At 37.4% G+C, this 57,671-nt stretch carries 53 protein-coding genes (2 of these 53 cut by a window edge); 32 read left to right on the top strand and 21 right to left on the bottom strand.

Going from position 1 to position 57,671, the window contains the following annotated elements:
• Together ACOQO5_RS10515 and ACOQO5_RS10510 are read right to left on the bottom strand one after the other, a co-directional pair.
• Positions 1–284 carry the 5' portion of a SulP family inorganic anion transporter gene (locus tag ACOQO5_RS10515; protein ID WP_420581649.1) on the bottom strand. The gene continues 1,435 nt to the left of window position 1, outside the view, so the window shows 284 of its 1,719 coding nt (coding positions 1–284); the start codon lies at positions 282–284; the stop codon falls past the left edge of the window.
• A gap of 98 nt (positions 285–382) precedes the next feature.
• Positions 383–718 (bottom strand): hypothetical protein, encoded by a 336-nt coding sequence (locus tag ACOQO5_RS10510; protein WP_420581648.1) that lies wholly within the window; start codon positions 716–718, stop codon positions 383–385.
• A gap of 101 nt (positions 719–819) precedes the next feature.
• Between ACOQO5_RS10510 and ACOQO5_RS10505 the strand changes: the two genes are divergently transcribed.
• A complete protein-coding gene (locus ACOQO5_RS10505) occupies positions 820–1,500 on the top strand; it encodes a Crp/Fnr family transcriptional regulator (protein ID WP_420581647.1) in 681 nt (226 codons plus the stop codon).
• Here ACOQO5_RS10505 and ACOQO5_RS10500 read toward each other — a convergent pair.
• From ACOQO5_RS10500 to ACOQO5_RS10460, 9 genes are all read right to left on the bottom strand, one after another.
• Entirely contained in the window at positions 1,497–3,044 is a 1,548-nt protein-coding gene (locus ACOQO5_RS10500) for an NFACT RNA binding domain-containing protein (RefSeq protein WP_420581646.1), read from the bottom strand. The two genes, ACOQO5_RS10505 and ACOQO5_RS10500, sit on opposite strands and share 4 nt — an antisense overlap.
• Complete coding sequence (locus ACOQO5_RS10495) at positions 3,044–3,805, bottom strand: MBL fold metallo-hydrolase (RefSeq protein ID WP_420581645.1); 762 nt, start codon at positions 3,803–3,805, stop codon at positions 3,044–3,046. Before ACOQO5_RS10495 ends, ACOQO5_RS10500 begins: the two co-directional genes overlap by 1 nt.
• The gene (locus tag ACOQO5_RS10490) at positions 3,802–4,074 is read right to left on the bottom strand and encodes a hypothetical protein (protein WP_420581644.1); all 273 of its coding nucleotides are present in this window, start codon (positions 4,072–4,074) and stop codon (positions 3,802–3,804) included. Before ACOQO5_RS10490 ends, ACOQO5_RS10495 begins: the two co-directional genes overlap by 4 nt.
• Positions 4,067–4,435, bottom strand: a complete 369-nt coding sequence (locus tag ACOQO5_RS10485) for a response regulator (protein ID WP_420581739.1) — start codon at positions 4,433–4,435, stop codon at positions 4,067–4,069. The genes ACOQO5_RS10490 and ACOQO5_RS10485 overlap by 8 nt, the downstream gene beginning before the upstream one ends.
• A gap of 76 nt (positions 4,436–4,511) precedes the next feature.
• Positions 4,512–4,844, bottom strand: a complete 333-nt coding sequence (locus ACOQO5_RS10480) for an Hpt domain-containing protein (protein ID WP_420581738.1) — start codon at positions 4,842–4,844, stop codon at positions 4,512–4,514.
• Positions 4,844–8,875 carry a PAS domain S-box protein gene (locus tag ACOQO5_RS10475; RefSeq protein WP_420581643.1) on the bottom strand — a complete coding sequence of 1,344 codons (4,032 nt, stop codon included), beginning with the start codon at positions 8,873–8,875 and terminating at the stop codon, positions 4,844–4,846. Before ACOQO5_RS10475 ends, ACOQO5_RS10480 begins: the two co-directional genes overlap by 1 nt.
• Positions 8,876–8,987: 112 nt before the next feature.
• A complete protein-coding gene (locus ACOQO5_RS10470; RefSeq protein WP_420581642.1) occupies positions 8,988–9,497 on the bottom strand; it encodes a hypothetical protein in 510 nt (169 codons plus the stop codon).
• Positions 9,487–10,605 carry a sensor histidine kinase gene (locus ACOQO5_RS10465; RefSeq protein WP_420581641.1) on the bottom strand — a complete coding sequence of 373 codons (1,119 nt, stop codon included), beginning with the start codon at positions 10,603–10,605 and terminating at the stop codon, positions 9,487–9,489. The genes ACOQO5_RS10470 and ACOQO5_RS10465 overlap by 11 nt, the downstream gene beginning before the upstream one ends.
• Before the next feature lie 172 nt (positions 10,606–10,777).
• Positions 10,778–12,154 carry a sigma-54-dependent transcriptional regulator gene (locus tag ACOQO5_RS10460; protein ID WP_420581640.1) on the bottom strand — a complete coding sequence of 459 codons (1,377 nt, stop codon included), beginning with the start codon at positions 12,152–12,154 and terminating at the stop codon, positions 10,778–10,780.
• Positions 12,155–12,333: 179 nt separating this feature from the next.
• On the opposite strand from ACOQO5_RS10460, the gene ACOQO5_RS10455 reads away from it, so the two are divergent.
• Together ACOQO5_RS10455 and ACOQO5_RS10450 are read left to right on the top strand one after the other, a co-directional pair.
• The gene (locus ACOQO5_RS10455) at positions 12,334–14,763 is read left to right on the top strand and encodes an ABC transporter permease (RefSeq protein WP_420581639.1); all 2,430 of its coding nucleotides are present in this window, start codon (positions 12,334–12,336) and stop codon (positions 14,761–14,763) included.
• Positions 14,764–14,932: 169 nt separating this feature from the next.
• A complete protein-coding gene (locus ACOQO5_RS10450) occupies positions 14,933–16,636 on the top strand; it encodes an ATP-binding protein (protein ID WP_420581638.1) in 1,704 nt (567 codons plus the stop codon).
• On the opposite strand, the gene ACOQO5_RS10445 is transcribed toward ACOQO5_RS10450, so the two are convergent.
• Positions 16,633–17,244, bottom strand: a complete 612-nt coding sequence (locus ACOQO5_RS10445; protein WP_420581637.1) for a hypothetical protein — start codon at positions 17,242–17,244, stop codon at positions 16,633–16,635. The genes ACOQO5_RS10450 and ACOQO5_RS10445 overlap by 4 nt on opposite strands.
• Before the next feature lie 99 nt (positions 17,245–17,343).
• Between ACOQO5_RS10445 and ACOQO5_RS10440 the strand changes: the two genes are divergently transcribed.
• From ACOQO5_RS10440 to ACOQO5_RS10430, 3 genes are all read left to right on the top strand, one after another.
• On the top strand, positions 17,344–17,661 hold the full coding sequence (locus ACOQO5_RS10440) for a thioredoxin family protein (RefSeq protein WP_420581636.1): 318 nt from the start codon (positions 17,344–17,346) through the stop codon (positions 17,659–17,661).
• Position 17,662: 1 nt separating this feature from the next.
• The gene (locus ACOQO5_RS10435; RefSeq protein ID WP_420581635.1) at positions 17,663–17,908 is read left to right on the top strand and encodes a DUF6952 family protein; all 246 of its coding nucleotides are present in this window, start codon (positions 17,663–17,665) and stop codon (positions 17,906–17,908) included.
• Between the two features lie 143 nt (positions 17,909–18,051).
• On the top strand, positions 18,052–18,888 hold the full coding sequence (locus ACOQO5_RS10430) for a tetratricopeptide repeat protein (RefSeq protein ID WP_420581634.1): 837 nt from the start codon (positions 18,052–18,054) through the stop codon (positions 18,886–18,888).
• A 179-nt stretch (positions 18,889–19,067) separates the two neighbouring features.
• On the opposite strand, the gene ACOQO5_RS10425 is transcribed toward ACOQO5_RS10430, so the two are convergent.
• On the bottom strand, positions 19,068–19,943 hold the full coding sequence (locus tag ACOQO5_RS10425) for a DUF2911 domain-containing protein (RefSeq protein WP_420581633.1): 876 nt from the start codon (positions 19,941–19,943) through the stop codon (positions 19,068–19,070).
• A gap of 67 nt (positions 19,944–20,010) precedes the next feature.
• Between ACOQO5_RS10425 and ACOQO5_RS10420 the strand changes: the two genes are divergently transcribed.
• The 5 genes from ACOQO5_RS10420 (at position 20,011) to ACOQO5_RS10400 (ending at position 25,090) form a co-directional block, all read left to right on the top strand.
• Entirely contained in the window at positions 20,011–20,616 is a 606-nt protein-coding gene (locus tag ACOQO5_RS10420) for a DNA-3-methyladenine glycosylase (protein WP_420581632.1), read from the top strand.
• A gap of 32 nt (positions 20,617–20,648) precedes the next feature.
• Positions 20,649–21,992 (top strand): leucine-rich repeat domain-containing protein, encoded by a 1,344-nt coding sequence (locus ACOQO5_RS10415; protein WP_420581631.1) that lies wholly within the window; start codon positions 20,649–20,651, stop codon positions 21,990–21,992.
• A gap of 156 nt (positions 21,993–22,148) precedes the next feature.
• Positions 22,149–23,243, top strand: coding sequence for a sensor histidine kinase (locus tag ACOQO5_RS10410; protein ID WP_420581630.1), 1,095 nt, complete (start codon positions 22,149–22,151; stop codon positions 23,241–23,243).
• Positions 23,240–24,025 carry a LytR/AlgR family response regulator transcription factor gene (locus tag ACOQO5_RS10405; RefSeq protein ID WP_420581629.1) on the top strand — a complete coding sequence of 262 codons (786 nt, stop codon included), beginning with the start codon at positions 23,240–23,242 and terminating at the stop codon, positions 24,023–24,025. Before ACOQO5_RS10410 ends, ACOQO5_RS10405 begins: the two co-directional genes overlap by 4 nt.
• A 102-nt stretch (positions 24,026–24,127) precedes the next feature.
• Positions 24,128–25,090, top strand: coding sequence for a hypothetical protein (locus ACOQO5_RS10400; protein WP_420581628.1), 963 nt, complete (start codon positions 24,128–24,130; stop codon positions 25,088–25,090).
• Between the two features lie 72 nt (positions 25,091–25,162).
• On the opposite strand, the gene ACOQO5_RS10395 is transcribed toward ACOQO5_RS10400, so the two are convergent.
• Positions 25,163–25,735 carry a hypothetical protein gene (locus ACOQO5_RS10395; RefSeq protein WP_420581627.1) on the bottom strand — a complete coding sequence of 191 codons (573 nt, stop codon included), beginning with the start codon at positions 25,733–25,735 and terminating at the stop codon, positions 25,163–25,165.
• Between the two features lie 15 nt (positions 25,736–25,750).
• Complete coding sequence (locus ACOQO5_RS10390; RefSeq protein WP_420581626.1) at positions 25,751–27,094, bottom strand: LPP20 family lipoprotein; 1,344 nt, start codon at positions 27,092–27,094, stop codon at positions 25,751–25,753.
• A gap of 219 nt (positions 27,095–27,313) precedes the next feature.
• On the opposite strand from ACOQO5_RS10390, the gene ACOQO5_RS10385 reads away from it, so the two are divergent.
• The 7 genes from ACOQO5_RS10385 (at position 27,314) to ACOQO5_RS10355 (ending at position 37,311) form a co-directional block, all read left to right on the top strand.
• The gene (locus ACOQO5_RS10385) at positions 27,314–29,044 is read left to right on the top strand and encodes a hypothetical protein (protein ID WP_420581625.1); all 1,731 of its coding nucleotides are present in this window, start codon (positions 27,314–27,316) and stop codon (positions 29,042–29,044) included.
• A 306-nt stretch (positions 29,045–29,350) separates the two neighbouring features.
• Positions 29,351–30,469 (top strand): tRNA 2-thiouridine(34) synthase MnmA, encoded by a 1,119-nt coding sequence (mnmA, locus tag ACOQO5_RS10380; RefSeq protein WP_420581624.1) that lies wholly within the window; start codon positions 29,351–29,353, stop codon positions 30,467–30,469.
• 13 nt (positions 30,470–30,482) lie between these two features.
• Positions 30,483–31,142, top strand: a complete 660-nt coding sequence (locus tag ACOQO5_RS10375) for a hypothetical protein (protein WP_420581623.1) — start codon at positions 30,483–30,485, stop codon at positions 31,140–31,142.
• Positions 31,129–32,769, top strand: coding sequence for a S8 family peptidase (locus ACOQO5_RS10370; RefSeq protein ID WP_420581622.1), 1,641 nt, complete (start codon positions 31,129–31,131; stop codon positions 32,767–32,769). The genes ACOQO5_RS10375 and ACOQO5_RS10370 overlap by 14 nt, the downstream gene beginning before the upstream one ends.
• A 47-nt stretch (positions 32,770–32,816) precedes the next feature.
• A complete protein-coding gene (locus ACOQO5_RS10365; RefSeq protein ID WP_420581621.1) occupies positions 32,817–35,180 on the top strand; it encodes a TonB-dependent receptor in 2,364 nt (787 codons plus the stop codon).
• Between the two features lie 116 nt (positions 35,181–35,296).
• Positions 35,297–35,872 carry a penicillin-binding protein activator LpoB gene (locus tag ACOQO5_RS10360; protein WP_420581620.1) on the top strand — a complete coding sequence of 192 codons (576 nt, stop codon included), beginning with the start codon at positions 35,297–35,299 and terminating at the stop codon, positions 35,870–35,872.
• Between the two features lie 35 nt (positions 35,873–35,907).
• Positions 35,908–37,311, top strand: a complete 1,404-nt coding sequence (locus tag ACOQO5_RS10355; RefSeq protein WP_420581619.1) for a COG3014 family protein — start codon at positions 35,908–35,910, stop codon at positions 37,309–37,311.
• On the opposite strand, the gene ACOQO5_RS10350 is transcribed toward ACOQO5_RS10355, so the two are convergent.
• Positions 37,308–37,661: an arsenate reductase family protein gene (locus tag ACOQO5_RS10350; protein ID WP_420581618.1), complete on the bottom strand. Its 354-nt coding sequence runs from the start codon at positions 37,659–37,661 to the stop codon at positions 37,308–37,310. The two genes, ACOQO5_RS10355 and ACOQO5_RS10350, sit on opposite strands and share 4 nt — an antisense overlap.
• Positions 37,662–37,804: 143 nt before the next feature.
• Here ACOQO5_RS10350 and ACOQO5_RS10345 point away from each other — a divergent pair, with 143 nt between their 5' ends.
• The 14 genes from ACOQO5_RS10345 (at position 37,805) to ACOQO5_RS10280 (ending at position 52,609) form a co-directional block, all read left to right on the top strand.
• Entirely contained in the window at positions 37,805–38,308 is a 504-nt protein-coding gene (locus ACOQO5_RS10345; RefSeq protein ID WP_420581617.1) for a hypothetical protein, read from the top strand.
• 114 nt (positions 38,309–38,422) lie between these two features.
• The gene (locus tag ACOQO5_RS10340) at positions 38,423–39,034 is read left to right on the top strand and encodes a hypothetical protein (RefSeq protein WP_420581616.1); all 612 of its coding nucleotides are present in this window, start codon (positions 38,423–38,425) and stop codon (positions 39,032–39,034) included.
• A gap of 75 nt (positions 39,035–39,109) precedes the next feature.
• Positions 39,110–40,102 (top strand): FKBP-type peptidyl-prolyl cis-trans isomerase, encoded by a 993-nt coding sequence (locus ACOQO5_RS10335; protein ID WP_420581615.1) that lies wholly within the window; start codon positions 39,110–39,112, stop codon positions 40,100–40,102.
• Between the two features lie 19 nt (positions 40,103–40,121).
• Entirely contained in the window at positions 40,122–41,198 is a 1,077-nt protein-coding gene (locus tag ACOQO5_RS10330; RefSeq protein WP_420581614.1) for a hypothetical protein, read from the top strand.
• Between the two features lie 150 nt (positions 41,199–41,348).
• Positions 41,349–43,883, top strand: a complete 2,535-nt coding sequence (gyrA, locus tag ACOQO5_RS10325) for a DNA gyrase subunit A (protein WP_420581613.1) — start codon at positions 41,349–41,351, stop codon at positions 43,881–43,883.
• A 46-nt stretch (positions 43,884–43,929) separates the two neighbouring features.
• Positions 43,930–45,129: a tetratricopeptide repeat protein gene (locus ACOQO5_RS10320; protein WP_420581612.1), complete on the top strand. Its 1,200-nt coding sequence runs from the start codon at positions 43,930–43,932 to the stop codon at positions 45,127–45,129.
• 66 nt (positions 45,130–45,195) lie between these two features.
• Positions 45,196–45,609 carry an OmpA family protein gene (locus ACOQO5_RS10315; protein WP_420581611.1) on the top strand — a complete coding sequence of 138 codons (414 nt, stop codon included), beginning with the start codon at positions 45,196–45,198 and terminating at the stop codon, positions 45,607–45,609.
• A gap of 101 nt (positions 45,610–45,710) precedes the next feature.
• The gene (locus tag ACOQO5_RS10310; protein ID WP_420581610.1) at positions 45,711–46,685 is read left to right on the top strand and encodes an oxidoreductase family protein; all 975 of its coding nucleotides are present in this window, start codon (positions 45,711–45,713) and stop codon (positions 46,683–46,685) included.
• Positions 46,682–47,575: an inositol monophosphatase family protein gene (locus ACOQO5_RS10305; RefSeq protein ID WP_420581609.1), complete on the top strand. Its 894-nt coding sequence runs from the start codon at positions 46,682–46,684 to the stop codon at positions 47,573–47,575. Before ACOQO5_RS10310 ends, ACOQO5_RS10305 begins: the two co-directional genes overlap by 4 nt.
• A complete protein-coding gene (locus ACOQO5_RS10300) occupies positions 47,572–48,165 on the top strand; it encodes a hypothetical protein (RefSeq protein WP_420581608.1) in 594 nt (197 codons plus the stop codon). The genes ACOQO5_RS10305 and ACOQO5_RS10300 overlap by 4 nt, the downstream gene beginning before the upstream one ends.
• A gap of 213 nt (positions 48,166–48,378) precedes the next feature.
• Positions 48,379–48,795: a hypothetical protein gene (locus tag ACOQO5_RS10295; protein ID WP_420581607.1), complete on the top strand. Its 417-nt coding sequence runs from the start codon at positions 48,379–48,381 to the stop codon at positions 48,793–48,795.
• 774 nt (positions 48,796–49,569) lie between these two features.
• Positions 49,570–49,779 carry a helix-turn-helix transcriptional regulator gene (locus tag ACOQO5_RS10290; protein WP_420581606.1) on the top strand — a complete coding sequence of 70 codons (210 nt, stop codon included), beginning with the start codon at positions 49,570–49,572 and terminating at the stop codon, positions 49,777–49,779.
• Between the two features lie 6 nt (positions 49,780–49,785).
• A complete protein-coding gene (locus ACOQO5_RS10285; RefSeq protein ID WP_420581605.1) occupies positions 49,786–51,096 on the top strand; it encodes a DNA cytosine methyltransferase in 1,311 nt (436 codons plus the stop codon).
• Between the two features lie 61 nt (positions 51,097–51,157).
• Positions 51,158–52,609: a hypothetical protein gene (locus ACOQO5_RS10280; RefSeq protein WP_420581604.1), complete on the top strand. Its 1,452-nt coding sequence runs from the start codon at positions 51,158–51,160 to the stop codon at positions 52,607–52,609.
• Between the two features lie 344 nt (positions 52,610–52,953).
• On the opposite strand, the gene ACOQO5_RS10275 is transcribed toward ACOQO5_RS10280, so the two are convergent.
• The 5 genes from ACOQO5_RS10275 to ACOQO5_RS10255 form a co-directional block, all read right to left on the bottom strand.
• Positions 52,954–53,712, bottom strand: coding sequence for a hypothetical protein (locus ACOQO5_RS10275; protein ID WP_420581603.1), 759 nt, complete (start codon positions 53,710–53,712; stop codon positions 52,954–52,956).
• A 36-nt stretch (positions 53,713–53,748) separates the two neighbouring features.
• Entirely contained in the window at positions 53,749–54,480 is a 732-nt protein-coding gene (locus tag ACOQO5_RS10270) for a hypothetical protein (protein ID WP_420581602.1), read from the bottom strand.
• 226 nt (positions 54,481–54,706) lie between these two features.
• Positions 54,707–56,431, bottom strand: coding sequence for an IPT/TIG domain-containing protein (locus tag ACOQO5_RS10265; RefSeq protein WP_420581601.1), 1,725 nt, complete (start codon positions 56,429–56,431; stop codon positions 54,707–54,709).
• A 99-nt stretch (positions 56,432–56,530) separates the two neighbouring features.
• A complete protein-coding gene (locus ACOQO5_RS10260) occupies positions 56,531–57,067 on the bottom strand; it encodes a hypothetical protein (protein ID WP_420581600.1) in 537 nt (178 codons plus the stop codon).
• Between the two features lie 93 nt (positions 57,068–57,160).
• Positions 57,161–57,671 carry the final stretch of a helix-turn-helix domain-containing protein gene (locus ACOQO5_RS10255; RefSeq protein ID WP_420581599.1) on the bottom strand. Its footprint extends 545 nt past the window's final position, so only the last 511 of its 1,056 coding nucleotides appear in the window; the start codon falls outside the window, past its right edge; the stop codon is at positions 57,161–57,163.

Below are 57,671 nucleotides of genomic sequence, written 5' to 3'. Positions count from 1 at the left end.
AAGGGCATATTTTCCAAACCAAATGAACTTACTCCTAAGGCCAGTGCGGGTGCTAGTCCTGCTGCTACACCTGGCATTCCGGTGTAATTTCCGGGTTTGAATAAATAAGTGACAAAACTTACTACACCTGCGAATATAACAGTGTAAAGCCCAGTCATAATTGGATAATCTGACATAAGACATATTCCTACAGTCAATGGCACAGCCATTATGCCTGCTACGGTTCCGGCAAGCGCATCGCGTTTGATATATTTGATAGATTCTATTAATCGAGATTTCATCATTGTTAATTTTTCTTATAAATAGGGTATTAGTACTCTTGAATCATGAGTACAATGGATGTCTGATCACTTGAATTGATCGACGAAAGTGTGATTTGTAATTAACTGAGGTGAATTCTGAGCGCACAGAATCGTATGTAGCGTGCTGTTTTTGCTGTCTGGACGTATGGAGTAGTGCCAGACAAGTTGAATTTGTTATTAGCCAACAAATAACAAATACAGTGATGTTTTTCGTTGGATATTGGACTTGGATCACCTGAAGATAAGAGCTTGATCCAATGTTTAATTTCCGAATCTTCTTCTAATTCTTCATTTTCAATTTTAAGTCGTTCCGCTATTTTTTCTGATTCAAAGACTATATGACCGTAGTCAGATAGAGTCATAGCCCCTATAACCAGAAGGGCCAGAATGGCCGGAATCAATTTTTCACGAAACATAAAACCAAAAAGAATTCATATTGAGTAAAAGAAATAGGATATTTATTTCAATAATATGTGATTTATGTTACATTCAAGATTGAAATTTAAATCACATAATAGTGAAAGTTGACATTAAGAAATTTGATTTTCAGAGTAATAGAATTATTGATTCTTTAGGAATAGCCGATAGAGAACTGTTTTTAAAAAGCGGTTCCAAGCTAAATTTCAAGAAAGGCAAGCTTATATTCTATGAAGGTGGTATTCCAACAGGTATTTTTCTAGTGTTATCGGGAAAGGCGAAAATTTATAAGACTGGATTGGATGGCAAAGATCAAATATTTTATATCTACAAAGCAGGCGACTTGTTAGGTTACCATCCTGTGTTGTGTAATGAAGTTTATGAAGATTCTTGTGAAGCGCTAGAAAATTGCCATGTATTATTTATTAGTAAATCGACATTTGAAAATCTACTCAAGAAAATCTCAAGCTTAAATTTACTTTTACTTCAAAACATGAGTCATGAATTTGGAGTGATGGTGAATACCATTACTGTATTAGCTCATAAGCCATTGAGAGAAAGACTTGCGCTTTATTTATTGATTTTGCGGGAGCGATATGATGGTAAGGAAATTACTGTACCACGGGAGGACTTAGCAAATATCATTGGTACAGCGAGAGAAAGCCTAGGTAGGCTGCTCAAGGAGTTTAAGGGGGATAAACTAATTGAAATAAAGCAAAGAGCTATCTTTCTTACTGATAGCAACAAACTTCAACGCATTGCAAGTTCCGAGTTTTATTAATTGACTGCTCGTTTAGGCTCCACCAATATCACTTCTTCTTTAGATAACAACACTTGACCTGGTAAGCTGCCTTTGGGTTTTCTTACATACTTCTTTTGAGTATAAATCACAGGACACAAAGTGTCAGATTTACGTTTTGAATGCCAGGCTGCAATTTGAGCCACTTGCTCAATTACTCCCATAGGAATCTTTAAACCATTAGGATTTCGGATAATAACATGAGAACCTGATACATCCCTGGCATGCAGCCAAAGGTCATCTTTTCGAGCAAATTTCTGAGTAAGCAGGTCGTTGTTCTTGGCGTTTTTTCCTGCAAAAACCTGAAATCCTTCTATTTCAAATTCCATAAAAGGAGATGCTTCTTTGAAGTTTGACTTAGTATTTGATTTTTCGAAGGTCTTGAGCGTTTTTATATCTTCAATGGAAGATATGGAAGCCTTATGTTCAATCAATTGTTGAAGAGATTTTTCTTTCGATAGGATATTGTTTTTCAAAACCTCTACTTCTTTGGATTGATTCTTAGCTTTTCTGTACAGGTTTTCAGCGTTGTGCTGAAGTGACATATTAGGTTTTAGTTTAATCTTGATTTGCTCATTAGCATAGAAATCGAATAATTCAATTTCCTTCTTTGAAGGGTCTATTTTGAGATGTAGATTGGCCATCAGAATATTTGCTAATTCATCGTATCCTCGACGTTTTTCTATTTCAGTCAGCTTGCTTTTGTTTTGACTGATGTAGGATTCACTCTTCTTAATATCTTTATTGATCTGCCCAAGTAGCTTGTTTTTAAGTTGTGCGACTACCTGAGAAGTAAAAAAAGATCGAGCCAACTGATTTGAAACTTCACATGGACTGTGATACAAGACATATTCTTCATCAGGTTTAAATAATCTTAACCCAGGTTCTCCTTTGAGCAAATAAAAATTCGAATCATTCAGCTCCTCTATTAATAATTCTAAAATGCTCAATTTGGTTTTTGACTCCAACGCTTCTTGATAAAACCCTTTGATTTTGAGCTGGTTTTTTATGTGTTTATCAAAAGTTGGGAAAACCTGAAATAGATCAAAATCAACTTTTTGTATGGCTTCCGTACTTTGATCAAGTGGCCTGTTTAATTCTTCAATTCTCAGGTGTTTATCTTTTTCAATTCCATTTTTGAATAGTGACATCAATTCATTGTTTTGAAACAATAAAATATTTGCGTGACGACCATGAAGTTTGAATAGGAGTTCAAATTCATTTTCAAATTGTATAGAGAATGATCTTTCATTTTCAAATTGCCTAACATTGATCACCGTTTGATCTACTAATTCTCCAAATAAATCCACAGAATTTTTCTTGGCTCTGGCAAAAGTTGAAGGGAAAGATAATAGGGAAGACTGACTGTCTAGGTTAGCCTTAATGATGAATTCTGAATCATTACTTTCAAATGTCAGTAGTAATTCTCCTTTACTTTGAGAAAAAATAGACGTAGTAGACTTACCCAATAAGTGGTTGCTTAGTTCTTTGGTAAGAGCCTTTAGAAAGTAATAATTGAATTGCATTACCCTTTTAAAATGAGACCATCATGGGCTAAAAATATATTGTCAGGTAATTCCTTTTGTATCTCTTTATGCGTGCCCATATAATGCCCAATATGTGTAATATACGCTCGTTGAGGCTTGATTTCCTCAATGAACTGAATAGCTTCGTCCAGCGTAAGATGTGAGATGTGGGGTTTCTTTTGCAATGCATTTATAACCAAGACATCCAGGTTTTTGAGCTTTTCTCTTTCCTTTTCTGAAACAGTTTTGGCATCCGTTATGTATGCCATATCTTTTACTCTAAACCCATATACTGGAAGCTTGTAATGCATGACTTCAATGGGGGTTATTTCAACTTCATTGATATGAAATGCCTTATTCTTGATAGGATTCAAAGTCACACTTGCAACTCCAGGATATTTGGAATCAGCAAACATGTAGGCATACTCTTGTTTGAGCTGGTTGAGTACAGCGTCCCTACCATATAGAGGCATATCCATCTTTTGCTTGAAATTGAAACTCCGAATATCATCCAGACCTGCAGTATGATCTTTATGTTCATGCGTATACAATACAGCATCCAAATGATCCACTCGATTGGTAAGCATTTGTTGTCTGAAATCGGGACCAGTATCTATAAGAAGATTGGTATTGTTTTGCTCTATCAAAACTGATGACCTGAGTCTTTGGTCATGAAAATCTACACTATTGCACACCTCACATTTGCACGCAATGACAGGAATGCCTTGCGAAGTACCGGTGCCGAGAAAAGTAAGCTTCAAATCTTAAGTGTGGTTTGAGACAACTCCTTGAGCAAGGCTTTGTTTTTATCGTTTAGGTGGGTTGCATCTAGTTCTACCTCTTTTAGGATTTCCAATAAGCAATTTATTTTTCCATCTAAGGTATAAAACTTGTTTACGATAGCTACTTTGGTATCCTTAAGCAAGCAGTAGCCAGATTGGAAATTTCCTTTTTCATACCGTAGCACGTAGTCCGATTCTGAAAATAGGTCTTCCAGTTTGTTCAGAAAGTGCTTTGAGTATTTAATCATCTGCTGATATGTACGCTTTTACTTTGTCTACCAATATATCAAAATTCAATGGCTTTGGTATGTATTCATTGATTCCTACCTCTTTAAAGTCATTGATGGAGTAATTCTTGGCATTGCCGGTAATGGCTAATATGGGAATCTTTGATTTGATAGGATCACCCATTTTTCTGATGGCCTTGGCACATTCCATACCGTCCATTTTTGGCATATTGATGTCCATTAAAATCAAGTCATAATCTTCCACATCAAGCTTGTCTAAAACTTCTTGACCATTTTTTACAGAAGTAATACTGAAGTTTTGAATCTCAAGTATTTTTTTGGTTAAGTTTTGAATGACCGAACTGTCCTCTGCAATAATTATTTTTTCATAGAAGGTTTATTATATGACCTGCTTACTCAAGCACCTAAAACAAGGCGTCAAGTTAAAAACAAATCAATCACATTTGAAGTATATTTTTGTAATTTTCTTTAAACTCGATAAAACATTCTTGAATCGAATCTAGTTGAGGTTTTAAATTCGTTGTATCAGCGGTTTTTAGTTGAAGTTCCAACTTAATTACATGATTAGCTAATTTCTCTATTCCCAGGGTGCCTGCGCTTCCTTTCAGCGTATGGAGTTCCTTTCGGATCTCCTCTATGTGATTATCTGCGAAATATGTCATGCAGTTTTTAATGAGTTCATTAGCCTCAGTTTCGAAATCTGTTAAGACTGTTTCTAAAAGCTCTGCTCCACCAAATTTCGAAAGCTGTTCTAATGTCTCTTTATTGATTAGTTGATCAGAACCATTGTTTTTTTTTGTTCTTCAACCGCCACATTCGAAGTATCATATTGAATGTATTCTTTTACTTTTTCAATGATAGTCACTGCACGAATTGGTTTGGCTACATAATCATCCAAGCCTTGCGACATAAACTTTTTACGATCATCTTCCATCGAGTAGGCTGTCATCGCGACGATAGGAGGTAGTGACTTCAATCCTAATCCTTTGATGTTTTGTGTAGTCTCGACACCATCCATTTTAGGCATCTGAATATCCATAAATACAAGATCGAGTTCGTTGTTTTTGACGGTTTCTATGGCTTCCGGTCCGCTGGAAGCCAGATGTACCTGACAACCTGATTTTTCTAATATTTGACTCGCTACGGTTCGATTCACTTTGTTGTCATCTACTACCAATATACGAGGAACCACCGAAGTAAATTCTCTGGCAATTTCCATAGGTTCATCCAGGTCATGAGTATCATCAGTTTGTTCATCTTCAGGAATAATTCCTTCGAACGTAAACCAAAAGGTACTACCCAACCCAGGAGTAGACACTACACCTATATCACCACCCATAGACCGTACAAGCTCTTTAGAAATAGCAAGCCCAAGACCTGTGCCACCATACACTTTTGTGCTAGAATTGTCCAGTTGATTGAAATTGATAAATAAATTCTTAATTTGTTCTTTTGGAATCCCGATACCTTCATCTTTTACCTGGACTTTGAAAGTGCACTTGTTATTTTCTTTTTTCTTAAGAATTAGACTAATATCAATAATTCCTTTTCCATCGGAAAACTTAATGGCATTGCTGATTAAATTAGACATCACCTGAAGTAATCGAGTTTCATCTAATAAAATAATAGCTGGAATCTTGTTGTCAAGGTTATAATTCAAGTATATGTTATTGGCGTTGGCTTCTTTAGAGAATAAGTCATATAAGCGCTGGAAGGTACCAATCAATTTGAGCGGACGCTGTTTGAGTTCCATCTTGCCCGCTTCAATTTTAGACAAATCGAGTATGTCATTCAAAATGTCCATCAAAGTTTCAGAGGATTTTTTGATAGTTTTTACATAATCTGTTTGTTCTACATCCAGATCGGTACTTCCAATTAAATCTATCATTCCAATGATTCCATTCATTGGAGTACGAATTTCATGACTCATATTGGCAAGAAAACGCTCTTTGATGGCCAATGATTTCTCTGCAAACTCTTTCGCTTTAGAAAGTTCTTCGTATGCACGTTTGATTTCCGAAATATCACGAGCCACTCCTTCAAATCCGACGGCCTGTTTATTTCTAAACAATACTCTGACATTACACAAGAAGTCAATTTTTTCTCCATCATCGGTATGAAAAGAGGCTTCTAAGTTTTGAGATTTATGCTCTTTGAGTAAAGTTTTGAGTATCGAGTCTGCTGATTCTTCTGATGTGAAGAATTGGGTGATGCTTTTGCCCAGTACATCTTCTGGCTGAAGTCCTAATGATTCACTTGCGGATGGACTCATCATGAGTAATTTACCATTCAGGTCGCATCTAAAATAAATATCCTGAATAGATTCGAAAATTTCTCTAAACTTCGCTTCACTCTCTGACAAGGCGAGTTCCGAGCTTTTCTTTTCAGTGATGTCATGAGAGATCACAGACACTTCATCAATTGTGCCATCCTCTTTCATAATAGGGTTTATGAATACCTCAGACCAATGTGTTTTCTTTTTGCCTATTTTGACCTCATTCTGAAAATTCAACGCCTTTCCCTTAAAGGCTTGATTGTATTTCGATTCCCAAAGTTTGTTTACTGAATCCGATAATTTCTTTCGTTCTTTAGCGTAACCCTTACCAATCTTGGTTTCTACATCAAAACTCTCCTTCATCCAATTGGTGAAATTACTGTTGAATGATGTTAAGTTGTACGTGTCATCCACCGACCAGATTTGGTGACTACTACTTTCAAAAATTGCTTTTAGTCTTGCCGCTTGGTCAACAATTTTCTCTTCGTTTATTTTTCTTTCTATAGCCAATGAGATTTGACTCGCTATGAAATAAAGCAATTCCAAATCTTTTGCGCCAAAATCTGAACGGTCATCATAAGAGTGTGTGCTAAGTAGTCCAACAGGAGAGTTGCCAACGGTAATTTGAACACCTAACCAAACTTTTGGAAAAGCACCTTGATATGATTTTTTCTTTTTCTCAACCTGTTCCTTGATCTGCTCTTCATAGATGATTAATTGCCTGGTATCACCTACCATTTGTTTAGCAATCAAATCATTAACCGTTTTTTGATTTTGAAGTTCAATTGAATCTTTGAATTCTGACCGAACATATGGGGCAGAAGCATTAGACTTGTCAGTCAGGTTTAGTTCGATGGATAGATTTTTGATATTCAACAATCCCTTGAGCTCATCGAATAATTTAGAATAAAGAATTTCAAGCTGTGGACCCTCTATATTAAAGTCTGCAATCTTATAATATAAACTCTGAGCTTTTTCGGCACGTATTCTTTCGGTAATATCATAGAATATACCTCTGAACTGAGCATTACCATTGATATCAAACGAACAGTTTACTCGACCTGAAACAAATATGTTTTTACCCATATCTGAAACAAAGACAGTTTCAAACCTATCTATTGCCTCTCCTTTGATGATTTTGTCCAGGTTCTCTACCGTCTGTTGCCAGTTTTTAGTATGAACTAAATCTTTGAATCTGATGCTTTCTAACTTGTCCCTGTAGCCTAGTTTTTCAACCCAGGCTTGATTCACAAATTGGAAAACGCCCTCATGATCAAATGTCTGAATTAAATCATAAGAGTTGTCAAATAGTTCTGTTAGCTGCTCATTACTCTTTTCCAGTTGCTTTTTTACTCTGTTTTGAGCGGTGACATTTTCACCAATAAGGTTAATTCCGGATACTTCGTTGAAACTATCCTTCAGGAGAATTACATTGAATCTGACGTATATGTCTTGCTTCTCTTTAGTGAAAAACTTTCCTGCCAGCGTACCATTATACTTTCCGTCAGTAGCTATTTGACCATATTTCTTTTGATTGATTTTAGTAGAAGCATCTGGAATAAAAATATCAAACAAATTGGATCCGACGATATCAGCTTTCTTCAGTCCAATGGTTTCTAACAATTTGTTGTTGCAGAAGGTGATACTTCCTTCTGTATTTGTGCTCATGGCTACTACTTCTGATTCGTCTAACGACTCTTGAATCTTTAATTCTGATTCAGAGATAGCTCTTTCTCTTGTTGCTTCTAGCTCTAATGTCTTGCGTTCAGTAGTATCAATTGCAGCTGCCGCATAGCCAATAAATTTTTTGTTTTTAGAGAATCGGGGAGTGCCGGATTCTAATAGCCATCTGTAATCACCATTGTTATCCTTAATTCTGAAGGAATATTCGTAATTCTTTTTCTTAGATACGGAAAAGTCAACTGTTGAAATATATGCCGCAAGATCATCTGGGTGAATATTTTCAGTCCAAGTATGGTATGCTTTTTCATCTTTGGTTCCCAGCAGATCAAACCATCCTTTACTAAAATAGGTGACCTGGTTTTTCTCATCTGTTATTTTAATAAAGACCGGAGCACTATCAGTAATTGTATTAGCAGAAGAGACTAAGTTTTCTGTATTCTCAACCAGATCAAAATGTACTAAAAATCTTTCGTCTTTTACCTTACTAATCGAGGCGATAGTTGCAAATGATTGTCCATTTCTATCGAGAAATTCAAAATCGAATGTATCTGATTTCCCTCTACGCGCACTTTTAAAATTGTCCTCCCAAGTTTTGCTGCTTTTTTCTCCACTGATCTGAAAGATGGGCATGAGCTCATCAATCGTTTTATCAGAAAAGTCACTTGCAAAAACAAATTTATCTTCAGCCTTAGGGCTAAATTCAATTACATTTCCTTCTTCAAAAATGACAAAATAACTAGCAGAAGACTCAAGTAAGAGGTCGTACTTATTGTGCAACTCTTTCAACTCACCTTTGAGTTTCTCTACTTCGTTCAACAGATCAGTCCTGCCTTGATTAAGCATTTGGCTTTATTGTAATAAGAAAATCGTGATTAGGCTAGAACAGTAATTTATATTTTTTAATGAAAATATGTATGGATATTCAAAATTTAGATTCTTATTTTCGACCAATAAACTATCCTAAATCAGCTAAAATTTTTTTAGCTCTATTAACTACTCCCGGTGTTGCGTATTGAATCAGGTCTTCAATTACAATCTTAAGCTCCGATTCTAGTTCAGGATAGAGTTTTGTCAGATTATAGGCAATAGTCATTGAGAATGCTTTAACCGCAGTGGTCTCACTCGGAGAAGACAAATATTCAAAGCATTTATCAAGCAAAAGACCTTGAGATTCTTCTGGAATATCCTGCTTTTGTAAAAGCCTAACGGTATTTCTTTTTATTGCAACTTCAGGATCACTTTTCAAATGATCAATCATTTGGTTGATGTACGGTTTTAAAAGATTAGGATGTTTGTCCACACAATGGCTTACCGCATGAGCAGCTCTTTGAGAGATTCGATATTTCTTGTGAAAAAACAATTGCATTAACTCTTCGAATCGTTGTGCATTGTTACCAACATGGATGGCAATTAATTGTGCATTTTCTTTGCTATGTACTTTGGTTAGTTGTAATTCAATGTTCATAAACAGATGGGAATAGCAGATCAATTTGAGTGAATTCTCCTTGAATAGAATTTATTTCTATTCTACCACGATGCAGGTTGAGAATTTGTTGCGCCAAGCTCAGACCAATGCCTGATCCACTTTGTTTTGTTGTAAAAAACGGTATTAATGCTTTCGATAATGACTCCTGATCCATACCACAACCCGAATCTCTAACTGACAATTTCATCCATGTTAAATCTGCAGAACAACTAATATCCAAGCACTTGTTCTTTACTTCATTCAGTGCTTGAAAGCTGTTAGTCAATAAATTGATTAAAACTTGCTCTAATAATACTGGGTCGCAAATAATGGTTTGACTTTCATAATTTTCATTCACTTTAATTCCTTCCAATTGCTTCTTAAATAGGTGCAAGATGCTTCCTATTGATTCTTTAATATTCACCGATTCTATTTTTGGCTGTGGAATTTTAACCAGTTTTCTATAATCTTCCATAAATGTTAAAAGTCCTTCTGAACGTTCTTTTATGGTTGACAGACTCAGTTCAATGTCCTCTAAATCTGAATGTTTTGAGTTTTTTAAAATCAATAAAGTAGTTTCTGACAAGGAAGTAATTGGGGTCAGGGAATTTATTATTTCGTGGGCCAAAATCCGAATTAACTTCTGCCAAGATTCAATTTCCTTGGTTTCCAGTGAGCTGGAAATATCTTTGAAAGTAAATATCGATTGAGTCTTGTCAAGCAACTTGAATTTAGATTTGTTTACCAACAATTCCACTTTCTGACCTTCAGAATTTCTACCTGTAATGATTTGTGCATCAGTGACATGATCTAGGATCGAAACTAAATTTTGGTCGTTTTCAAATAGGTAGTCGGTTCTCATTTTTCGAGCTACCTGATTTATTAAAGTCACTTTTTGATTTTCATCAAAAGACAATAAGCCTGTCTCTATGTTGTCAATCAGCTCTTGAATAAACAAGAACTGCGCTTCGTATTTGGTTTCTTTCTTTTTGTAAAAATCTAAAGTGCTCTGAAATCTCTCATACAGCAGACTAAAGGATTCATTTTCTGCTTTAGGAAATTTCGCTGTATAATCAGTATCTCTTAGTGCTAGAATGAATTTGGACAATTCATGGTTTGTTTTATTTACAAACCGAACCAAACTTATGGTTTGAATTAGTACTAGTATACTCAGAAACACAAGAGTGTATATGAGGTCGCCTCGTGTATGTAGATATACGATAGCTATCAGATTGCAAAGAATGAGAGCAATCCTAAGAATAATGTAAAAGCTAAATTTATTATAAGCCATACTTCTCTAATCTTCTATGCAAAGCCAGTCTATCAATCCCTAATTCTTTTGCCGCATGAGTGACGTTTCCTTCATGTATAGCCATAGCTTTTTTTATAAAAGAAATCTCCATTTGCTTTAGGTCCAGCGATTTAGATTCAGGAATGGCTTTTTTATCGGTACGTTGATTCTGAAAATCAGAGGCTAATAATTGTTCTGTTTCGGCAAGAATTACTGCTCTTTCTGTAGCGTGTTGCAGCTCTCTGATATTTCCAGGCCAATTCATCCTTTTAAGTTTTTCCACTTCCTCTGAGGTAATTGAAAGCGTATGTTTGGCATAACGGTTTTTGAAAGAAGACAGATAATATGTCACCAGTTGGGGGATATCAGAAACTCTCTCCGATAAGTTTGGCATGGTTACTTCTACAGTATTGATACGGTATAATAGATCCTGTCGAAAAGTGCCTTGTTCGACCATATTATACAGTGACATGTTTGTCGCACATATCAATCTTATGTCAATATCAATTTCCTGATTTGAGCCTAATCTGCTGAATTTCTTATTTTGCAAAACGGAAAGCAATTTGGCTTGTGCAGGTAACGATAGGTTGCCAATTTCATCAAGGAAAAGGGTGCCGCGATGTGCCAATTCTAAACGTCCTATTTTTTGTTTCCCTGCATCTGTAAACGCTCCTTTTTCATGACCAAATAGTTCAGATTCTATTAGTGTTTCACTGAGAACTCCCATGTCAATCGTAATCATCGGTCGCTCGCTTCTATCTGAGTTTTGATGAATGAACTTAGCTGCTAGCCCTTTGCCCGTTCCATTTTCTCCAAGTAGAAGCACGTTGGCATCTGAGACAGCTACTTTTTCCATGGTGGCTTTGGCCAGTAGAAAAGATTTGGCACTCCCAATAAAGCCTTCGATTTCTTTTGCCTCTTGCTCAGATTGATATTGTCTCGAGTTCTTCAACTCCTCCAGTTGTCTAGCATTTTGAGCTAGTTTATTTGCGGTTTCTACAGTGGTAAGAAATTTTTCATTTTTCCAGGGTTTGGTTACAAAATCTATGGCTCCGCTTTTCAAAGCTTTCACCGCCATGTCTATATCGCCATAGGCAGTCATAAATATTACCTGGGCTTGTGGTTGAATATCCAGGATCTGCCTTAGATACTTGAAACCATCTTCTCCATCATTTCTGCCTTTTTGAAAATTCATATCAAGTAGGACAATATGAATTTGATGCTTCTTTAAATGACTATGAATTTGCTCTGGATTAAGCTCTACATATACCTTCTTATAATATTGTTTTAAGAAGAGTTGAGCGGAAGTAAGAATTCCTGCATCATCATCAACAATCAGTATATTTCCATCTTGAAAGGTGGGCATGAGTTCCATGTCTCCAAAACTAGGAATAAAGGTTCATAAACAAACAATCAACTGTTTGTTTTCAAACAGTATGAAACCAGTATATACAAATATAGATTCATATCTAATTGTCATTCAATGGGTTATAATTTGTGGCATTGGGGTTGTATTCAACAAACTAACTCTAAACACCAAATACAATGTTTAAAAATTACTTCAAGACCATTTACCGAAATATAAAAAGAGAAAAGCTTTTCACGATCCTTAACCTGTCAGGACTAGGGCTGGGATTGGGATGCATTTTAGTCATCTTCAAAATAATCACCTATGAATTGAGTTTTGATAAGCACCATTCCAATTATGATAATATTTATCGGGCTGTGCGAGAAACTAGAATAAGTAGTGGAATCCGATACAATGAAGGGGTTCCACATCCTGTTGGGGAAGGACTAAGAGCGGATTATCCTGACTTGGTCATAGCACGGACACACTACGAACCGTATCATCAGATAGCAATCAAAAGAGAAGATGGAGAATATGATCGATATCTCGATGATGAGGGATTGGTCTTTGCTGAATCTTCGGTATTTCAGATTTTTGATTTTGAGTTCATAGAAGGAAGTCCTACCAATTGTTTGGATGAACCAAATTCCATGGTGATATCCAGATCTCAAGCCAAAAAATTCTTTAGACTAAATGATGATAACATCGGGCAAGCTATTGGAAAACAAATATTGCTTTCAAACAAGCAGGACATTACTGTTAAAGGGCTTGTAGAAGATTATAAAGAAACCACGAATATACCTTTTAATGTTTTTATTCACTACGAAAACTTAGATGGATTAAATCCATATTACAGAAAAGGAAATTGGAATAGCAATAGCTCAGCAACAAACTGCTATGTGTTGGTTCCTGACAATTTTAATATTGCGAATTTTGAAGAAGGTCTAGCTGACTTCGTAGAGAAGTATCACGGTGAAGGGGCGTCTGCCGATTTGAAATACAATATGCAGCCCTTGAGTGATATCCATTTTAGTGATAGATATGACAACTATAAAGAAAGAACTATTTCTATGGAGTTTATCAAAGCACTGGGTGTCATTGGAATATTTTTGATTCTTACCGCAGCAATAAATTTCATCAATCTGACCACTGCTCAATCAATTAAAAGATCAAAAGAAATTGGCATTAGAAAAACACTAGGAGGGAAGTCTTATCAATTAGCTGTTCAGTTCTTGTCAGAAACATTGATGATCACTATTGTCTCTTCATTTATTGGGTTGATTTTCGCAGAGGTGTTATTGATCTATCTGGAAGATATACTGGGGTATAAACTATGGATCAATCTTTTTGAAGAACCTGTTACTTTACTCTTCCTAACGATCAACATAGTGATTATTGGCTTATTAGCAGGCATCTACCCAGCACTTTCTATGTCAAAACTCAATCCTATTGCTGCATTGAGAACGAAATTCAACGTAAAGGAAGGGAGTGGCTTTTTGTCATTCAGAAGAGTATTAGTTATTGTACAATTTATAATCACACAAGTCTTAATTATTGGTACTTTGGTAGTTCAGAATCAGATGGATTTTTTCTTGAATAAAGATCTCGGTTTCGAAAAAGACAATATTATTTTAGCTGATCTACCGGGTAAAGACGAAGATGACCTTAATCGATTGAAGACTAATCTACTCAGTCACCCGGAGGTGAAAGGAGTCACATTTACGCTTAGTGCACCGTTAGGTACTTCAAATTCAAACTCACATATTAATCACCATAGCATTCCGGAAGGAGAAAATGTCAGAGTAAATTTTAAATTCGGTGATAAAGATTTTTTGGATATCTACGGGTTGAAACTTGTTTCGGGAGAATGGGTTGAAAAAACCGACACCAGTCGCATATTAGTTAACAGAAAACTGGCTGAAGCTTTGGGATTCGAGAACCCAGAAGAGGTCATTGGAGAGAAAATAAGCGGATGGTACCGAGACATGCGTGTGGTTGGTGTAGTTGAAAATTTTCATACTCATTCGCTACAGTCTGATTTTGTTTATTGCATTTTTATGAACAATCCTCGCATGTTTTATGAAATGGCAGTGAAGATCAACTCCGCGGGTCAAACTATTGATGAGGTCAATCCAACTTTAGCCATAGTACAAAGTGAGTGGGAAAAAGTATTTAGTAAGGACATCTATGATTTTACTTTTTTTGATGAACAGGTAGCTGATTGGTATGAAGAAGAGAAGAATATGGGAAGTATGTTCAAGCTCTTTTCTATCATAGCCATCTTTATTGGATGTCTTGGACTGTATGGTCTCATTTCATATATCGCCAACAAGAAGACCAAAGAAATAGGTGTCAGGAAAGTATTAGGTGCCAGCACGCTCAATGTGCTTAATATCTTTTCCAAAGAAATGCTAATACTTGTCTTCATTTCCTTTATCGTAGCAGGGCCTATAAGCTATGTAGTCATGAGCGATTGGTTGGACAATTTTGCTTACAAGATTGAATTATCTTATTTGATTTTTGCTTTGGCTTTAATGATCAGTTTTGGAATAGCAATTCTAACCGCAGGTTATAAGGCAGTTTTAGCTGCCAGGGCCAATCCAGTATTGTCTCTAAGGGACGAATGAAATTAGAGTTTACCAGCTAAAAGAAGGCCAAAGTATGATTGCTTTGGCCTTCTTTTTTTTTCGCAAATTGACTTCTAAAGAACTTTTTGAATTTATTTCACTATCTTATTGAAATCCAGCTTTACCAATCGAAAAAATAATTGCAGCAGAGTAAGATTGAATGATAGTATTGAGAAAATTAATGCGGCTCTTGATCAATGCTGGTGTTTATGGGCACCCGGAGATTATTGAGCGAAGAAGGACTCGGTTAGTCAATATATTCAATACAATTGGAGGATTTATCATAGTACTTTTTGGTACGATCAATCTGATTGTTGGTTCTTATGTTCATGCGATCTCTATTTTTTCAGGTTTACTGATTCTGACAATTCCTGTTCATTTTTTAAACCGAAACAAGCAAAATACTTTTGCAAAGTACTACTTGGTCATAGCCACTTGGATATTCGCTAATGTGATTGGGTATATCACGTTATTTAATAATCAGAATCGTGACAATGAATTTTTCTTTATTGGTTTTTCAGCAATTATAGTTGCACTATTTGATAAAACTGCTAAACGCTTATTGTTCTTTTTTGCTGCATTATCAGCATTAATGATGAAGTATTTTCGAATCGATCAACTCAGTGATGGAAATTTCATTGCAGATGATTTTTTGGCTTTGACTAATTTATTAGTTGCATTTGTCTGTGTGTATCTGTTCACTAATGTATTCAAATTGGATCTCCAAAGAAGTGAACAAAGGATACGAATGTTTAGCAAAAAAGTGGAAATGCAAAATTCCTTAGTACAATACGAAAGAGACAATCTCATCTACAATGAACATCTGCTCAGAACAACAATTAATAACCTTCCTATATTCATCGCTCTATTAGACAGAACAGGCCATTATATTATAGTAAACAATAGATTCAATGATGTCATACTTAAAGAAATGGTTAACATTGAAGGGAAACATTACGAAGAAGTATTGGGTCCAGAAATATCTGAAATGGCTACTCCATTGTTTAATAGATGTTTAGAAGGTTATGAGTCAGATGTTGATAGTGCTGTTACTTTTGTAAATGGTGAAAGTATCCATGCTTATGGAAAATACATTCCATTAAAAAATCAGCAAGGTAAAGTTTCCAGAGTGCTGACTTATATCACAGATATAAAAGGAGTGAAAGAAACGGAAAGGCAACTCATGGATGCTAATGCTTCTAAAGACAGAGTTTTGAGTATTCTATCCCATGACCTTCGTTCTCCACTTGTTTCACTAGGTGGTTTGTTGATGTATGCTGATGATATAGAACCCAAAAAATTCAAGGAGTTATTAGGTACAGTAAAGCAGCAGGTTGATTCTATCAGTTTTACATTAGACAATGTACTGACTTGGGTCAAGTCACAATTAGGTGCATTTAACGCAATACCAAAGCAAGTTAATTTCGAAAACGTGGCTACAAATGTTTTACAACTCTATGGAGAATCTATCAAAGCTAAATCCATCAAACTGGAAAATAGTATATCTAAAAATCTTGAGGCCTTTGTAGATCCTGATCATCTGGCTATTGTTATCAGAAACCTGGTGAGTAATGCCATCAAATTCACCCCTGTAAATGGCACGATAGTATTAAATGCTAAAAAAGAGAACGGAACTGTACAGCTGAATGTCAAAGATTCTGGTATTGGTATGTGCGCAGACACTATTGCTTCTGTTCTCGAAGGGATCAATAAAAATAAAGCATCTACCAGGCTTGGGACAGAAGGAGAAAAAGGAACTGGCCTTGGGTTAAATTTTTGCCTCGATATTCTACAGTTGAATAATGGTAATTTGGAAATAAAAAGTGAACCGGATCAAGGAACCGAAATTTCGATTCATTTGCCTGCCAATTAATCTTCGACTTCTAATGCCTCTAAAATATCGGCTAATTCATCATACTCTTTGAAGCCAGGCTTCTCTTCTTGCGATCCTTTCAATTCAATACCAGCAAAAGGTTGAACTTGAATGATATGATCGAGTTGTGATAGTTCTACATCATAAGCTTTGATTAGAGAAGTTTCACTTCCCGTCGCCAATTTTTCCTCAATAGCCGGAATGAGTTGAGGAGCTTCACAAGAAACAATAATGTGAGCATATTCATTTCCGACAGATTGAGCTAGTTCTTTGAGATCACTTTCAGATGCCACATGGATCGCAAGTATGACTTGACAACCTTTCTTTTTCAGTTTGTCTGCAGTATCAATTTGGCTTACCTGTACAAAAGGAAACTTGTTTTCTTCTTGAAGTTTGGTAATTTCTTCTAGCGGCATTTTGCCAAATTCGGCGACAAAAGCAGGTCCAGCTACCCAACCCATAATTTCATTGGCTTGCTCAATTGAAATGTAGTTGTCCGAATTTGGATTGAGATCAAAGCCTAATAGATCCACACCAAAACCTGCACAAAAACGAGCATCACTTAAATTGGTAATACTCCCGACCTTTACAAATGTTCTTAGATTCATATCAACTGAGGCAATGGCCCGATCAAATAATTTTATACAAGAAAAATTTCTTCGTCCACAAACTTCCGTAAAATTGCGGTGATAATCAATGATAAAATAATGGAAGTAAAAGAAACTGTAGATAGCAATTTTGAGCAAGAGATTTCAAGTGCAGACAAAGCAATTGTAAAGTACTATGCTGACTGGTGTGGTTCTTGTAGGTTATTTAGTCCTAAGTATAAAAGACTAGCCAAGGATGAACGTTTCGAAGGAGTAACTTTCTTGAAAGTAAATGCCGAAGAAAATGAATTGGCCAGAAAAGCAGCTGGCGTAACCAATCTTCCATTTTTTGCTATTTTTAAAGGTGGTGATCTTGTAGATACAGTGGCCAGTAGTAAAGAAGATGCTGTTGTCGAACTTTTAAACAAATTGAACTAGTATGCAAATACCTGTAATAAAGAAGCTAGTGGAGAACCATTCCGTAGAAGAACTTGAAAAGGCAGAATATTGCCTTATGGAGGAAAAGGAGTTGCCATTTGAAGTAGAAGGTGAGGACGATGGAGAGGTGCTTACCCACTTGATAGCTGCCGGTTGGATTATTGAAAAAATGGAGAAAGATGATATTCCATTTCCAAAAGCTTTGAGAGCTTATACAGAAAAAGTGAGGACCTCCATTTCAAGCTAATCAATTGAAAAATATAAATTTAGGCTTCGGAGTAATTCGAAGCCTTTTTTGTTTGTCATTATTGTCAAATAATTGATTATTATCATCTATAGAAGTTTAGCTGGAAGCCTTAATTTTGCCCTTCAATTAATGATTATTATACCATGCGCATTTATCTAAGTCTATTTGTCTTTTCACTAGTTATCCTGGCCGGTTGTAGTCCAATCAACAAGAAAAATAGGATCAAGAAGACTTTTGAGGCTGCCACACAAAAACTCGATGATGCGTACTACGAGGACGCCATTGTTTTGTATTCTAAGGTGCTGGAAATGGATCACGAAGTGATCGATGCGCATTTAAATAGAGGAGTAGCTTATTACGAATCGGGACATTATGCCTTGGCTCTGGCTGATTACAATGAAGTACGACAAACCAGACCCGAATTTAATGATGTGCTTTTCAATCGATCCTATACTTATCTGGCTATGAAACGGTACCAAATGGCTTTGGAAGATTTAGACTTACTTAAAAAAATTTATCCCGACACCGCAATTGTCTATAACATTGAAGGCTTTGTTTATGGCGAGCAGAAGGATTATAATCAAGCCAAGAAGAGTTTCGAACAAGCCGTTGTCAGAGACTCAAAACAATTCGATTCCTGGACTAATTTAGGTGTGATGAATTATCACCTGGAGATGTACAACGAAGCAGAAGAAGCGTTTGATAAAGCGCTGGAGATTAGGGGCAATGCTCCTGAAGTGTTGAATCCGCTCTCCTTGGTTTACCTGGAACAAGGGAGACTAGAGCTGGCAGATTCTACTATTGATGCTGCAATCAGATTGGTCGCTGATCAGCCTTACTTTTTAAATAATAAAGGCTTGATTCAAATTCACTTAGGCAATTATGCTTTGGCAGACTCTCTTATCAATCGAAGCCTTGCATTGGATTCCTCCAATCAAATGGCAAAAGAGAATTTAGAATTACTCAAGAGCAAATATTAAAGGCGAAATAGGCCAGCAAAAAAACTGTCTCAAAAGTTAACGTCATTGCGATCCCGATGGCTATCGGGAGAAGCAATCTTAAAATATGATTCTTAATTGAACCATAAGATCACTTCGTGGCACCTGTGATGACGGTCTCTAAACTTTTGAGACAGTTGTCTAATGAGTAGTAATTCCTATTATTTCAAAGAAGCAATTAAGTCTTCGTTTCTTTTGATATAACCAAAGTCACCAGCTTCAAAAGCTTTAGCTGCAGCCATTGATTCCTTAGCTACTTTGATTGCTTCTTTCTTGTTGCCTTGCTTAGCCAAAATCTGTGCTTTTACATGAACATTCCAGAATTGAGTGCTATTGTCTCCTGTAGCTAAATAGGCATTAACCCATTTCAACGCCTGATCCAAATCTTTATCAGCAGAGTAGTAATATCTAGCCGCTGCCATCAAGTTTCCAGGCTTTACCACTGTATTTTCAGCAATGGCTTTCATTACAGTTTCATCAAACGATACTTGAACAGGAACATTCACGGCAGTGTTTTCCCATGCCAACTGGATGTTTGCGTTCTCACTATTTTCGCTGATGTCTGAGATATTGTAAGTTAACGTTCCCACAACTTCAGTTAATTTGGAAGACTTCACCTTAGCTTTTACCGCTGCTTTGCTGTCGTCATATTTAGACATATTACCTCCTATAGAAGGGTCAGAATAAAACACAACTTCCCACTCAGATGCACCCGGAGTAGCTAAGAATAGATATTCACCTGCAGCTAAGTCTTGTCCAGCTATCTTCACATCATCGCTAAATTTAACTATAGTTCCGGCGTTTGCACCAGCTCTCCATAGTTGACCATTGGGTACCAAAACCTCTCCATCTCCGAAGATTTTTCTACCTTTCATTTGAGGTCTCGAATAGCTGATTTCAATTTCGGTAAGGCCAACAGTAGCAGATACCGACCCTGCCGGACTTGGAGCAGGTGTGTTAATTTGAGCAGTTCCGTTGAATGAGATGGCAAGTAGTGCCGCTACGAAACTAAGTTTGAACAGTTTGGTTTTGTACATAATTAAGTTCATTTTGATTGTTATAAATATGGGGTGTTATACGGTCTTCCCTAATTCGGGTTTACATATGCAGAAAGATAGTTTAAATATTTTGACGAACGGCTTTTACCAAAGGTCAAATGTATTGGAAGTTGCCAAAGACTTGCTCGGAAAGGTCCTTTGTACAGAGATTGATGGTCTGCTGTGCAAAGGGAAAATTGTAGAAGTAGAAGCCTATAGTGGTACCAATGATAAAGCTTGCCATGCCCATAATGGGAGACGTACTGCAAGAACAGAAGTAATGTATGCCCCTGGCGGCTGCGCCTATATTTATTTGTGCTATGGTATACATCATTTGTTTAATGTAGTTACTAATACGGAAGGTAAAGCTGATGCTGTATTGATTAGGGCATTGGAACCTATGGTGGGACAGGGAACGATGAGAAAGAGACTAAGCTCAAATAACAATAAACTCACCAATGGACCAGGTATATTATCCAAGTCAATGGGGATAAAAACTAAGCAGACTGGTTCTCTGCTCTATCGAGCACCCATTTGGATCGAAGATTCAGAGCCCATAGCTAATGAATGGATAACAGAATCTACAAGAATAGGAGTGGAGTATGCCGAAGAAGATGCGCAATTGCCTTGGCGGTTTTATATAAAAGGTAACTTGTGGGTGAGTAGGAAATGATCGGCTATATTTATTTTTCTCAATAACTAAATATGAAATACAAGAAGTTTATCTGCTCCATATTAGGAATCATTAATTCATTGATTGTTTGGGCACAACCCAGTATGGAAGAAATATTTTCAATGTCTTCTAAGCAATATGAAGTGCTCGTAGAGAATATTCGAACCAATTATGGTGAAGATTCTTTAGGGAATTTTTACAATGAATTTATCGAGTATAGGAACTATCATCGAGCCAAAATGAGATTAGAGAGTTATCAACTTTCAACAGGTTTGGATACGCTTTCTACTCTGAATCTCTCTCATTGTGGACTAACTGAAATTCCTGATTTTGTGTTCAAGTGTTTTAATATCACTTCGCTGGATTTAAGTAGAAATGAAATCAAAGATCTGCCTGAAGAGCTAAATGATTTGCCAAATCTTAGAAAAATTAGACTAGATCGAAATGAAGAATCTATCAATAAAATGAAAGTAGCTCGGCTGTCAACTATTGAAGAAATCACTTTGAAGAGTAATTCACTGCGCTCAATACCGAGACGATTGAAACGATTGAAAAATTTAGAATTCTTGGATGTTAGCTATAACGACATGAGTCGAATACCGGGCCGTGTAAAGAAATTTAAAGAATTGGACGCCTTAGATATTTCAGGGAATGAAGAGTTGAAATCTAACCTGAAAATTTCTAGAAAGTTACCTAACCTGGAAGCTCTTTATGCGTCAGGCATGCAATGGCAGACGATACCAGATGATGTATATCAACTGACCAATCTAAAGAAATTGATCGTTCGGGAAAATCAGTTGAAGAGTATTTCCCCCGATATAAGTAAATTAAGTCAGCTCACTGAACTTTCATTTTATAAAAATGAGTTGGAATCTGTGCCCACAGCGTTATTTGAGTTGGATGAATTGAAAGAATTGGATTTATTTCATAATAAGCTTCATGAAATCCCAGCCGAAATTTCTAATCTAAAAGAAATGGAAAGTCTGTTTTTAGCATTTAATCAAATAGACTACCTGCCTGAATCAATAGGAGAGATGAACCTCAAGCAGATTTTCATTCATCACAACAGCTTATCGAGTTTGCCCAATTCATTTAGTCATCTGGATTCTTTAAATACCATTAGATTCAATTATAATCAGCTTACCGATTTCCCACCTTCACTTTTGAATCTGAAACATCTCACATTTATAGATATGAGCAATAATGACATTGAGAAAATTCCTTTAGAATTGAAAAGTATGAATGAATTAGAAATTCTGAGTATAGATAAGTCGGGTAATAGTATTGATTATAAAATTCATGCAGAGCAAAATGAAGAAGTGTTAAGCGTATTGTATGGGAAAGGCGTGAATATCAACTATGGAGACCCTGAATAAAAATGGGATAGCAGATGAACCATTCCATGGTAAGTGAAGTCTATTTTTTGATTGTTAAACAAAAGAATCTGAAACACAAGCATTATGATTTTTAGAAAATTTGGGAAAGCGAAATGAAGGTATTTGCTATCAATTGTTTAGTTCTGAAAACAGATTATGCGGGACGATAAATTAGAAGCTCAAAACTTAGGGCAGTTCACTGTAATCAGTGCTGTAGTCTGGGTACTTGTATTTGCACTGACAGTATCAGAAAGTTTGTTTTATTACCAACTTCACAATGAACCAGCCCCTTACAAACGAATCATTGTCAATGATTTATTCATTCTTTTTTGGGTTCCTTTATCACCTGTCTTGTTTGTGGCCATTTGTCATTTGTTTGCTCGAAAGAAAGGTTGGTTGTCATTCGCTGTTCAATTGTTTGGGTTATGCATGCTAGCCATTGCGCTCATTTTAGGTGTAGAGTCCATGATTCACTTCTTGAACGATGCTAATGTGGAGGAAAACGGAACTTATGGGAGCGTTTTTGTTCAACTGATTACTTTTAGATTACAATCCAATCTGGTCCTGGGTCTTGGTTTCATGGCATCTTGTGTAGCCTATTTGAGTTATTCAGAATCGCAAACCCTTTCGCGTAAGCAAACAGAATTAAATCAAAGTTTAATGGCAGCTCAACTGGGCGTTTTGAAAGCTCAAATCAAACCTCATTTCTTGTTTAATTCGCTGCATGCCATTTCAGGGTTAGTGTTGAAAAAAGAAAATGATTTGGCGATTACAGTAATAGCCAAACTCAGTGATTTACTACGTGAGAGCATAGAGATGGATAGCCAAAAGTGGATCACTGTCAAAGAAGAGATTGATTTTATAAAAAGGTACTTGGACATTTACATTCTTAGATTTGGAGAAGACCTAAAGTGTGAATTTGAGCTAGAAGGACAAGTTGAAAATTTACTTATTCCTCCAGCCTTATTACAACCAATTGTTGAAAATGCACTGGTACATGGAGTGGTACCAAATGACAATAGAGGTACTATTACAATCTGTATACAGAAAGAAGAGGAATCTGTGCAGATATCAGTTCAGGATACAGGTTGTCTCGATAATAAACCAGAATCAGGAGCGAAAGAGGGGTTAGGTCTTTCGAATACACGAAAACGATTGTCATCTTTATTTCAGGATGACTTTAGTTTAGGCTTTGACAATAATTTATCCATGACCAAAATTGTTTATCCAGCTTTCACAACTGAGCCATGAAATTGAAAATACTCATAGCTGATGATGAACCGCTGGCCAGAGAGATAATTGTTTCTTATCTCCGGGACTTCGAAGAAGTAGGTAGTATACATGAAGTAGCCAATGGGATAGAAGCGGTTGAGCAAATTAATCAGCTGTCGCCTGATCTACTTTTTTTGGATATTGAAATGCCAAAAATGGATGGAATTGCTGTCTTGGATAGTCAGCAACTGACACATCATCCAGTGGTAATTTTTACCACAGCCTATAACCAATTTGCAATAAAAGCCTTTGAGCTCAATGCTACGGACTATTTGATGAAGCCCTTTGATAGGTCTAGATTTCATGCATCGATGAACAAGGCACTAGAAAAAATAAAGCTTTCAGGGCTCGTTGATTTTCATGAACAATGGACTAAAGTCAACCTGGACTATCAGAATACAATTATTCAAGACCAGGAACCATTATACCCATCCAAGATTGTAGTAAGGGATTCCAAAAGGATCAAGCATATTCTTACTACAGATATTCAAAGCATTCAGGCAGCAGGTGATTACATTGAAATTATTGACCATCAAGGTAAATTTTTGTTGTATAAGTCCATTTCAGAAATTGAATCTAAGCTTGATCCCAAAAAATTTAGACGTATTCATAAGTCTCATATTATCAATTGTGATCACATCGTAGAAATTCGACCGCATACCAACTCTGAATATTATTTCCATCTGACTAATCAAAGCGTGATTAAGTCAGGAAGGACTTACAAAGACAAGATCATAGATCTCACGAAAGGCACCTTCTAACAGTTTGTCGAGTATTCATAACAGTTTGTAGAGAACCTTTCCAAAAACTAAGGTCAACTAACCTATGCTGTGTTTCTTACGAAAGAATAAAGGCTCAAACTCATGAAAACATTTTTTATTAACACACCACCTAACAAAGATTCTTCGGTTAAATGGTTGAAGACCGGACTAGTGATACTGCTAGTCTGGCTTCAGCCTTTTTCATCTTCATTGGCTCAGGAGCTGTTTATGGAAGGCCAAGTGTCTACACCATACAAAGAAAGAGATATGACTATTTCACCAGATGGTGATCATATGCTCTATTCCATTCATAGCTACAATGACGACCAAAGGATGATCGTAGAAATGAAAAAGAAAAAGGATCAATGGAATGAATCTTCAGTCGTTTCATTTTCTGGAAAATATAAGGATATCGAACCCATGTTTTCTCCAGATGGTAAGCGCTTATACTTTGCTTCAGATAGACCCTTATTCGACGGAGACGAAAGCAAAGACTATAATATTTGGTATGTTGATAGAATTAAGGACGGATGGGGAAGGCCAATGGCATTGGATACGCTAATCAATACAGCTGGCGAAGAATTCTTTCCATCCGTGTCGATTAAAGGTACGCTCTTTTTTACGGCAACTAGATCAGATACAAAGGGCAAGGAGGATATCTATTATAGTTCCTTTATTGATGGTAAGTTCTCCGAACCCATGAGTATGGATTCAGCTGTTAATTCCGCGACTTATGAATTTAATTCATTTATTGATCCTGAAGAGAAGTTTTTGATTTTTAGCTCATACAAGCGAGCTGATGGCTTTGGCGGTGGAGATTTGTATATTTCTTATAACCAAGATGGTATATGGCAACCAGCCATTAATCTTGGGGACAAGATCAATTCTGCTAAGCTTGATTATTGTCCATTTGTCTCTAATGATGGTAAGAATTTCTACTTTACGAGTAGCAGAAAGGAAGCAAAAGAAGTGCAGACTATTTCAGAGTTGCGTGATGCACTTAATCGTCCTAAAAACGGCTTTGATGATATCTATATAATTTCTATGGATGAGTTACCCAGGTAATTATATGATTAACAAAAAAAGCCTGTTTGATTCAATATCAAACAGGCTTTCAATTATTACGCTAAATGAGTTTTAGTTATTACTCATTTTTTCCATTTCTTTTTCAAAGGTCTCTTTGAATTTTTCGTAGTCATAATCAATCTTCAATCGATCGTCATTTTTGATTCGTTGTTCGATAGCTTCTTGAACAGCATCAGCTTTCATTTCTACAGCCATGTAACACTTGTATTTTCCAGTTTTGCTATTTTCAGTCAATTTTTCACAAATCACTTTTACGTCATTCAATTGCTGATCTACAACCTCACGGTTGAGTGATTCAAAACGCTCTTCTATCTCTTCTACATTATTAAATTCTCTAGAATTAGAATAGTTATCAGTCGTGCTTTTTACCGTTGTTTGTACCTGGCTAGCCAATGCCGCTTTTGCATTGCTGGTTGCTTTTTTACGAGCAATTTCTAAATCACTACTTTCTCCAGTGGCATAAGCTCGAAAGTTCTTTTTGTCACTTCTGTAATCTGGTCCTGAGCAGTGTAGGACTATTTCGCTTTCTCCTTTGGACGATGTTGGCTTTGGAGAACCTTTACATCCTATCATAAGACCTATGGTCGCTAGGATGGCTATGGTGTTGATGTAATTGATTTTCATAGTTATTTGTTTTAATTAGTCTATTTTTATTCTGTTTATTTCGGGTAGTATTTCGTATCTAAGTTTAGTCTCCATCAGTGTGAGCGCTTCTTCTTTTGCTTTCATTTGTGATCCGGATTTTACACCTTTGATATCTGACCTTGTCGTTTGATAAACTACTTTCTCATTAGATAGTTGTATGATTTTTATGGAGAAATTTAGTGTTTCTCTATATAAGTTGTATCGTTCGTCATGGGTGCTCTCCAGCCATCGGCCATCAATTTCTACTGCAAATACCGCATGGGTTTCATCTGAAACTTTATTTACTAAATAGCTCGTCATAATCGATTGAGCAGATGACATGATAAGATCCTGGTCATTACCACCTGAGGCTACTCTAAAGATCGCAGCTTGTGGTTCAATTTTTACATTGATCCGATCTGTTGGGGCATCTTGCTTTTGAGAAAACATCGCTCCAATAATATTTTCAGTTGTTTTCTTTCCAAATATTTTACCCAAGTCTAATTCAACCTCTATAGGTTGTGTACTATTTGCAGGTACATTAACCACTGGCAGCTGAACCAAGCCGTTATTATTGCTTTTGGCAGACTGAAATGTCTCTATCGGTTCTCCATATTTCCCTATGAGCAATGGCAAATCCTTGGCCGGAATGTCCTTATATCTTGCGGTAAAAACTGGCAATTCACCAATTCCTAATGGCATAAATACGATAGGGTCCTGAGAAGCTCTAAAGGAAAGATTAGCAAATGTTTCGGCAATAGACTTATAATTATGGTTGGCCAGGTCAATTCTTCCATGTTCATGAATGAAAGCTGATAGATCTTCATTCAAGTGCGGAGTGATGGCATCGAATGATTGTCTGTATAGTTGTAGAGCAGTACCAATTTCTCCTTTTTTTCTTTCCTCATGTGCCTTTTCTAATAATGAGATAGACAGTTTTTTTGCCTTATCAAGTTTCTCCTTTTTGATTCTTTTATACTCTGCAATATTCAATTGATAGTATACCCAATATTCTCCCTTTTTGGTATAGGTATCAACTAATTCATAGCCTTCTAAATCATCTTCAATCTTTGTTTTTGTCCACGATTCATAAGTGTCTTTAAGCACATCATTTTCTTCTAATTGGTGAAAAACTGAAGTAGAACTGAGTTCTACGGAGATTTCAGATATAATATCGGCCAGTGCTTTATTTTTAGCTACTTGATTAAAATCTCGTTCTGCTACAGAAACTCTTGCAATCCCTATGTAATAGGTATCTGAGATTGGGCGCTTTTTTACCCAACTTGGAATTCTAGCTGTTGCACATCCGGAGGTACCTAAAAGTAATAGAAGGAATGTGAGATGGATAAGGCTTCGCATGGGTTTTGTATTTGAGTTTATCTTAAAATTAATCGTTTTCTTCTGAGTGTTAACAAATTTATTGCCAAGATAATTGACGAACGAAAAAAAATGTTTTTAGGTCTATAAAAATGGCTCTTTCGGGTCATTGGAGATTGATTTTGAAATATTTATTTCAACTTTAAAACTTTTTCACATCCATGTACATCTTAGTTGTGAAAGAAAAAACTCATTATGACTATGAAAATAATAAATACACTTGCGCTGGCTATACTCATGTGTTCCACAAGCTTGGCACAATCAGTTACACTAGGAGATGTCTATCCGAAAGAGGTGAAGATTCAAGGCTTTAGTGTCTCACAAAATGGAGAGGTAAATGTTAATGGATTGGGAGCAGTTTTTGAGGATGATTGGAAACTTCTCATTTACTATGGCTGGATTATGGATGCAGATTCTCGAGAAGTAGTTTGGCACTTGTTTGACTATATGAAAGACGAAGACATTGATGGAGAAGATGGACCATTCAATTTCGACGGTAAGATTTCACTGAAGAAAGGAAATTATGAACTCTATTTTGCGGGCATGTATGCTACTAGAAATTGGAATAGAGGAAGAGACAATGATTGGTATTTTGATGGATTGGGCGACTCGATGGATTGGCTGTTTGGCTCAAGAAGAAGAGAGAGCTACCGTAGAAGCGCACAGGATGATTTGTATATAAAAATTGCTGGCTCTGGAGTAAAAGCTGCAGATGCTAGAAGTTTCTTAGATAAGAAAACAGATGATGCCATTGTCTCTTTTACTAAATCTAGAGATAACAAACGTTTTAGCGAAGGCTTCACATTGACTGGTTCCACGGAATTACAGGTTTATGCTTTAGGAGAAGGAAGTGATGGGGAGATGTTTGATTATGCCTGGATTACGAATGCCAATACTCGCGAAAGAGTATTTGAAATGGACTACAGAGATGCTAGATATGCGGGAGGAGCAAGAAAGAACTTGAAAGTGAACGAAAAAATTACACTACCGAAAGGCAGTTATTTAGTTAATTATACAACTGACGATTCGCATTCATTTGAAAAGTGGAATGCACTTCCACCAGATGATATCCAGTTTTGGGGAATATCTGTATGGGCAGAGGGAAGTAACAAAAAAAATGTAGTTGCCTATCAAGAGCCAAAAACTGTTAAACCAATAGTTTCATTGACCAAAGCGAGAGATGACGAAATGATTGCCAAAGGAATCAGCATCAAGAAGGCTATGGATGTAAGGATTTATTGTCTTGGAGAAATCACCGGAAGTGATAATATGGCTGATTTTGGTTGGATAGTAGATGCTTCTACCAGAGAACGAGTATGGAGAATGAAACCTTACAAAGCCAAACATGGGGGTGGCGCAGATAAGAACAGATATGTAGAAGAAGTAGTTAGCCTTGATCCTGGAGATTATATCGTTTACTATGCTACAGACGATTCACACGCCTATGGTGATTGGAATTCGAGCCAACCTTATGAACCAGAAATGTGGGGGATCACGATTTGGGCGACCAATGAATCAGATTTGAAAAATGTTGTGCCATTTCATCCAGAGGAATACAAAAATAAGAATGAGTTGGCAGTACTCACTATGGTAGGAGACCGAGCATTAGTGAAAAAAACATTCTCATTAAATGAAGATTCAAGAGTTAGAGTCCTAGGAGTAGGTGAAGGTAGTGGTGGTGAAATGTACGACTATGGTTTCATCAAAAATATGGATACTGGCAGAATCGTTTGGGAAATGGACTATCGTAATTCTGATCACGCAGGAGGAGCTAGAAAGAACAGAGAATTTAATGAAACAGTACTTTTAGAAAAAGGGACTTATCGCGTCTATTATGAAACTGATGGTTCCCATTCATACAGAAGATGGAATGACGACCCACCGAGCAATCAGGAAATGTGGGGAATTACAGTACTCAAGGAAGATAAATAAAGAATTTCACCAAGCTGTGCTTCATTGCACTGGAAAGAGATTGTCTCAAAAGTAGTATTTATCTTATCGCGTCACATTGAGCTACGTCGAAATGTCTGTCTGCTACAAGCAGTAAGGTTTCGAGTACCCGACGGTTCACCGCGCGACGACGCTCCGCTCAGTCTGACAGTTTGAGGGGCTTTTGAGACAGTCTCATTTTATTTGTATTACATTTCCAAATGACCTAGTAATCAAACTATTTAACGTAATTTTGCACTTATAATAAATGTCAACACCAGGCTGTGAACCTGGCAATAAAACATAATAATGAGTACAAAAGGACGAGTGCTTGTGGCCATGAGTGGTGGTATAGATAGCTCAGTAGCCGCAGTGATGCTTCATGAACAAGGATATGAAGTCATCGGAATGACAATGAAAACCTGGGATTACAACTCCTCAGGTAGTAGCAAAAAAGAAACAGGCTGTTGCAGCCTCGATTCTATCAACGACGCAAGAAATATTGCGGTCAACTTAGGATTCCCACATTACATTTTAGATATCAGAGAAGAATTCGGTGATTATGTAATCAATCATTTTACCGACGAGTATCTGGCTGGGCGCACACCAAATCCATGTGTTCTGTGCAATACCCATATTAAATGGGATGCATTATTACGTCGGGCAGACAAATTGGGCTGCGATTTTATTGCAACAGGTCATTATGCCAATGTACGTGAAGAAAACGGCAGATATGTTATCAGTAAAGGGGTGGATGAAATGAAGGACCAGTCCTATGCGCTTTGGGGTGTTTCTCAACAAAGCTTGAGCCGTACACTTTTGCCATTGGGCCACTTGAAAAAGTCTGAAATCAGAGAGATGGCGAGAGAGAGAGGATTTACAGATCTTCTCAACAAGTCAGAGTCTTATGAAATCTGTTTTGTACCTGACAATGACTATAGAGGTTTCCTCAAAAGAAGAGTAGATGGGCTGGAAGAAAAAGTTACCGGTGGTCAATTTGTATTGGAAGATGGGACAGTAGTTGGAACACACGAAGGTTATCCATTCTATACCGTTGGACAAAGAAAAGGGTTAGGTATTGCCTTGGGCTTCCCAGCCTATGTAGTAGAAATCAACAAAGAAAAGAATCAGGTCGTATTGGGTACGTTTGATGAACTTTCCAGAGATGGTATGTATGTGAACCAACTGATTTTGGGTAAATACAGCAGCTTATCGGAGCGCATGGACACTGTTACCAAAGTACGATACAATGACTCTGGCAATCCGGCCGTTATAGAACAGGTAGGAGATACCATGAAAGTATTCTTTGGAAATGGAGTGTCCGCTATTGCTCCTGGTCAGGCAGCGGTGTTCTATGAAGGGAACGATGTCATTGGTGGTGGGTGGATCAGCAAGAGCTTCAATCAAACAAATCAGCGTGCGGTATAAATTATTTCTTTTTTTGGCATCATTTTTAATGAGTTGTTCAGAATCCGAAGTTGTTTTGGATTCAGATCGACTCGGTCTTCATTATTTCCCTTTGGAAGTAGGAAATTATAGAATCTATGATGTGGAAGAGAGCAATTATTCAGTTTTGGGAGTGACAACACAGAATTATCAACTCAGAGAATTCGTGGCTGATTCAGGACTAAATGCAGGTAATAATTTACAATATATTATTCATAGATCAACCAGAATTAGTGATTCTGAACAATGGCATTTGGATTCGATTTGGACCGCTCAAAAATCAACAAATGTAGCTGTCCTTACAGAAAACAATGTGCCGTATGTGAAAATGAGTTTTCCCATAGATCACCAGCTTGAATGGGATGGAAATGGAATGAATAGTTTAGCTAGTGAGACGTATTGGTATAATACGGAATTGCCTGATACTTTAGTGTCAGATTCACTATACCAAGATATTGTTCAGGTAGTTCAAAATGACAGAGGAGAAGATATTTTAGGTCTGGAGAATCGTTCTGAAATCTTTGCACCAAACATAGGGATGATTATCAAAGAAAGTGTTATTCTTAAATATTGTCAGACTGAATGTGAAGAGGAGAAAAAAATTGAATCTGGAAGAGAACTAATAATGACAATAAAAGAATATGGAAAAGAGTAAAGTAGTTCTGTTTTTTGTGATTCTTGGTTTGACAGTACAAGTTGCCGTTGCGCAAACCAACCGATATGTAGTCTATTTTAGCGATAAAGACGGTTCAAGCTATACTATTGAAAACCCTTCAGAATACCTGTCTGATAAAGCTATTGAAAGAAGGGAAGCTCAATCTATTGCTATAAGTACAGACGATTTCCCTGTAAATGAAACGTATGTCACATCAGTCAAAAATACCGGCGCTGAAACTTACTTTACCTCCAGGTGGATGAATGCTGTGTTAGTAGAGGCAACTGAAAGTCAACTGGCCACCATAGAGGCACTTGATCATGTACTCAAGACGGAGTTAGCTGCTCCAGGTCAAAAATTAAATGGCACACCAGATCCGATTAACAATACCAGAACAGATGCTGCCCCATCTAATATCAACAACATCAATTCTAATAAACAGCTTAACATGCTTGGTGCAAATTTGATGCATCAGGATGAAATCACTGGTGAAGGTGTTTGGATAGCTGTTTTTGACGACGGTTTCTTAGATGCAAACAAGTCGGCAGTTTTTAGTCATGTTTATGAAAATGAAAAACTGAAGGATGTATTTGATTTTACTACCGGTGGGCAGGATGTTTTTCAATACGATGATCATGGTACTGGAACTTGGAGCTGCCTTGGAGCCAATCTAAGTGCTTCTTTTATCGGCACAGGTTATCAGGCAGATATTAGCTTATATGTAACCGAAGATGTAAGCTCTGAGTATAGAATTGAAGAATACAACTGGTTGTTTGCAGCAGAAAGAGCGGATAGTGCCGGAGTTGACATCATTACTTCATCCTTGGGATATAGTGATTTTGACGATTCATCTATGAATTACTCGATAGCAGATCTGGATGGAAATACTTCCGTCATTTCAAAAGCTGCAAGAATGGCCATTGATCGTGGGATTTTGGTGGTAACCAGTGCTGGAAATTCGGGTAATGACAGTGCTTGGCCATATGTGGCTATGCCTGCGGATGTGAAAGATATCATCGCAGTAGGAGCCCTAGACAATGAGTATAATCTTGTGTCATTTAGTTCAATAGGACCAACGGCAGACAACCGAATAAAACCAGAAGTGGTAGCCTTGGGGTACCAGACCACTGTTTTAGGAGAAGGTAATGTGATTGTGAAAAAAAATGGTACCAGTTTCGCAGCTCCTTTGATTGCAGGATTTGCTGCAGGGCTATGGCAGAAATTTCCTACGTTAACCAATTTGGAATTGAAAGACCTGATATTGTCCTCTTCTGATAATTTTTCAATTCCCAATAATAAAGTTGGGTATGGACTGCCCAATTATAGTATAGCTGTAGGTGAAGAGCCACTAGCTGTATCAAAACAAAATGAAGATATGCTTACTGTGTATCCTAATCCAGTATCAGGAGATCACATCAATTTGGTCATAGAAAAGGGCAGTATTTCTATGCCAGTTAAACTAAAACTCTATTCTCAGACAGGGACGCTGCTCAATGAAAAAACTATTAAAAAAGCTCGAAAAGGACAGGTGACTGAATTGGCCTTCAATCAAAAAGGGCAAGGGATTTACTTTCTTCAAATAGAAAGTGAGTCTTATTTTAAAAATGTTAAAATATTGCGCTACTGATTCTCAGGGCGATGTATATATTGCGTCCGATTTGCAGCAAGTCTTACATGGCCAATTACCTCAAATATATCTCGTTCGCTATTATTGTCTTTGTGAACCAACAAGTATTACTGGCTCAGGAATCCATTGGTATCCAAGGGCAAGTAGTAGATTCTCTTGATCAGCCGATTAGTGATGTTCTTGTTTTACTACTACCAGATTCTACTTCAACAATCACCGATAATAAAGGAAGATTTGCTTTTAAAAATTTCAGTGCTAAACCAACACAAATCGTTTGCTCACATCTTCAATTCGAAAGGCTAATTCTAGAGGCAAATGATCAGGTTTCGTTTAGTATCAAGATGAAAGTAAATACACAATTACTTTCTGGAGTTGATATAAACGAGAAAAGATTTAGAGAGACCCAAGAAGTAGGGAATATTGAAATCAGTGCAAAAAATGCATATACATTACCGTCAGCAACAGGTGATTTTAGCAAAGTCTTAGCCACCTTGCCAGGTGTGACTAGCAATAATGAGCTTGCTTCTGTATACTCTGTAAGAGGGGGGAATTATGATGAGAATTTAATTTATGTAAATGGTATAAAAATCTACCGACCATTTTTAGTTAGCGCCGGAAGACAAGAAGGATTGGGGTTTATCAATACTGATATGGTTGGTAATGTTCAATTTTCAGCTGGTGGATGGCAAGCGAAGTATGGAGATAAGTTGTCTTCAGTACTCAATGTGCAATATGAAGAACCAAAAACAAATCAAGCGACAGTCAATTTAAGTCTCTTGGGTGGTAGTCTGCATTTTGGGGGTATCAATAAAAAAGGAGACCTGAATTACTCTTTTGGAGTGAGGCATAAGAACAGTAAATATCTTCTTGGCACCCTTAAAACAAATGGCAATTATTTGCCCAAATTCACGGATTTTCAAGGCTTTGTTAACAAGAGATTTGGTTCGAATACGACGCTAGGGTTTCTGATATCTTCAGCGCACAACAATTATTTAACTCTGCCAGAATCGCAGGAAACAGAATTTGGAACCATTCAAGCATCATTTAGAATGTCGACTGCTTTTGAAGGAAGAGAACAATTGGATTATCATACGAATCAAGCAGGAATAATACTTACGCATGCTTTTACTGAAAATATCATATCCAGATTTACTGTATCCGGCGTACTTTCTAGTGAACGTGAAAATTATGAAATCGAAGGTGCCTATTTGTTATGCGATGTTAATCGTGAACCCGGATCTAATAGATTTAATGAGTGTGTTTCGATCAGAGGTATTGGAAGTAATTACTCCTATGGAAGGAATAAATTGGAAGCAAAAATTCTCACAGTAGACCAAAACAATGAAATCTTTTTGGGTGACGATGTTTTAGCTTTTGGTATGACCTGGGACTATGAAAATCTCGATGATCAGCTGAAGGAGTATGCGTTTACAGATTCTGCCGATTTTGCAAACGTCACGTATTCGGCGGACAACTCTATTGATATAGAGTCTCACAAAATAGGAGGGTTTGCACAATATACACTCAACGCTGCAAGTAAAAAACATACTTTGAATGTAGGAGCTCGGTTGAGCTATTGGACATATAGTGGTCAGTTGTTGATTAGCCCCAGATTGCAATACGCATATAGTTTTGGACCTCAGAGAAGGACTTCTATTAGATTGTCTTCGGGACTTTATCAGCAACACCCATTCTATAGAGAGTTGAGAAATCGTGAGGGAGAGATCAACCCTGAAGTTAAAGCTCAATCGTCTTTGCATGTAGTCGGAGGAATGGACCATTTCTTTCAAGCCTGGGGAAGACCATTTAAACTCACGACAGATCTGTATTATAAGCACCTATGGGATGTAAATCCATACGATGTGGATAATATAAAAATACGATACTTCGCGACCAATCAAGCCAAAGCCTATGCTTATGGTGCAGACTTCAGAATCAATGGAGAGTTCATAGAAGGAACGGAGTCCTGGTTTAGCCTTGGTTTGCTTAAGACGATGGAGGATTTACAAGAAGGAGAGGGTTTTATTAGACGACCAAGTGATCAACTGGTCAATTTGGGGATTTTCTTTCAAGACCACATACCGAATGATCCCAGTATTAAAGTAAGTGTGAATATGCTATTTGGAAGCGGATTGCCTTTTGGTCCACCTAGAAATGATACTTATCGAAATAAATTTAGTGGTGATGAATATTATCGATTAGATCTGGGGTTTTCAAAAAGTTTTGAATTTGAAAATGACAAAACACTTACTCCTAACACTTTATGGATAGGGTTGGAGGTACTTAATGCGTTAGGAGCAGAAAATACAATATCTTACACCTGGATTCAGGACGTAGTCGGCAATCAATTTGCAGTACCAAATACATTATCGGCAAGATTTTTGAATGTCCGGGTCATAGCTAAATTTTAAAATTTCAAACCATTTAGAAAACCATTCGTGAAAAAGAAAATATCTGAATAATTTCATGTGATATTTTGCAAATCAATTTCATTCGTGAGAATTCTAAATAAACAAATCATAACAAGATGAAAAGACTGACTCTAATTTTAACTGCCGTAGTATTAATGACCTCATGTTCTAGAACGGTTACACGTGTGAGCCCAGATCAGCAGATCGACTTGAGTGGAAGATGGAATGATACAGACTCTAAATTGGTTGCTGAAGAAATGATCCGAGACGTTTTGAGCAGACCATGGATATCTGATTTTAAAAGTAAAAATGATGATCGGCCAGTAGTGATTGTAGGTATGATTGCCAATAAAAGCTCTGAGCACATAGAAGCCGAAACATTCATTAAAGATGTGGAAAGAGAATTTATTAACTCTGGAACTGTAAGAGTAGTACAAAACTCCGTGTTTAGAGAAAAGCTTCGCGAGGAGAGAGCTCAGCAGGGTGACTTTGCTTCAGTAGAGACACAAGCTAAATGGGGTAAAGAGTTAGGTGCTGACTTTATGATGTTCGGTGTAATCACCTCTGTGACTGATGCTTATAAAAAAGAGAAAGTAGTAAACTACAAAGTGAATCTAGAACTTGCCAGCATAGAGACTAGTGAAAAAGTCTGGATAGGCGATAAGGAAATCAAGAAATTCATTAAAAACTAAGACTAACCTTTTCATAAACTTCTCTTCAGTTGATAATGAAACGAATTTATCAAGTACTACCGCTTTGCTTTTTGCTAAGCTGCGCTACCTACTATCAAATGAATTTGGTGTTTAACCAAGCATTTGAAAGTGGAGATATGGTAGCAGCAGAAAAGACGCTGGAGGCTAATCCAAAAGCTGCGGATAGTAAAGAGAAGTTTCTTTATTTTTTGAATCGGGGTACGATAGCTGCTATGCTAAATAAGCCAGAGGAGAGTAATATCTACTTTGAGAAAGCTTTTATTTATGGAGAAGATTATCGTACTAATTATTTCAATGAAGCCGGGGCATATGTGATCAACCCTACCATCATTGAATACAAAGGCGAAGATCATGAGCATTTGTTGTTGCTCTACTATAAAGCCCTCAATTACATTAAGCTGGGTGACCGGGAGTCTGCACTGGTTGAATGTCGTAGGCTAAACAATCGACTACTTAAACTCAACGACAAATATAGAAGCGATTCAAAATATAAGCGAGATGCTTTTATTCACAATTTGATGGGTTTGATTTATGATGCTGACCGCGATTATAACAACGCTTTTATCGCCTATCGTAATGCATATAATATATACAAAGAGGATTATACCAGAATGTTCGGTGTTAGTCCGCCTACGCAATTGAAAAAGGACCTTTTGCGGACGGCTTATTTGATGGGATTTCAAACTGAACTCACGCAGTATGAACAGGAATTTCAGATGCGATATGAACCAGAAACGGAAGAAGGTGGGGATTTAGTATTTCTATGGAACAATGGATTGGGACCAGTAAAAGATGAGTTTTCAATAAATTTCACCGTCGTTCATGGAGAGACAGGGATGATCACTTTTGTTAATGAAGAAAGAGGATATAATTTTTCATTTCCCATTGAGCAAAATGATGATGATGAAGATGGAGCCGACCTTTCTGATTTAGAATTTTACAGAGTTGCAATTCCAAAATATAACGAGAGACTTCCGCTATTCAATCAAGCCTCGTTGACCGTCAATGACAACAGTTATAGTCTGGAAGCTGCTGAGGATATAAATAAAATTGCATTCTATTCCCTGGAACAAAGAATGGGGTTGGAACTGAGCAAATCACTTTTGCGATTAGCACTCAAAAAATTGGCTGAAAAGAAACTAAGAGAAGAAAGCGAAGGGTGGGGAGCTGTTTTAGGTGCTGTAAATGCCTATACTGAAAAAGCGGATACGCGAAATTGGCAAACTATTCCTCATACCATTTATTATACACGAGCGCGCTTGCCTGTGGGTGTAAGCACGGCAACCTTGAATGTGAATAGTGGGAGAGAAATATCTCAAGACCATGAGTTTACTTTTCATACTCAAAATGGGCAAACCATATTCCACTCCTTCTATTCTTTAGAAACCATTCCTCAAGGTATACGCAGCCAGTACTAGTTGATTTTAAGATTAACAGCTTCTACTACTTTTTTACTATTACCTATGAAAATTTCATTTTCAACGATGAATACTGGTCGTTTTAGAAATGTGTATTCTTCCAATATAAGCCTTTTGTAATCTGATTCAGACAAGTCCTGCTGAGCCAAACCCATAGACTTATATTTCATTGCTCTCCGACTAAACAATGATTCAAAGCTGCCACTTAGATTTTTCATTTCATCTATTTGTTCTGCAGTGATGGGTTGCGATTTGATGTCCTGCATATCGAAATTAGATTCCGTTATACCCAATTCCTTTATGATTCTGATGCAAGTGCTGCATGTGCCTAGATAGTATATTTTTTTCATTTAACTATGGTGTGAAAATATTGCGGCTAAGATAATTACAATTGACAATTCACTGGATTATTAGAGCTTTTACTTGACATATTGAATCAATGGGTATTTATTCGTGGTTGGTTTAACTGTTAACTATTAATAATAATATAAAAATGAAAAGTGTGAAGTTGAAAAATAGCCTTCTAGGGTTTGGACTTTTGGTGGCTTGCTTGGTAGTTGGTCCAAATACTATGGCACAGGATGCTGAAATAACAAGCGAGGAATTGACTCAGTACGCTCAAGTGTCAGCGAAGATTGATTCATTAAAATCAGGAATGAAAACCAAAATCAGCGAAGCTGTTAAAAGCAACGAATTGATGGATGGTGGTAGATTATACAATAAGCTAAACAAAGCTAAGGGTGATGAAGCTAAAATTGCCGAAATCGGTGCCACAGAGGAACAGCTTGCGGCATATGCTCAGATTCAAGAAGATATCAAGGCATTCAAAGCAGAATTCAAAACTCAGTACACAACAGTTGTGAAGGAAGAAATGGGCACTGGTACTTTCAACAAAGTAAAAAAAGCACTTAAAGCTGATGCTGCAGTCAAAGCACAGTACGACGAAATAGTGGCTTCATTGACGGCAAACGTTGAAGAAGTAGAAGGAGAGGAGTAAGATCTTTCTTAAAATAACATGAAAGGCGTGCCCCTAAAGCACGCCTTTTTTGATGGTGAGTTTTTCTAATTCGACAATAGGTGCTAAATTTCTAAAGTATCAAACTGCTCAGGAATGTTTACAGAATACGAAATTGAAACGCTCATTGAAAATGAAGTCATTAAAAAAGCGACCTTCGAACTAAAAAAGGAATTTATTAAAAACGAAGCCCCTTATCTGGAGATCTCAGACCAGGACTTCTTCTCACTCATTGTCATGGCACCTACTGTGGGTGTTGCCTTGGCGAATGGTAGTGTGAGCCTATGGGAGGAAATGGCCCTGAATAAAAAGGCTCGAAAACTGTCTAAAGGTGGATATTTTATGAAGAAAGACCCTGTCGTTTTTGGTCTGAAATATCTAATCAAACAATATGACAATTGGGAGGAAGAGTTTCTTAAAATCATCAGGCTTACCATGGAGGAGTGTTTTGATGTGGCTCGTTTGGAAGCTGATTTTGATACTAACAAAAAAGTAACTGAGTCAGAATACCGAGATGAAGTTCTGAAATCACCTTATATTTTCATTCGATTTTTGTCCTCTTTCTTTCTGAATGATGATGAAGACATTATCAGTCCCAGAAAAATTTCGAAAGTTGATTTCGGTCGAGTACAGTCAATAGGAGAGAAATTGGGGCTTCATAAAATTCCACTCTTCCATTACTTCTGTAGTACATTTATTGTTAAATAGCTCGAAGGAAGATATTACCAAAATTTATTTCCTTTCTCGTCGTTATTTCATCAATTTGTGTAAAATTTTGAAAACTTGATTTTTAAATTCAATTTCCCTCACATTCTATTGGGGCTTTTAGCTCTGTTTAGCTTTTCGCAGTGTAGCGACAGCTCTGATTCTAATTTGGATCAAGCGACGATAGACCGAAATGCTATTGAAGCATATATTGCTGAAAACGACTCAAATGCCGTAGCTCATGAATCAGGTATTTACTATTCTATTTTAGATACTGTACCCACTGGAGCTGAAACTGGAGGTAGGATTCTTAGTATTTATTACTCTGCCAAAGTACTGAACGGAGATGCTTATGACATCAACAGCAGGGCAGATGGCGATGATTCGGTGAAATTAAAGCAAGGCATTGACGCTGTGTTTCCTGTAGGATTAGATATTGGTCTTGGACTCATGAAAGAGGGGGAGATCTTTAGATTTTACATTCCATCTACGCTTGGATATCAGGACTATTCCTTTAGTTCTTTAATTCCAGAAAACTCAATCCTGGAAATAGAGGTTGAAGTGGCTGCAGTCCAAGGTGAAGATGACATCATCACCGCAGAATTAGACGCAATAGATCAGTATATCATCAATGAAAATCTGAATGATACGATAGCTCACCCGAAGGATTCTGTGTTGTTTCTACCTGGTCAGCAAATTTATTATAAGAGACTAACTGAAGGGACAGAAAATGATACGTTGAGAAACAATGATTTGTCAACCATCAGTTATGTCGGCAGAACATTAAACGGTGCGGAGTTCGATCGTAGGACGAACGCAGCACCACTCACCTATACTTTTGGCGCCAATGTGATCATCGCAGGTTTAGACGAGGGTATATCTCAGATGGAAAGAGGAGAAAGCGCACTAATTATCTTACCTTCGCACAAGGCGTATGGTGAGAGTGTATTTGTAATTCCATCGTATAGAAAACAAGATTTTGTGGACTTAGAAATTATTCCTTTATATGCAGCTAAAGTAGCGCCATATGAAATTGTCTTATTTGAAACCAGCCTATTAAATAATCCCTAAACTAACGATCAACAGGTAATTGAAATTTAGACTGTTACTATATCTGGTGTTGTTTTCTTTGTCTGTACAGGCACAGGAATACCCTATAGACCCTGATGATATATATCGATCTCCCGTTCGAGCAGTATTAAATCAATTTTCCATCACAGTTACTACGGGTTTCAATTCCACAAAGTACAGTCATGATTTGAGCGGTTTCTGGTACTTACAATCAGCTACTGAACAATTCATCTCTCCTAACACAGGAGAACCATTAGGTACCGAGTTTGATGTATATGACAATTGGTTTAATAACCCAGCTTTATCTCAGGCAGTTGTACTCATAGACACTTTCGATGTGCCTTATCCACCCATTGCCAATCCTGTCAACAATCCGTTGCTACTCAGAGATTTACAAGCCTACAATGCGGATTCACTGGGCTTAGGATTTAAGGGAAAAAGTTGGGGGATACCTATAAATCTGCGATTAAGATATAATTACAAGAAATTTAGAGTAGGACTAGGATTGGGCTTGGAGTTTCATACGGTCAAATCGATGAGTCCTACGATCAATAATATGAACATAAGAAATTATGAACCAAACTTTAAAAAAGCAGTCTTTTTTAACTATTATCTGAATCTGGGGTATAGGTTTTATGATTTCTGGGATTGGTCATTTGCGGGCGAACTTGAAATAGGTAAACAAAACATGGGTAAGAAATTTAATAAGAGCTTGATGAACAAAGGGGTATATTTCAATCTGGGAGTTTCTATTGAGAAAAATCTATCGGAATATTTTCGCATCATCATAAAGCCTTCTTACGACTTTAAAAACTACACGATGAGGGTTCCAGAAACTGGTCTGAATGTGCAACACAAGAACCCAACGTTTAAGGTCAATTTCGGTGTGAGTATTACAATTCCTGAATTGAGAAGGTCCCCAATGAAAAGTGACCATGTCCAGCTCAAACATTTGTACACAGACCCTCAAACCGGACGTGTAGAAGAGGTGAGAGGTCAGCCCATTTGGAAAAAACAAAATCCAAAAGTTGGGGAAAATCACCGAAAACTCTGGCGATATAAATACAAAAACAGGAAGAAATTAAACCCCTATTAATCACTCCGTGAAGCGTTGATATTGACCTCTTATTTTATAGCAAAAAATAGTTTAATTCTTTAAGCCATATTGTTCGTTCAGATAGTGAATTTTAGGTAATATTTTAGTTAAATTGCGCACTTAATTTTGCTTGTCAATATTTAAAATTTTATGGCTGAAGACAACGAAAACCTACCCTTAGGCGATCAGAATATAATTCCTATCAATATTGAAGATGAAATGCGTGGTGCATACATTGATTACTCAATGTCAGTCATCATTTCAAGGGCATTGCCAGATGTGCGAGATGGTTTAAAACCTGTCCACAGAAGAGTGCTTTACGGTATGCTCGACCTGGGCGTACTTCACAATAGAGCGTACAAAAAATCTGCAAGAATTGTAGGGGAAGTGCTGGGTAAGTATCACCCACATGGTGACTCTTCTGTTTATGACACCATGGTGCGTATGGCACAGGAGTGGTCGTTGAGATATCCATTGGTAGATGGTCAGGGTAACTTTGGATCCGTAGATGGTGATTCACCTGCAGCGATGCGTTATACTGAAGCCAGATTGAAGCGCATGGCAGAAGAGCTTCTGCATGATATCAATAAAGAAACAGTTGATTTTCAGCCCAACTTTGATGACTCCCTCAAGGAGCCTCAGGTATTACCTGGTAAATTTCCGAACCTCCTGGTAAATGGTACTTCAGGTATTGCCGTAGGTATGGCTACCAACATGGCACCGCATAACCTCACTGAGGTAGTGAATGGTACCATTGCTTATATCGATAATAATGATATTGAGATACCTGAATTGATGGAGTACATCACAGCTCCTGATTTCCCTACTGGAGCTACGATTTATGGCTATCAAGGGGTACGTTCAGCATATGAGACGGGTAGAGGTAGAGTAGTACTTCGTGCGAAAGCCGAATTTGAGACTTTGAAATCTGGAAAAGAGCAGATCATCGTATCTGAAATTCCTTATCAAGTCAACAAAGCCAGCATGATCGAAAAGACAGCTGCTTTGATTAACGATAAAAAATTGGAAGGTATATCTGATATCAGAGATGAATCGGACAGAGATGGTATGCGTATTGTATATGACATCAAAAAAGATGCGATACCAAACATCGTTCTTAATAACCTCTACAAATACACGCAACTTCAGTCTTCTTTTGGTGTAAATAATGTGGCCTTGGTCAAAGGACGTCCACAAACACTCAATTTGAAAGACTTGATCAAATACTTCGTAGAACACAGACACGAAGTGGTGATCAGAAGAACTCAGTATGAGCTGAATGAAGCTGAGAAGAGAGCACACATCTTAGAAGGCTATCTTATCGCGCTAGACAATCTGGATGAAGTGATCAATTTGATCAGAGCTTCAAGAGATCCAGAAATCGCTAAAGCTGGTTTAATGGAGAAGTTTGGTTTGAGTGAAATTCAAGCCAAAGCTATTTTGGAAATGAGGCTGCAGAGACTGACAGGTCTTGAAAGAGAAAAAATCCAGAAAGAATACGATGAGATCATGGAATTGATCGATCACTTGAAAGCGATCCTTGAAAGTGAAGAGATGCGAATGGACATCATCAAAGAAGAGCTCACCGAACTTAGAGAAAAGTATGGTGACGAACGTCGTTCAGATATAGAGCACGCCGCAGATGATTTCACTGCAGAAGATATGATTCCGGATGAGGAAATGGTGATTACTATTTCTCATGAAGGATATATCAAAAGAACACCATTGACCGAATACAGAACCCAAGGTAGAGGGGGCGTTGGATCTAAAGGAGCTACTACCAAAACCGACGATTTTACGGAGCATTTGTTTGTAGCTTCTACGCACAATTACTTGCTGATTTTCACTGAGTTAGGTAAGGTGTTCTGGAAAAAGGTTTGGGAGATTCCTGAGGGTCAAAAAGCCACCAAAGGACGAGCTATTCAGAATTTGATCAACATTGAAAGTGAAGATTCTATTCGAGCAGTGATCAATGTAAATACACTATCTGATGAAGATTATATCAAAAATAATTTCATCGTGATGTGTACGAAGCAAGGGGTGATTAAGAAGACTTCATTGGAAGCCTATTCAAGACCACGTCAAAATGGTATCAATGCGATTACCATCCGCGAAGGAGATGAATTGTTGAATGTGAATTTGACTAATGGCAGCAACCATATCATTATTGCTAAAAAATCTGGCAAGGCCATTCACTTCAATGAGCAAGATGTTCGCCCAATGGGAAGAACAGCAGCTGGTGTGAGAGCGGTGAGATTAGAAGGTGCTGATGACCGAGTGATAGGTATGGTATGTGTGGCTAGAGAAGAAGCCAATTTACTTGTAGTTACTGAAAAGGGATACGGTAAGCGTTCTGAAATTGATGCTTACAGAATTACCAAAAGAGGTGGCAAAGGAGTGAAGGCCATGAACATCACTGATAAAACTGGCGCGCTTGTTGCAATCAAGGAAGTGGTTGATACAGATGACTTAATGATTATCAACAAATCAGGGATCACCATTAGACTGGCTGTAGGAGATCTGAGAGTAATGGGAAGAGCTACTCAAGGTGTTAGACTGATTAAATTAGGAGATAAAGATGAGATTTCATCTGTTGAGAAAATTGAAAAAATAGAAGGAGATGAACCGGAGGTAGAAAACCAGGAAGGTGAATCACCATCTGATGAAAATAAAGACAAAGAGTAAATTAAACCAGATAGTAGGGCGAAAGCCCTAGATAAACATTAGAACTATGAATACAAGTAAACTGTTCGTGCTCACATTCGCTTTATTATTGAGTGTAGCATCTTTCGCACAGAAAGGGTCAGTAACTAAGGCCGATGCATATTTGACTAAAAACGAGTATGCTAAAGCGAAAGCTGAGATAGATGTGGCTATTACTATTGAAAAGAATGCTTTGAAATCAAAAACTTGGTTTGTAAGAGGTAAAATCTATCAAGCCATTGCTACAAGTACAGACGAAGCGGTATCCGCTTTAGATCCAGACGCTTTGGACAAATCAGTAGAAGCTTACAACAAAGTGATCGCTATGGACAAGGAAACAAGTCCAAACAATCTGATCTCAAATACAAACCTAGATGCGATGTGGGGTAACTATATCAATATTGGTGGTACCGTATATGGAGAAGAGAAATTTGACGAGGCACTGGCAAATTTTGAAAAGGCACTAAAAGTAAAGCCTACTGATTCAGTGACTTTATTGTACGCTGGTGTTGCTGCTCAGCAGTCAGGCGACAATGACAAGACTTTAGATTATTATTATCAAATGGTTGATGCTAATGTGGCCAATGGCGATGTGTTGTCTACGTTGATCTATTTAGAAAGAACACACAAAAAGGATGACAATAAAGCGTTAGAATTAGTCAGAAAAGCTAAAGAATTGTATCCTGCAGAATCTAAATTCGGTCAGGAAGAAATCAGTTTACTTTTGACTATGGATAAAGTAGATGAAGCTAAAACTAAACTAGAAGCTGCAATCAAAGAGGATCCTACCAATGTAAATCTTCACTTGAACCTAGGTGTGTTGTATGACAACCTGGGTAGTGCAAAATTAGAAGCTGGTGAGAAAGAAGTAGCAAGAGAAAACTACAACAAAGCGAAAGATGCATATATCAATGCGATTGAAGTAGACGCTGATAACTACGTAGCAAATTTCAACACTGGTGTTATTTATGTAAACCTGGCGAAGGAATACTACGACGAAGTGCGTGACATGAATTTGAGAGATTATGATAAATATGGACCAGCTAAAATTGAAAAGGCTGACAAAATCTTGAGAGAAGGATTGCCATATATGGAAAAAGCAACGACTATTCAACCAGATGATATTTCAGGATTGAAAGCACTACAGCAGATGTACACACAATTGAAAATGATGGATAAAGCGGAAGCCATCTTGGATCGTGTAGATGCGCTAGAAGCAGGTCAATAAAAGACAAACGAAGTCTTTGACTTCAAAGCCGGGTAACCAGAACAAGCATATTTCGTATGTTTGGAAATGGTTGCCCGGTTTTTTTATGTCCTGATGTTGACTGCTTTGTCCTATCAGGGATTTGCTCAAACAGAGCATATAAGGAAAAGCATTTACTTTCCTGGCGGGCAATACTATATCACACCTTATCAACTATTAGAACTCCGGCAGTTTCTTGATTCTATCCCAGATCTCAATCATTTTAATATTACGATTCACAGCCATACAGATAATATTGGAGGCGCAGCTTACAACCAGTGGCTTTCAGAGATGAGAAGCGCTACTACGATTCATGAATTGATAGATAATAATGGTATTCGTGTAGAATCTATTGAACAAAAGGATTTTGGTCAGTTCAATCCAGTGTATAACAATGACACCCCACAAGGCAGGCAAATGAATAGACGTGTAGATATCATTTTTTGGCCTATTGCGCTTTGATCCCGGAGCTACTTATTGATAGAATAAGTTGAAATTCTTATGAACTAAGAAGTTTAACAGCTTTTGTACGGAATAGAAATCCACTAAAATTGCATCTATTCATGAAAGAACAACTAGCTGAATTAATCCTTCGGGCTACGAAAGCCAATGCCATTATCCGTACCACAGAAATCCAACAACTCTGGAGCGGCTATGGCCAAATTCTGAGGTGCGAACTGGCAGGAGGGAGTTGCCCCTCCGTGATTGTAAAGCATGTACAACCACCCAATGAAACCAATCATCCACGAGGCTGGAATACTAATCTATCCCATGAAAGAAAACTCAAATCCTATCAGGTAGAAATGAGCTGGTATCAGGATCTGGCCAAACAATGTGATGATCACTGTCGCTTACCAAAAACGTATCTTTTGCAAAATCAGGCAGATGATATACTGATGATCATGGAAGACCTGAATGCTTCGGGTTTTCCACTCAGAAAATCAGATGTTGAGCTAAAAGACGTCAAAGTATGTCTTAAATGGCTGGCACACTTTCACGCTAAGTATATGAATGTGAGATCTGACGAACTATGGTCGATAGGTACCTACTGGCATTTGGATACCAGACTGGATGAATTCAATGCCATGCAAGATTTGGAATTGAAAGCAGCAGCTAGGCAAATCGACGAGACGCTCAACCTAGCCAAGTATCAAACCCTGGTGCACGGCGATGCTAAATTGGCCAACTTTTGTTTCTCTGAAGATAATATGCGTGTGGCAGGTGTAGACTTTCAATATGTTGGGCATAGTTGTGGCATGAAGGACGTAGCTTATCTCTTAAGTAGTTGCTTGCATGAAGAAGACTTAACTCATTGTGAATCAGGATTATTATGTTTTTACTTTGATGCCCTTAAAAAAGCATTGAGTAAGTACAGCCAACCAGTTGATTTTGAGCAGATTCAGCAGGAGTGGAGTCACTTATATAACTATGCCTGGGCTGATTTTTATCGCTTTTTAGACGGCTGGAATCCAGGCCATTGGAAAATGCATAGCTATAGCGAAAACATTAAAAACAAAGTATTAAAGCAATTGTCTTGAAGCTGAATACTGACGATATCCAAGCACTGGCACAATTGGCCCAGGAAGCGGCCTTGATGGCAAGCGAGTACATACAGACGAAAGCTAGAGAATCGCATACTATTCAACTGAAATCTGGTGTAGAAAATTTGGCAACTCAAGTAGTGACTGCTGTGGATATCGAAAGTCAAAGGTTAATAATTGATCATTTGTCTGCGAGCTTATCAGCCTACGATCTAGGGCTGCTCACAGAAGAATTGCCTGATGATGGCTCCAGATTCATCAAAGATTATTTCTGGTGTATTGATCCTCTCGATGGTACGCTGCCTTTCACGGAACAAAAAGCTGGCTATGCAGTTTCTATAGCATTAATTGACCAAGATGGAACACCGATCATCGCTGCGGTAGCAGATCCTTATCATCAGGATCATTGGGTGGCTATCCATGGGAGTGGAGTACAAAAAAATAATGTACCTTATCAATTTCAAGCCAATACAGAAAAATTAATCGTACAGTTGGATAGAAGCTTTTTGAAATCAGATGCCTATGAAGCTACAGTTAACGGTTTAGAAGACATTTGTAGTACGCTAGGTTATCACGACTATCAAATCCATACCGGATATGGTGCGGTGATGAATGCTATGACGTTATTGGAAAGTGGATCAGGATGTTATGTTAAATGGCCTAAAGTAAACCGTGGTGGTGGCTGTATTTGGGACTATGCAGCTACCAGATTGATCTATGATGAGTTAGATTTGCCAGTGAGTACTGCCAGCGGTCATTTGATTCCTCTGAATCAAAAGGACGTGTATATGCATGCGCATGGAGTGATCTATACCACGCATCGAACAGTACATCAAGCACTCATTCAGCTGGGCAAGAACAAAATTGATAAGCAGTGTAGTATATGACAACACCTTCAGAAGAACCACACAATCACAGACCGATACCTAAGCTCTTTTTTGATGATTTGACCGGATCAATGATGGATCATTGCATTTCTTGTGAACAAAATTTGCTCGATCAGGAAATTCCATATTTCATAGAGAAAGCGATCAAACCGCAGCTGGGCTACGAGGTATATGCAACGATCTTTGAATACGCGATGTGTGTAGATTGTATGCAGCAGCACAAAAGCAAGATCTCTGCGTCATCTATGGCCAATATCAATAAATATTTCCAGGAACAAATCGACTTGAGTCGTAGGCAGTATCTAGTAGTCAATGAATTGTTTGATGATTTGAATCTGTGGCTGGAGTATTGTGTAGCCACGGACAAGCATATCAAAACGATTGGTGAGTGTCAGATCTATGCACAGTGCATCGGAGATCAATTGGTGATGGGTGAATGCCCATACATGATCAGCGGCGAAGCGCTAGATGCTGTGGTGGGATTATTGTCAGCAGAAACCATTGACGGTTTCAACAAACTCAAAGACGAGCTGGTAGGGCCGTCAGAATTTCAGGATTTACTCCAAGGTGGTCCCAGGGTATTACTTTAAGTCTTGAAGGATATAATAAAAGCCGCTGATCTTATATAGGAGTGCCTTATTATGTTAAATAGAATGAGAGGTTTTTGCTAATTACAGGGGAGGTGGCATCTACTACTTGCCATTCCATGATTAATATCAATAGAGAACTTCATATACATCATGTTTTCCCAATACTGTGCGTGATAAATTGACAACTTTATTTCCACCCAAACAACAATGACAATGGCAGAGAAACTTCTTATTCATAATTATGATCAATTTTTAGATGCGCTTAACTTATGTGGTATTGGTGTATATGAGTATGATGAAGTGATAACGTCTACAGCATTAGCCTATGAGGACGTACTAGATAGCTGGCAAGAATCCGCTGGAGAGAATGACACCAAATTAGTACTGGAACACGATCACTGCCTGGTATACGTGCATCAGATTTTACCTCATCAAAATTTAACAGTAGATTTTGATGCCTCACATACGACATGGATTCGTGTGGTGAATGGTTCACTGTCGTCTAAATCAATCGCTACAGGAGACACTCAGAAGTTAACTCAAGATAGTGTGTTATCAATTGCCGAATCTATCGAGCTTTCCAACACATTTGAGCAGGAAGTATTGCTCATCCAACTGAGCGTGAAATAAGAATATGACTCAAATTAATCATAGGGGATAAATTTGATTGAATCATATTTAACATAATATAAATTATATAACAATGCTGTTATTTATTACTGCTGCGCTGTTTGGCAATTATCTGTCAGCTTAGATTATATAATGATATTATGTTAACCAGCAGAGCTGGACGATCACGTGTACGTTTCTGATTGATGATTTTTTTGGTGCAGTGCTTCTAATGATGTTGTTATATAATTAGACGTTATATTAAATAGCCGCTCGGCCAGCGCACATTCCATCGCTCGGCCGTTCCCTGACCAAACGGCTATTAATAGTTTCCCACCCGCTTTCAGGCTCTGGCCTGATGACCAACCCAAATGCAAGAGAATCTCAGGCAAAGCTTGTCGTTCAATATTTCGTTATTTGGGTAATTGGTCGATTGGTTTTCAAATCCGCGATTCTCAGCGATTAGGATTTTGCCTGTGATACACTTGCAGGCCAACGCTTTGTTTGGCTCACAGCACAAGCCTTTGGTAGCATAGCTCACATGTCATCTTTCTGTTACCTGTGTTCGCATTATCGCTCAAGCCGCTGGGCTTTTACTTTTTTCATTGATAAAAAAGTAAACAAAAAATCTAGCCAAAATAATCACCTATCCACCCACATGGCTAACCCACGCCCGGGTATTTTGGCATACCACCGCACAAAATAGTTATTTAACATAATTAATTAGATCTATATTAATACTTGTTTAACCTATATAATTAATGTTAATTCGCATATTACTTTAAACTTCTCCTGATGGAAAAGATGAATCGAATAAAAGAAATTCTTGTGACAAAGGATATGTCTCAGAAAGAGCTTGCAAATCAACTTGGAAAAAATCCAAATACAATTGCTTCGATTTGCAACAACAAATCACAACCACACTTAAAGGATCTTAGAAAAATAGCAGAGATTCTAGAAGTTGATGTCAGAGAATTACTTGTCCCAACTAAAATTCATGCATAGAAAAATATGAGAGCAGTCAGTTTATATTCTGGATGTGGTGGTCTTGATTACGGGTTTCATGAAAACGATTTTGATGTAGTTTATGCATGTGATAATGACGAATCAGCGGTCAAATGCTTTAATCAAAATTTTGAAGGAAACGTAGCTGTTGTTAGAAGTGTTGAGTCACCAGAATTTATAAACGATCTGGAACGACTCAATGATATTGACTTGGTACTTGGTGGATTTCCTTGTCAAGGATTTTCAAAATCGGGCCCTAAAAAGAAAGATGATATAAGGAATAAACTCTATCTGGGAATGGTCAAGGCAATTGAAGAACTGCAACCAAGGTTTTTTGTTGCGGAGAATGTTGATGGTATGGCTCAAAACTATAATGGAGAGTTTTTGAATACCATCTTTTCAGATTTTGAAGCACTTGGCTATCATGTAAAGTATAAAATATTAAATGCCGTAAACTATGGTGTACCACAATTTAGAAGAAGAATTCTCTTTGTGGGTTTTAACAATTTACGGGACTATGAAAACTTTGAATGGCCCTCTCCCACTCATAAAGGTGGTTCCAGAAACGGAGAGTTTAAGCTTGAGGACGAGACAGATTTATTCAGATTACAAGAATTACCAGAAGCACGAACAATTTCAGATGCAATAGGAGATTTATTAGAAAATGATGATGTTATTGATCACCTATGGTCGGAAAGCCCTGAAAGACAAAATAGTATTATCGAGCATATTGGACCAGGTCAAAAGCTCTGCAACGTAAGGTTTTCTGATACATCCGTTTATACATGGCAAATTCCAGAAGTTTTTGGAGAAGTTACTGAAAGAGAAATTATTCTTCTTGAGACGATTGGTAAGAATAGACGAAAAAAGAAATACGGTAATATTCCAAACGGAAACCCACTTTCAATTTCAGTAGTTAACGAGCTATCTGAAATGAATTTCATCAAATCCGAATTTGAAAGCCTTGTTGATCGTGACTATTTGAAAATCAGAGATGGAAAGTATGATTTGAAGGGTGCAATGTTTTGTTCTGGACTTTACAAGCGTCCTTTATGGAATGAACCGAGCCCCACAGTAATTACTGTATTTGATAACCCAAGATACTTTATACATCCTCTAGAAAATAGACCTTTTAGCGTTCGAGAGTGTGCAAGACTTCAAAGCTTTCCTGATAATTTCGAATTTCTCTCTTCAGGAATACCAATTAAGGACGCATATCGTCTTATTGGGAACGCAGTTCCAGTAGGTCTTTCGAGAAGTATTGCCTCATCACTTGTTCAACTCCTAACCCCAGCTGAGAACCAACATGTTGCTTAATGTTTTAGATTCTTCGATTGAAACTCGATTCAATGAGTTTGACCTATGGATAACTCCGAAATTGACCGAGATAAAGGATACGGAAAAATACTCATCAGAATTAGCAGATATAATGATGTGGTTGGATGCCGTAGGTGAAAGAACAAATGGATACGATCAAGCTATTCAGCTTACTCCAGAAATAATTGCAGAGGCCATTTTAGACAAATTAAGTTCTGTTACAGATAAAAGCATTTATGAACAGGAAGTTATATCATCGGCTTCATTATTGTTTTTGGTTACGGGTAAATCTGATAACAATTGTAAATGTCAATTTCCGATCTTCCTAAGAGACCAGATTAAAGAAAGCACAATTCCTGCTGTCAAAAAGAAAGCAGGACAGTCTTCTCTTTCAAAAGTCCCAATTCCACGTGAGATAAAAAGTACGAGGGTTGCAAAGGTTGTCACAGATTTGATTCCTTTCAAAGATGAACAAAAGAGATTTTTGGAAGAATACATAATGTTCATCCTCGATGAACCTGAGTTCTTAAATTCTTTCTGGTCAATTGGTAGATCATATCTTTCGATGAAAGAAATGAAACTTCACAAAGAGTTTCTAATGCCTCTGGTTGTTTTTAAAATTAGGGGTTCAGTAAGTGCTAGCGGTGGACATGATCCAGAGAATATCTTAAGAGATATTTTGACTTCTTGGGGTCTTGAAGCTGGTATTGATTTTAATACAACCGATGTAGTAATTGGAAAAGAAGGAACTGGTAAAAAAGTAAAGACACGTGCCTATGACTTTGTATTACCTTATAAAGTAGAAAGTTGGGACAACAGAATATTCATACAGTGCCAGTTTTATGCTGGTGATAGCGGTAGTGTCAGTCACAAAAATGTAGATCAAACTCGAACATCAAGAGATTATACCAAAACCAAGTTTAAAGACCCTGTTTTTATTGAGTTCTTAGACGGTGCTGGTTACTTCTCTTCTCTTAATGGTGACCTGAAAACCCTATTATCAATGTCAGACACTTCGGATTTCTTCCAGCTTAGAACTGTTCCAATGAAACTTCGAAGAGCTTTTCAAAAGATCGGATTCCTTACCCCATTAGAACTTACACATGCAGTAGTTCGTTCCGAAAATAGCATTTCATCCTCTAAAGATATTTTGGCCGATGAAGGTTATAGTACTGATGAAATTGATAGAGTAATTGCCAAGGCAATCCGATTGGGCATTATTTCCATTAATGAAGATCAATGTGATATTTCAACTGATTTCTTAACTACAACTTCATCATACATGCTTTATGATCTGTTAGTAAACAATAGTAATCCTTTAAGTAAAGCTGAAGTGACAGGTGGAGTAGTGATAGTCCCTGGTCAAGAAACTTTTCAAGGAATTAAGTTTTCTGATATTCCAAAATTGATAGATCAAAATGGGGGTTCGTTGAAAGATTATTTTTCAAAAAGTGTAAATCTTATGTCAGAGTTAGAGATTTTGTCTTCATTGAGATATGTGATTAACCTCTAATACCGCACACATTTGCCACTCTCCTTCCCTCCTGTCCAGCGTTCCTCGCTGCGGTATAGTAATTCCTCGCTCGTGACGAGTGGCAAAAGAGTGCTCGTTTCTGCCAAGAAATGATGAGTACGTTTTTAATTGATGTTAGGGGCCAACCCTAAACTATTAATCCCAACCCTGTACCAAAGCTATATTAACATAACGCAGTACATTATATAACACAACTAGAGATATGCAGCCAGACGCGCAGCGGATGGTTAACATAAAATCAGATATGTATTGTAACGGTTATCTAAATATTAAAGTAAACTGTCAGAATAGTTTGTCAAAAATTAGAGTTGATCCTTTTTGTTTTAATCAGATTGATTCATTTCTATGTCAAACATAGTAGAAAGTAGACTAGCTAATTTGAACATAGTAGCTTTACTGGAATCCTTCTGTAGCGTTTCCATTCCTACTTCTGACGAAGTATCAAAATCGACAATTCCCCAGATTTTATTATCACTAGAGTAAATTGGAGCAGCTACAACATAGGTCAATTGATTGTCTATATCTCCTACAACTTCACCATTTAATTTTAGGTTTTCTGAAATTGGTTTAATTTCACTTTCTTCAATTTTCCTATTCAAAGCAGATTTAACAACTGCAACCTCTCTAGAGCTATTTTGACTAATCTTAAACTTTAGTTTATTTACTACTTCCTCAACTGGATTTTGAGACCAACTGTATTTACAAACTAATTCATCGTCTTCTTTTTTGAAAATGAAAACTCTTATACCGATTGCACCCGGATCTGCAGGAAGGCTTACAGCTCTACATACAGTCTCTAAGGCAGCAAGAACTAAATTATTTAAAAATTTTGATGCCTTTTTATCAGTTTCAGGAGTTGCGCCAAAACCTTTACTTGAATTAAGTTCAAGGTAGACAATGGATGTGAAAATTGTGATTAGGAAAACAAGCGCCATAGCGGCCACTCCAAACTTTTCATCTTGCTGAACAGATTTGAAGGCATAAATAAATAATCCCTCTCCAATGATTGCTATTAGAGCTAGTAATTGCGTCCTAGTAGATATTGATGTCAATAGATTCAATCTGTTCGCCTTATGTGTCATAATTGTTTGGTTAGGAATACTGAAATCATATTTTCACTAATTAGATTTTAGAAACAATTCTCTCAGATTTAGATTTTTTACATAATAGATAAGTACGGTAAGTGGAAGCACAACATAAGAGAGTTCTAAGCCACTAACTGGGTTAATCTTATCTATTATTGAATTGTACAACTCTAGAGCCGATCCAAGAACCATTGAGGTTAGAGCAATAATTGAAACATAGGATCGCAACATCTCATCTCTTGTAATTGTCAAAGCCATTGCAAATAAGAAAATTCCAAATGATAGAATTCGTTCTCCAGATGATTGCCAAATGTCAGTTGAACTACTGTTGTAATAATAAAACAAAACAACAATCAGAATGCCTAAAATTCCTGTAGTGATAGGATTAACCCACTTCAGATTAACTCTCTTTACATCAAGCAGATAATTCTTTAATGCTGCTAAAAAATAAATTGGATCAGCAGCTAAGTAATGCCATTCGTTTTCAACCAATCCTGTATTGAGCTTAAGAAAGAGAAATAGTAAAAATGAAAGAATTTGAAACCATGTCCCAATTCTATACTCGCCTCTGGCATATGCCGAGAACATCATCATGATAAATATGTCAGATATAAAATGTAAGGAAGAAATACATAATACTCTACTAAAATCACCTTCATCTAGTGAATGAATCAGAAAAACAAGTCCAAAATAAACAGCGATTAACCATCCATTGCTGGATACAAATTTTCTTATTTCAATGAAGAATAGATTTAGAACAGACATTTTTAAGATCTAAATTAAGTGATCCATTGAGGCCATTCAATACCTGAATTTTGGTATTTATCAATTGAATTAATTAATGAGGCCGCTGATTTCTAAGTCAGCATGGTCACTTTACATTTGATGTAAGTGCTGTATGGCCTGTTCAATAAGTTTGAATAGTTCATTCATTGATTTTCTAATTATTGATCACGCAAAACAGCAAAAACTACATATTTGCATTTATCAGCTATTTCACATAAATATCTGTTAGAGAGGCATTAAACGATCCATCACTTAAGCTTTGAGCCACGCCATTTACCCATAGCATGGCTACTCTAGTAAAATCATTTCCACTTTCTTCATAGCCGACAACATAGATATCTTCCTTGTGAATAAAAATTGCCTTGGCATTGGCACTATAGGTGCCATCCGTCAGGTCTGTTGGCGCACCATTTTTCCATATTTTGGCTACAAAAGTTCCACTAACCTTTTCATTTCCAACCACATAAATATCTCCATTGTGCACAGTAATATCATTTGCCATAGATGCGTTTGGCGAACTAGTTGTTGGAAAGACAGCCGTACTATTTTTCCAATAAACTGCGGCTGTATGCGTTCCAGTATATTGACTTCCGGCAATAAATATGTCCGTTCCATCTACATCAATGGCATTTGCTCTTGAGGTACTACTGCCAGCAGTTACATTGCTCTTCACCCCATTTTTCCACAATAAAACCTCAGCTACTCGTGTATCCACATTTTGCTCCTCATATACCACATAGGTCCCATTATCATCCACATGTATAGCAGAGGCATAACCATCCGAAGTAATCTCTGTTTGATTGCCATTTTTCCAAAGTACGGTATTTGTTGTTGTTTCTTCATCAGTATACAAAACATAAGTATCACTTCCGTGGATTACAGTGCTTGCTGGATAGGCATAGATGCTATTAGTCAGACTGGTAGATACACCATCGACCCATATCTTTGCCTTAAATGAATCACTATTTGCATCATAAGATGCATAAGCTGCCTTAACCTCGCCATCATCTGATACCGCTATTCCACCGGAATATGAATCCAAATTTGCTGAAGACTCAAAATTGCTACTTATACCATTTTTCCAGAGTTTTGCGATTTCATTACCACTAGAATTCTCTTCTATACCTACAGCGAATATGGTCAGGTCTACCGTGACTTCACAAGTTGCTGATACGCCATCTACTTTTGCAGAAATCGTGGAGCTGCCACTGGCCAGTGCTTTGAGGTTTCCAGACTCATTGATGGATACTGTTTCTGGATTAGAACTTTCCCAAGAGACAGATTCATCACCTATTTCTGTGGTTACTTCGAGCATATGTTGATCCCCTACCTCAAGGTTAATGGTCACATGGTTTAAAGCTACCTCTTCGATGCTGACATCAACAACACATACACCAACAGCACCATCCACTGTGGCCATAATTTCTACCGTACCTGTTGTGAGCGCAAGAAGATGGCCTTCCTCATCCACTGAGACTATGTTGTCGTCTGCACTAGACCATGATACCTCTCTGCCGTTGAGTGCAGTTATTACCTTCAAAGTATCACGGTCCATAACTTTGAGAGACACCTCTGATTTGTTCAATACAATTGACGACAGTAAATACGTGAATTCCCCTAATACCTGACTGGTCCCACCGTAGGATATAGTCAAGTTTCCACTGTCAGCATTATCCGGAACTATTACTGTAATTTCAGTCTCATTGACGGAAGAAATTTGGGCTTCTACACCATCAAAAGAAATGTTCACATCCTCTGGGAGGCTGGTTAGGTTTTCTCCTGAAATCGTTACTTCCGTCCCAGCCGAACCTGATACAGGTGTAAACCCTTCTATGGATGGAATCAAAAGTGGTGTGTCACCCTCACTACACGCCATAAGACAAACAGAAAAGGAAAAAATGATGAATAATAGGTTTGATATTGTGTTCATTATGAATATTAGATTTTTATTAAAAGTCACTAATGGAATGATGGTATGGAAACCATTTTTAATATTGCAAGACAGTCAATCACTTCAAAAGAACATTTATCACCTATGCTTTGAAAGGATAAACCTGACCTTGAGTTTGCCGTACCATTCGGGTTTACCTCCATCTGGATAGGTTTCATCGTACATGGTCAATGTCATTCGATTACCTTCTTTGCCAATTTGATAGTATTGAATACCACCTTCAAAACCAGCCACTTTGGCCGCCTCGCTGGTAGTAATAAAGTCAGTGCTTGTCAACTTATAAACCCCACTATTGAATACAATAGTTTTGAAAGAATAGAGCTTTTCTTCATCTGTCATGTCACTCAATGATTTAGGGCTTTCCCTAGTCGAGCCATATGGGTTGTACATAATCGAATAGGAATCTGAATTTATCATCAATCTTCCCTTATAATTCATGGGTACTTCGTAGGTGGTATCTGAATAGATGTAATGTATTTCCTCAATAATCCAAGTCCCCTTTAAGTTGTGATTTTGGTTGGTAGTATGTTCGATTGAATCTATGCTTTTAGATTGTCCATAGACGAGATGACCAGCGGACAAAATGATCAGTAGTAAGCGTACGGTTCTTTTCATTGTCTTTGTTTTTTGACAATGTTACGCGACGAGTCAATCGACGGCTACCAGAAATCGTGATAAGAAGTAAAGGATAATTATATGATACTTGATTTAATCGATTTGTCGATTATTTCTTAAAACAGCTGGGGTCAAGCCTGTTCGTTTTACAAATGCCTTGTGAAAAGTGACCTTGTTGTTGAACCCAGATTCTAAGGCCACGGCTTCGATTTTGAAATGGTCCAACTCCGGATTAGATAAAATCCTCTTGGCATGCTCTACTCGAAAATCATTTATATAGTCATTAAAATTCTTACCAACAGATTCAGATAGAGTCTGGGATATGTGGTGCTGACTCTCTTCGATCCCTTGGGATAAGCGCTTGAGAGAAACACTACTGTCTAGATAGAGTTTTTGAATGGACATAGCTGAAGTCAATTTATTTACTACTCTATCCATATCCTTATTGGACAATGCAGAACCGAGATACTTTTTGCCAAATTCCTTTAAAAAATTGGGATTGGTGTGCAATACATAAGCAATAACTATTAATACAGTATTGGTGATTAAGTAATAATAGGCGAATTGCCTCCAACCGTCTGCAAACCATGTCAGCCAGGAAATA

It is taken from the genome of Reichenbachiella sp., from assembly GCF_965223055.1.
GTDB lineage: Bacteria > Bacteroidota > Bacteroidia > Cytophagales > Cyclobacteriaceae > Reichenbachiella.
This window is presented reverse-complemented; position numbering and strand designations above follow the sequence as displayed.

Bases quoted from the DNA above. Each gene is read 5' to 3' on its own strand.
- ACOQO5_RS10510 (WP_420581648.1), bottom strand. From the start codon at position 718: ATGTTTCGTGAAAAATTGATTCCGGCCATTCTGGCCCTTCTGGTTATA.
- ACOQO5_RS10500 (WP_420581646.1), bottom strand. From the start codon at position 3,044: ATGCAATTCAATTATTACTTTCTAAAGGCTCTTACCAAAGAACTAAGC.
- ACOQO5_RS10490 (WP_420581644.1), bottom strand. From the start codon at position 4,074: ATGATTAAATACTCAAAGCACTTTCTGAACAAACTGGAAGACCTATTT.
- ACOQO5_RS10475 (WP_420581643.1), bottom strand. From the start codon at position 8,875: ATGCTTAATCAAGGCAGGACTGATCTGTTGAACGAAGTAGAGAAACTC.
- ACOQO5_RS10470 (WP_420581642.1), bottom strand. From the start codon at position 9,497: ATGAACATTGAATTACAACTAACCAAAGTACATAGCAAAGAAAATGCA.
- ACOQO5_RS10460 (WP_420581640.1), bottom strand. From the start codon at position 12,154: ATGCCCACCTTTCAAGATGGAAATATACTGATTGTTGATGATGATGCA.
- ACOQO5_RS10455 (WP_420581639.1), top strand. From the start codon at position 12,334: ATGTTTAAAAATTACTTCAAGACCATTTACCGAAATATAAAAAGAGAA.
- ACOQO5_RS10445 (WP_420581637.1), bottom strand. From the start codon at position 17,244: ATGAATCTAAGAACATTTGTAAAGGTCGGGAGTATTACCAATTTAAGT.
- ACOQO5_RS10440 (WP_420581636.1), top strand. From the start codon at position 17,344: ATGGAAGTAAAAGAAACTGTAGATAGCAATTTTGAGCAAGAGATTTCA.
- ACOQO5_RS10435 (WP_420581635.1), top strand. From the start codon at position 17,663: ATGCAAATACCTGTAATAAAGAAGCTAGTGGAGAACCATTCCGTAGAA.
- ACOQO5_RS10430 (WP_420581634.1), top strand. From the start codon at position 18,052: ATGCGCATTTATCTAAGTCTATTTGTCTTTTCACTAGTTATCCTGGCC.
- ACOQO5_RS10425 (WP_420581633.1), bottom strand. From the start codon at position 19,943: ATGTACAAAACCAAACTGTTCAAACTTAGTTTCGTAGCGGCACTACTT.
- ACOQO5_RS10420 (WP_420581632.1), top strand. From the start codon at position 20,011: ATGCAGAAAGATAGTTTAAATATTTTGACGAACGGCTTTTACCAAAGG.
- ACOQO5_RS10415 (WP_420581631.1), top strand. From the start codon at position 20,649: ATGAAATACAAGAAGTTTATCTGCTCCATATTAGGAATCATTAATTCA.
- ACOQO5_RS10410 (WP_420581630.1), top strand. From the start codon at position 22,149: ATGCGGGACGATAAATTAGAAGCTCAAAACTTAGGGCAGTTCACTGTA.
- ACOQO5_RS10405 (WP_420581629.1), top strand. From the start codon at position 23,240: ATGAAATTGAAAATACTCATAGCTGATGATGAACCGCTGGCCAGAGAG.
- ACOQO5_RS10400 (WP_420581628.1), top strand. From the start codon at position 24,128: ATGAAAACATTTTTTATTAACACACCACCTAACAAAGATTCTTCGGTT.
- ACOQO5_RS10395 (WP_420581627.1), bottom strand. From the start codon at position 25,735: ATGAAAATCAATTACATCAACACCATAGCCATCCTAGCGACCATAGGT.
- ACOQO5_RS10390 (WP_420581626.1), bottom strand. From the start codon at position 27,094: ATGCGAAGCCTTATCCATCTCACATTCCTTCTATTACTTTTAGGTACC.
- ACOQO5_RS10385 (WP_420581625.1), top strand. From the start codon at position 27,314: ATGAAAATAATAAATACACTTGCGCTGGCTATACTCATGTGTTCCACA.
- mnmA (WP_420581624.1), top strand. From the start codon at position 29,351: ATGAGTACAAAAGGACGAGTGCTTGTGGCCATGAGTGGTGGTATAGAT.
- ACOQO5_RS10370 (WP_420581622.1), top strand. From the start codon at position 31,129: ATGGAAAAGAGTAAAGTAGTTCTGTTTTTTGTGATTCTTGGTTTGACA.
- ACOQO5_RS10365 (WP_420581621.1), top strand. From the start codon at position 32,817: ATGGCCAATTACCTCAAATATATCTCGTTCGCTATTATTGTCTTTGTG.
- ACOQO5_RS10360 (WP_420581620.1), top strand. From the start codon at position 35,297: ATGAAAAGACTGACTCTAATTTTAACTGCCGTAGTATTAATGACCTCA.
- ACOQO5_RS10355 (WP_420581619.1), top strand. From the start codon at position 35,908: ATGAAACGAATTTATCAAGTACTACCGCTTTGCTTTTTGCTAAGCTGC.
- ACOQO5_RS10350 (WP_420581618.1), bottom strand. From the start codon at position 37,661: ATGAAAAAAATATACTATCTAGGCACATGCAGCACTTGCATCAGAATC.
- ACOQO5_RS10345 (WP_420581617.1), top strand. From the start codon at position 37,805: ATGAAAAGTGTGAAGTTGAAAAATAGCCTTCTAGGGTTTGGACTTTTG.
- ACOQO5_RS10340 (WP_420581616.1), top strand. From the start codon at position 38,423: ATGTTTACAGAATACGAAATTGAAACGCTCATTGAAAATGAAGTCATT.
- gyrA (WP_420581613.1), top strand. From the start codon at position 41,349: ATGGCTGAAGACAACGAAAACCTACCCTTAGGCGATCAGAATATAATT.
- ACOQO5_RS10320 (WP_420581612.1), top strand. From the start codon at position 43,930: ATGAATACAAGTAAACTGTTCGTGCTCACATTCGCTTTATTATTGAGT.
- ACOQO5_RS10315 (WP_420581611.1), top strand. From the start codon at position 45,196: ATGGTTGCCCGGTTTTTTTATGTCCTGATGTTGACTGCTTTGTCCTAT.
- ACOQO5_RS10310 (WP_420581610.1), top strand. From the start codon at position 45,711: ATGAAAGAACAACTAGCTGAATTAATCCTTCGGGCTACGAAAGCCAAT.
- ACOQO5_RS10300 (WP_420581608.1), top strand. From the start codon at position 47,572: ATGACAACACCTTCAGAAGAACCACACAATCACAGACCGATACCTAAG.
- ACOQO5_RS10295 (WP_420581607.1), top strand. From the start codon at position 48,379: ATGGCAGAGAAACTTCTTATTCATAATTATGATCAATTTTTAGATGCG.
- ACOQO5_RS10290 (WP_420581606.1), top strand. From the start codon at position 49,570: ATGGAAAAGATGAATCGAATAAAAGAAATTCTTGTGACAAAGGATATG.
- ACOQO5_RS10285 (WP_420581605.1), top strand. From the start codon at position 49,786: ATGAGAGCAGTCAGTTTATATTCTGGATGTGGTGGTCTTGATTACGGG.
- ACOQO5_RS10275 (WP_420581603.1), bottom strand. From the start codon at position 53,712: ATGACACATAAGGCGAACAGATTGAATCTATTGACATCAATATCTACT.
- ACOQO5_RS10270 (WP_420581602.1), bottom strand. From the start codon at position 54,480: ATGTCTGTTCTAAATCTATTCTTCATTGAAATAAGAAAATTTGTATCC.
- ACOQO5_RS10265 (WP_420581601.1), bottom strand. From the start codon at position 56,431: ATGAACACAATATCAAACCTATTATTCATCATTTTTTCCTTTTCTGTT.
- ACOQO5_RS10260 (WP_420581600.1), bottom strand. From the start codon at position 57,067: ATGAAAAGAACCGTACGCTTACTACTGATCATTTTGTCCGCTGGTCAT.